Genomic DNA, 57671 nt, shown 5'->3' on the forward strand with positions numbered 1-57671 from the left:
GATGCTGCTGGCCGCCTGAGCACTCGCAACCGCCGCGTATTCGGTGGCTGCCTCGCACAGGTCGCAGTGCTGCGCCGCTTCCGCCGAAATATCCGAGCTAATGGCCGATTTTGGTACGCAGGAAGTGCCAGAAGACGGCACGCCGATACGACAGCCCGGACTCGACCGCCGATCCGGCAAGCCCGGTGCCGAAGACGCCGAATGTGCGATCGTGCCGTCATAGCGACGGACCAAATCACCTGGCGACGGGCATGATTGCGTCTCAGCCGCCCACAATGGGCACGTGGCCTGCGCTACGGCCAAAAGCCGCGCCAATTCGGTAACTGCCTCCGTGTGCGAGTCACCGACCGATATGCGCTATCCGGTGACCTCATGAAGATTGCCAAGGGCTAGCTCACTTCTGGATAAGCGCGTGCTGCCGGATCTGTCAGGACAGCCGAAACTCGACGGTTGGATCGCCAAACTTATTGTGCGCATTGCGATTTCGATTACAGCGGCTTGGCTCGAGTGCGCTCGCAGGGTACAGTCGATGGCAGCGAAGGGGAGTAGCCCGCAATCGCGCTGTCGACATACTGGCCCGCCGCCTCACGAGGGCGCGGACCCGGTCGCGCGAACCGGCGCAGATCCGGTGGGCGAGACCTTCGGCCGAGACAACTATTTCGTTGTCGGCCGGAGGCGTAATTCGATCTCCGGGCCGGCAGGCCGGAGCCCGGGAGTGCACACCACATGATCGCGACGATATTGCTGAGCGTCGGAATCGTCTTTCTCGCCGAATTGGGCGACAAGTCCCAACTGATGGCGTTGACGTTCGCGCTGCGCTACCGCTGGTGGGTGGTACTCGGCGGCATCGCGACCGCGAGTGCGGCGGTGCACCTGATCTCGGTCGGCGTCGGATACTTCCTCGGTGCCGCACTGCCCACCCGGGCCATCACCATGGTCGCCGCGCTGACCTTCCTGGCCGTCGGCCTGTGGACCCTGCGCGAACATTTCGGCAGTGCGGATGAACCGGCCGAACCCAAGCCGCCACGTTCGACAACCGCGCCGTTCCTCGTGGTCCTGTCCGCCTTCCTGCTCGCCGAACTCGGCGACCGGACCATGTTCGCCACCGCCGCTCTGGCCACAGATAACAGCTGGGTCGGCGTCTGGATCGGCTCCACCACCGGCATGGTCGCCGCCGATGCCCTCGCCATCGCCGCGGGCATCGTGGTCGGCAAACATCTCCCGGAACATGTCATCGGCATCTGCTCCGGCCTACTGTTCCTCTACTTCGGCACCGCCAGCCTGCTCGCCGCCACCCGCCCCGACCTCGGCATCCTCACCGGTGGCGCACTGGCCATCCTCGCCCCGACCGCCGCGGGCCTTGCCCTGCTGATTCGTTCGCGCCGCGCCCGGCGCGATTCGGAACCTGCCGCGGTAGCCGAACCCGCCGAAGAGATGCGCTGACCGATCGCGCTTCGAGCCCAGGCCGTTTCGGGCTGTCCAGAGAAGTCCCCGGCCTGACGCTGCTCGACCATTCGCCGTGGCCGGGCAGCCAGCCTCGAGCAGAAGTCCCATAACCGCCGCTCAAGCACGCACCTCGGACTGACGCAGCATTGCCTCGCCATAAAGATCACCGCTGCGGCGGACCAGGTCCAGTAGGGGTTCGCGGAGGGCTCGGAGGCCGGCGAGGTCGTCGACCGCTACGCGGGCGGTGACCATGGCGCTGATGGCGGCGGCGAGGGTTTGGCAGGCGAAGCGCTGTTGGTCGGTGCGGGCGTCGAGGACCTCGGCGATCATCGCGACGAAGGATTCCTGCAGTTGGGTGCGGCGGGCGACGGCCTTGGAGCCCACCGCGTAGACCTCGACCAGGTAGAGGCGGGCATATGCGGGTTCAGCGATCAGCCCGTCGAAGTAGGCCTCGAGGATTCGGCCCATCCGGTCGGGATCGGCCGGGTTTGTCGAATCCCGTGCATCGCCGCTGATCGCATTCGCGATATTCGAGATCAGCAATTCGACGGCCCACTCATAGGCGGCCTCGAAACAATCCTCTTTGGAACGGAACTGCTCGTAGAAGGTCTCCCGGGAAACCCCGGCCCGCTTGAGGATGGCCGCGACCGAGGTCCCGACGTATCCGTTCTCGACCATCGCCTCGGCCATCGCGCTCAAAATCCGCTCGCGCTGCGAGGCGATCACCTCCTCCCGCGGCAGGCCGTGTCGCCCCCTCGGGAGTTGGCGTGCGTGGCTGGCGGATTCGGTCATTCAGTGGCTCCGAGGGTCGGGCGGGCAATATCCGGCTACGCCGGTCGCTCCATTTTGCGGGGTCTGGCCGGTTGGTCGGTGGTGAAGGGCGCATCTTCGGTGCGCGCGATCTGCAACGCCCGCGCTACCCCGCGGCGCAGCGCGATATCGATGACGCGCTGCGCGACCGGCCGGAACGGCAACGCCACCGCTACCCACCAGGGCGATACCACCTGACGCTTGCGCCGGGCGATAGCACGCTCGACCGCATCGATCGCGGGGCCGAGTGGTGCGACTCCCGACACCGTGGACCGGCCGAGAATGGCTCGCGCGGCGGCGGTACCGAAGCCGCGCGCGGTCATATCGGTATCGAGTTCGGCGAAATACGCGACACCGACCTTCGCACCGGTATGCCTGACCTCGTGCCGCAACGTATTGCCGAGCGCCTCCACCCCGGCCTTGGAGGCGCTGTATGCCCCGACCAAAGGCAGATTCACCGCAGCCGCCAACGACGAAACGACCAGCGCATATCCGTTCGGATGACAGATGTGCGGTCCGGCGGCACGCAGCGTGTAGTAGACGCCCAGTACATTGACCGCCAGCGTCTCCTCGATGACCGCCGGATCCCCGCCGAGCAGGGCCAATTGTTTGGCGATCCCGGCATTGGCCACCACCACATCCAGCCCGCCGAGTTCGGTGACCAGCGTGCTCACCACCCGCTCCACCTGCCGGTGATCGGCGATATCGCAGTAGCGCCATGGTGCGTCCCCGCATTCGCGCGCCACCTCCGCGAGCAGATCCGCCTCCAGCCCGAGCAGCGCTACCTTCGCCCCTTTCGCGTGCAACTGCCGCGCCAGTGCGGCCCCGATGCCGCGCGCCGCGCCGGTGATCAGAATCCGGCGCCCGCTAATAGACGCGGCGGAAAACAGGTTCATACCAGCGACGATACCAGCCGCGAACACGTATGTTCGCAAATAATTTTCCGTTTATCCAGCAGTGTTATATAGGGCCGGCATCGGGTGCGAGGGAGCCGTGATCGGTTTCTCACATGCCACCGGTTAGGGTGCAATTGACGAAGGGCCAACTGGCTGTCACGAACGAGAGGACCATCGTGGAGATTTCGGGTTCCGCCGCCATCATCACCGGAGGCGCATCCGGCCTCGGCGCCGCCACTGCCAAGCGTTTCGCCGATCTGGGCGCAACCGTCTTCGGACTCGACGTACCCCAATCCATCGAGCGCGCCGGGGATAACGTGCCCGACGGCGTCACCCTGATCCCCGCCGACGTCACCAGCAACGACGAAGTTGCCGCCGCGGTCGCGCAGGTCGTCGAATCCGGTGCGCCGCTGCGCATCGTGGTCAACTGCGCCGGTGTCGGCTGGGCCGGGCGCATCCTGTCCAAGAACGGCCCGCACGACCTGGAGCTGTTCCGCACTGTCATCACCGTCAACCTGCTCGGCACCTTCAATGTGATGCGCCTGGCCGCCGACGCGATCGCCAAGACCGAGACGGTCGACGAATACGGCCAGCGCGGCGTGATCATCAACACCGCTTCGGTCGCCGCGTTCGAGGGCCAGATCGGTCAGATCGCGTACTCGGCCTCCAAGGGCGGCGTGCACGGCATGACCGTCCCGGCCGCGCGTGACCTGGCCCAGTTCGGCATCCGCGTGAACACCATCGCTCCCGGCATCATCGACACCCCGATGCTCGCCGGTGTCACCGAGGAATACCGCAAGGGTCTCGAGGCCGGTGTGCCGTTCCCGTCGCGCCTCGGCCGTCCGGACGAGTACGCGCAGCTGTCGCAGTACATCGTCGAGCACGATTACCTCAACGGCGAGACCATCCGCATGGACGGCGCGCTGCGCATGGCTCCCCGCTAAAGAGCCTGCGCTCGTCCGCCTCCCCGGATATTCAGGCCCATAGCAGTTGGGTGCCCAGATCGTCGATCGTAAGGCCGGCGGTCGGGCACCCATTCGGCTTTTGGGCGTACCCCCACCGGTCTCAGAGGGTCGGTTTGTGCCCGATGCCGAGGAATGCCGTGGTGGACAGGGGTTTGTTCGGGCGATAGTTGACGGCGAGATAGGCGCGCATGAGGGCGACGCGTTCGGCCCATACCTGCTCGCCGACGGTGCGGCGCATCAGCAGCAGTGGGGCACTGCTGCGCACCATGGTCTCCCACATCTCGTCGGAGTCGGCGAAACTCAGTGTGCTGGTGTGACGTTGGATACTCACCCCGGCGAAGCCCGCGGTGCGCATCTCGGTCGCGAAGACCTCCGGATTTTCCAGGTTGAGGAAGTTGGGTTGGGGTTCGGAGATGGTCGGGTCGGCGGCGGCGAAGGCGCCGAACATCATTCGCATCAGGGTCGATTCGGCCACCGGTGCCCAGCTCGACACAACGGCGGTGGCACCGGGACGCAGTACCCGGAACAATTCGGCGAAACCCTTCGCCCGATCCGGGAAGAACATCAGCCCGAACATCGAGAAACCGGCATCGAAGCTCGCGTCGTCGAACGGTAGCGCCTGCCCGTCCCCCACCCGCGCTTCGATATTGGTCAGCCCAGCGGCGCGTGCGTCCTCGGTGAGTCGCTGGATCATCGGCTCGGAGAAGTCGATGGCCGATACCCGCGCCACTCGCTCGGCGGCGGGCAGACTCAGCGTGCCCGGCCCCGCCGCGACATCGACCACCCGCGATTGCGCCGAAAGTCCAGCGAGTTCGAGGGCATATGCGGAGAAAGCCGCCATGATCGCGGGTCCGAATTCGGCATATCCGTCGGCGACGAGATCCCACGGTTCGGCGGCGGCAAGCGGGTTACCAGACATCAGCTGACGATCCTTTCGACCGTCCAAGGCTAACCGGGCGATACCCCCGGACCCTACCAACTTCGCCCGATCTCACTGTGCGCGAAGCAGATCAGATCTTGCGTTCGAAGGTGATCAGATGATGCCCTGGTCCGTTGTAGTCGCGCACCGGTCCGACGACCGTGAAGCCCAGATGCCGGTGGAAGCCGATCGACGCGTCATTGCCGGGCGAGGTGATCGCTTTCACGATATGGCGGTCATTCGCCCGGGCTATCGCGAAGAACGCTCATAGAGCTCGCGCGCGAGACCGCTCTTGCGAGACTGCGGATCGACGCCGACGAAGTGGATGTAGGCCTCATCGGATTCCGACGGCGAGAGGAACCCGATCAGAAAGCCCGCCAGCCAGTCGGTCGGTTCCCGCCGTCCGGCGCCGGGCACCTCGGCGACCAGGCTGGTCCGGTAGAAATGATCGAGGAACAATCTGGGCAGATGCGATAGCACCGAGCGCCCCCACCAGTCATCGATAACGGTGGCGATGGCGTCGTAGTCATCGGCACGTGCGGCCCGGATGACCGGTCCGTTCGCATTCGGCACGTTAGCTAGCCCGCCTCCCCGCATATTCAAGCCAGATCAAGTGCCACGATAGTCGCGTTGGCGCCCAGCGGTGAATCGGTGCAGGGCTTAGCCCGTCCCCGATGAGTTACCCCCATGTGCCATGGAAATCAGTTGTCTCGTCCGACAACCTGGCGGGTCGTCGCAGACCTAGGGAGCGGCTCACACAGGTTGGGAACCTATGTGAGCCGCTCACTGGTTATGTCTCCCCCATTCCTGGCAGATCGACCTTCAGAGCGTGCGGGTCAGGCGCTCGGTGAGGATCTGGGCGAAGCGGGCCGGATCCTCGAGTTCCCCACCCTCGGCGAGAACCGCTGTGCCGTAGAGCAATTCGGCGGTCTCGGTGAGTTCGGGCACCTTACCCGCGTCGGCGTCGTCCTTGCGGGTGTCATAGGCGTCGCGCAGGCCGGTGACCAACGGGTGGGTCGGGTTGAGCTCGAGGATTCGCTTGGACGCGGGCACCAGCTGACCAGAGGCCCGGTACATGCGCTCCAGCATCGGGGTGAAGTCGAAGACATCACCGACGAGGCAGGCCGGCGAGGTGGTGAGCCGGTTGGTCAGGCGCACCTCCTTGACGTTGTCCAGGGTCTTGCCGAGCCAGCCGAGCACTTCGGCGAAGTCCTTGTCCTGCTGTTCGCGCAGCGATTCGGTGGCCTTCTTCTCCTCCTCGGTCTCCAGATCGACTTCGCCCTTGGCAATGGACTGCAAGGGCTTGCCGTCGAATTCGGTGACCGAACCGACCCACATCTCGTCGACCGGATCGGTCAGGATCAGCACCTCGCGGCCCTTGGCTTTGAAGGCCTCCATATGCGGGGAGCTTTCGACCTGCTGACGGGTCTCGCCGGTCATGTAGTAGATGGCGTCCTGACCGTCCTTCATCCGCTCCACGTAGGCGGCGAGGGAGGTCAGTTCTTCCTCGGAGTTGGTCGAAGCGAACGAGGAAACCTGCAGCAGCGTCTCGCGGTTGTCGAAGTCCGAGAGCAGGCCCTCCTTGAGGACGCGCCCGAACTCCTTCCAGAACGTCTGGTACTTCTCCTGATCTTCCGCACCCTGCAGTTCCTTGACCGTCGAGAGCACCTTCTTCACCAGGCGCTTGCGGATCATCTGGATCTGCCGGTCCTGCTGCAGGATCTCGCGGGAGACATTGAGCGACAGATCCTGCGCGTCCACCACCCCCTTGACGAAACGCAGGTATTCCGGCATCAGCTCTTCGCAGTTGTCCATGATGAACACCCGCTTGACGTAGAGCTGCACGCCGCGCTTGTGCTCGCGGGTGAACAGATCGAAGGGCGCGTGCGAGGGAACGAACAGCAGCGCCTGGTACTCGAAGGTGCCCTCGGCCTTCATCGGGATGATCTCCAGCGGATCGTCCCAGCCGTGGCTGACGTGCTTGTAGAACTCCTTGTACTCCTCGTCGCTGACCTCGCTCTTCGGGCGCGTCCACAGCGCCTTCATGGAGTTGAGGGTCTGCTCCTCGAGAATCGTCTTCTCGGTCTTCTCCTCACCCTCACCCTCGGTGACGGTCCGCTCGACCTGCATGCGGATCGGCCAGGCGATGAAGTCGGAGTACTTCTTGACGATCTCGCGGAGCTTCCACTCCAGGGTGTAGTCGAAGAGATGGTCCTCCTCGTCCGGGGTCTTGAGATGCAGCGATACGGTGGTGCCCTGCGGGGCCTCGTCGAGGGTTTCGATGGTGTAGGTCGAGCTGCCCGCGGCCGACTCCCAGCGGGTGCCCTCGGTCTCGCCCGCCTTGCGGGTGGTCAGGGTGACCTTGTCGGCGACCATGAAGGTCGAATAGAAGCCGATGCCGAACTGGCCGATCAGCTCCTCGGCGGCCGCCTCGGATTTGGCCTCGTTCAGCTTCTTACGCAGCTCCGCGGTGCCGGATTTGGCGAGTGTGCCGATCAGATCGACCACCTCGGCGCGGGACATGCCGATACCGTTATCCCTGACCGTCAGGATCCGATTGTCCTTGTCGACCGCCAGCTCGATATGCAGATCGGCGGTATCGACGTGCAGATCCTTATCGCGGAAGGACTCCAGCCGCAGCTTGTCCAGCGCGTCGGAGGCGTTCGAGATCAGCTCCCGCAGGAACGTGTCCTTGTTGGAGTAGACCGAATGGATCATCAGCTCGAGGAGCTGATGGGTTTCTGCCTGGAACTCGAGTTGTTCGACGTGCTCTGTCACGTCGCGATGGTACCGCCGCGCCTATCCGACATCGCCGACATCTGCCCGAAGTCGGCCAAGCCGGGTACCTCGACGTCGGCGCGATGGGGATCATCGGAGCGCGTAGGGCGTGGATGCATCCATTCGCGCAGCACCATGGTGGCCCGCACATCGTCCTCGTTGTACTCGAGCAGCCGGGTGCGCTGACCATGATCGGGTTCGCCCTCGTAGCCGACGGCCAGCCGATACCAGCTCATCGACGCCTCCCCGCCCGCCTCCGGATCGCGCCAGGAGAAGCCGGCCACCGGCGCGATCTTCTTGAGTCCCTTGCCGTTCGGGCAGATGAACTGATCGGAGACGGCCTGGAACATATCCACCCACTGTGGTCCGTCGACGAAGGCGCGCACCTGCTCGACCGTCGGCACCCCGGGCCGACCCGCGAACCGGCGCGCCGATTCGTAGAGCCATTTGTCCTCTGCGGTGCGCGAATAGCAGTACGCGGCAAAGGTTTTCCCGGCCGCGATGGCCTCGGCGCGGACGGTCATCAGCCAGGTCCAGAATTCGCCGAAGGAGCGGCCCTCATCCTCGGTGGGCAGCGGATCCCAGGTGACGAACGGGCGGTACACGCCGTCGAGCAGCGTGCCCCACAGGTATGCGCCGTACTCCTGGAAGCTCTCCAGATCGACATCCACCTCGACATCGGCCCGGCGCACCCAGACCCGCTCGACCCGGCGCACCAGCGGTGCACCCGCGAGCCAGGCACGTGCGGTCACCACGGCCTCATCGAAGGGGCCGTGCTGCCAGTCCTCCGGATCGTCGCCGACCCAGGCGGCCAGATCGTCGATGGTCTCGACGCCGTGGCCGCGCAACACCTCGGCGCGGGAACCGGGCGCGACCAGGCTCACGTCCCGATGTTCGGTCAGCCAGCCCTCACAGCTCTGACCCGCGACCCGCGCCTCATCGGCGGGTGCTTTGCGCGTCCACCACGGGCACTGGCGGCATTCGGGCACCTTCGACGGAACCGTCGGCAATTCCCCGCGCACCACCGCGATTCGATCGGCATAGCGCCGGTCGTAATCGGCGAGCAGCGGGCCGAGATCGTGCACCAGGATGCGGTCGAAGTGGTAGCCGATCACGCCGCCGACCAGCGCCGGACTGGCCAGACCGTGCCGCTGCAGCATCCGGTACAGATGCGCGAGCCGCTGTTGATCGCGGGGCTGCGGGCGCAGTTTGCGATGCGGGTCCGGTTGCGGATCCCAGTGATACGGGTCCGAGGTGGTGGGGTGGAAATCGGCCGGTTCGGGTTGCCGCGGATCGGTGACCTTGTGATTGACCACGATCACCGGGATGTAGCCGCCGCGATCACGGTCACGCAGCAGGATTTCCGAGCCGCCGCGGCGGCCGGTATCCGGCTCCTGCGGCAGCAGTCCGCCCCAGATGTGTTGCGCGCCTTCGGCACACGCGCGCATGGTGGCCGCGGCCCGCTCCCCGGCGCGTAACGTCGGATCGATCACCACCCAGTTGTCCGGATCCGCGGCGATCAGCGCTTCACGCACCCTGGCGCGATGCGCGGTCGCGGCCTCCCGGCGCTGACGGACCCCGGCATCCTCGATCACCCCGGTCAGCAGGTCCGGATTGGCGGCGTTCAAATGCAAGCGGTGCCGACACCCGATCAACGCTCTGGCATCGACGAATGCGGTCGGCTCGGCGGGCATCGGCGCAGTATTCAACTCGGTCTGCCGCTCGTCGGCTACGCCTTCGTGATTGCGACCCTCGCGGTCACCGCTGCCCGAATACACATACGCAGTATGGTCCAGACCCCTGACAACTCTGTGATCGCATGACGTGGTCGGCCCCCGAGTCGCACAGCAGCCATTGAGTCGCGTGGTACACCGGTGAGCGGCGTGGTAGACCTGTGCCCGGTAGACGAGCAGCGAGATGATTCAATATCAACGCAGCCCGTTCGGAATCAACGCAGCCCGTTCGGAGCGAGTCTTACGAGCGACGTTCGCGGCCCGTCTCGCGGTCGAGCGGTCGAAGCGCACGCGACGAAGTCGCGAGTCTCGACCGCGCCGCTAGCGACTGCTTGCAGGTCGCTCGAAAGGGTCGGCCGCGAGACACCGGGGGACCGCGAACACGCCGGGCCGCAGGCGCGGCAAATTCGACACAGGAGGGCCTCGATGGGGTTGTTCACGAAGCGCAAGCGGCGGCCGAGCCGCAGGGCCGAGGCGAAGGCCCTCAAGCACAAGGCCGCCATGGAGGCGAAACTCGGCGCCAGGAACGACCGCAAGGCCCGCCGCGCGGAGGCCCGCACCCAGAGCAAGGTCGCCAAGGCGCAGATCGCCGCATTGCAGGCAGAGGAGAAGGCAGCACTCAAGGTGGCGGCCAAGGCCGAGCGGGATCCGTTCACCGCGAGCCAGGTCCGCAAGTACCTCGGTGTGGCTCGGGTGCTGGTGCCCGTACTCGCACCGCTGGCCTACCGTGCCGCGACCTATATCCGCGGCCGGATCGATACCCGTCGGGCGCATCAGCTCGGCATCGGCGTCGAACAGCTCGGTGACTTCAGCGGTCACGGCGGTCGACTGCAGGCGCGGATCTCCAATACCGAAGCCGCCCTCGACAAGATCGGCACGCAGTCCAGCGACAAGGCGGGCAAGGGCGAGACCCAGAAATTCGTCGCCGCCACCCAGGATCGACTCGGCAATCTGACCGCCGCGATTCGGACCGCGGAACAGATGCCCGCGCCGCGCCGTCGCGCCGTACACGCGTCGATTTCGAGCGAGCTGTCCGGTATCGAGGCGGATGTCTTGGCGCGCCTCGGCGTCAGCTGATCCACCCGATGTCTCCCGGCCAGCCCTCCGGCAGCCCGCGTGGCTGTCTGGTCGGCGGCACAGTCGGTGCGCTCGCCATCGCCGCACACGGTGCGGCGGGTGGTGGATTTCCGGATTCGGCCGAATCCGCACTGCTGCTGCTTGTTTCGGCGTTGACGGGTTGGGCCGCGGGGCGACTGTGGCAGGGCACCGACGGCCGTTGGGCCGTACTCGGTCCGCTCGCGCTCGGACAGCTCGCCGGGCATGCGGTGCTCTCCGGGCTGATCGACCACACCCACACCCACGCCGCCGCACCGCAAGTCGACCGGTATCTGCCCACCGGCTGGATGTTGTTGGCGCACTCGAGCGCAACGCTCGGCTGCGTCGCGCTGATCCTGATGGCCGAGCGGCTCTACGGGATGGCATCCAGCGTCATTCGCGCGGTTTCCGCCACCGGATCACCGCTCGTGCTCACCCGCCCGGTTCGCTGGTCCGATCCAGTTCCGCGGCCCTACCGCTTTCATCCGAACGGCGCGATCGGTCCGCGCGCGCCTCCGGTGTCGGCCTGATCCGCCACACCCAAACCCCTTCGGACAGAAAGCACTTCACCCATGCGTACGCAGATCACGCGCGCCTGCACGGCCGTGGCCGCCGCCGGTTTCGTTCTCCTCGCGGGCGGCACCGCCTCCGCACACGTCACCGCCGACGCACCCGGCGCGACGCAGGGCGACTACTCGGTGATCACCTTCAAGGTGCCGACCGAATCGGAGACCGCGAACACCACGGCCCTCACCGTCGCCCTGCCCAATCTCAAGAGCGCCCGCACCGAACCCATTCCGGGTTGGAACTCCAAGGTCGACCGCAATGACAAGGCCGAGGCCACCTCGGTCACCTGGACCGCTGATCCCGGCACGCCCGGTGTGCGCCCCGGCCAGTTCCAGCGCTTCGTCCTCTCGGTCGGACCGCTGCCGACCCAGAACGAGGTCAGCTTCCCGGCAACTCAGACCTACAGCGACGGCAAGGTCGTCAAGTGGGATCAGCCCATGGGCGCGGACGGTTCCGAACCCGAACATCCGGCACCGACGCTGACCCTCGCGGCGGCCACCGGCGACGGCCATGACGGCCACCACGTCGGCAGTTCGGCCGCCGCCTCCGAGCAATCGAAGGACACCGACAACACCGCGCGCTGGCTCGGCGGCATCGGTCTCGCACTCGGCCTGCTCGGCGTCGCGCTCGGTCTCGGCAATGTGATCCGCGGACGCCGGGCATGAGTGGCACCGCCCTGCGTCGCATGGTCGGCGGGTTGGTCGCGGGGGTGCTCTTTCTCGGCATGGGCGCGCTCGCGGCTGGAACGGCGGCGGCCCATTCCACGCCGGTCAGCAGCGTGCCCGCCGACGGCGCGAGTATCGAAACCGGTCCGGAGCGGGTGAGCATCACCTTCAACGAACCACTGCAGGAAGGCTTTCCAGCACTCACCGTGGTGGGGCCGGACGGGAATCTGTGGTCCAAGGGCGACCCGAAGGTGGACGGCCCGACCGTGAGCGTCGCCGTCGGCGAACTCGGCCCGACCGGCGTCTACAAGATCGGCTACCGAGTCACCTCCGCCGACGGCCACCCGGTCAAGGGTGAGCGGACCTTCACCCTCACCAAGGCGGGCAACGGAACCCCGGGCCCGAAGGCCAACGCCCAGAACAACTCCGGCGGAGGTGGCGATTCCGACGGAATTCCGCTGTGGGTCTTCATCATCGGCGCGGTCGTCCTGTTCGGCGGTGGGCTGGCATTCGCCCTGTTCGGCGGCAGGAGCCGCAAATCGCAGCGGTGAGAAGAGCACGCGGGTGAACAAGGTGCAGCCGACGACCGGTGGCGGAAACGCGCAAGCTCTGCTGCTGGTCGTCCCGGCCGGGCTGCTGGGGGTGGCGCTCGCGCTGATCCTGGCCGTCCCGGCCCCCGCACAGTCCGAGAGCATCGTCCGGGTGCTGGCGGACTGCACCGGGGCGACCGTGCTCGGGCTGGCCGCACTGCCCCGGCTGCACGATCGGCTGCGGCCACCGTGGCGGGTGCTCGCGGTACTGGCCGGGATCTGGTGTGTCACCGAATTCATGGTGCTCGTCTTCGAGGCGGCGGCCGTCGTCGGAGTGCCCGTCGGCACGCTCAGCGCTAGGCAGTTCGGCAATTTCCTGGTGGAGATCAGCGCCGGTCAGGTCGGCATCGCGGTACTGATCGGCAGTGGTGCGGTCGCCTGCTATTCGGCGATCGCGTTCCGACGACCGGAAACCGCATCGGCGGATCTGGTGTTGGTCTTCACCGCAGTGGCGTTAGCGCTGCGGCCGATCACCGGGCATATGTCACAGCAGCCGTTCGGCTCGGTGCTCGCGGCGGTGCACGCGCTGGCGGCGGCGTCCTGGTTCGGGCTGTTGGTCGCGCTGGCACTGGTAGTGCGCGCCCGGGGTGAGTGGGCGGTGACGCTGCCCCGGTATTCGGCGGTGGCGCTGCCGCTGGTCGGCATCGTCACGGTCACCGGCCTGGTCAACGGGTTGGTGCGGGTCGGCGGGATCGCCCCGTTCGTGACGACCGGCTACGGCCGCATTCTGCTGGCGAAAACCCTTGTGCTGGTTGGATTACTGGCGCTGGGCTGGTGGTGGCGACGGAGCTGGGTACCGCAGGCGACGGGACATCGAATGCCTGCGGAATCCTCACTGCGTCGGGCGATCATCGAGGTGGCGGTGATGTCCGTGGCCTTCGGACTGGCGGCTACCCTGGCGGTCACCGCTTGACGCTTGCAAATGCAAGCACCTGCTGCCGGGCCGATAGCAACCCGTTACAGTTGTGCCATGACCGAGGTGAAGATCATCGAAGACTGTGCGGCATCGGCCGAAACAGCCTTCGCGTATGTCAACGACTACCGGAATCTGTCGCGTTTCATCACCGAGGTACAGGACTTCACACCGATCACCGAGCAGGTCGAGGGTGTCGGAGCGACCTTCGACGGCACCATCAAACTCGGTCCCGCCGCGCTGCATTCGCGCCTGCAGGTCGTGCGGTGGGAGGAGAACTACGCGATCGCGGTGAAGTCGATCAAGGGTTTCGAGATCGAATCCACCTTCCTGTTCCACGCCAAGGGGACCGACAGTTGCACGGTCGACGCGATCGTCGACTATCGCGTGCCGGGCGGGATCGCGGGCAAGGTGCTCGGCAAGACCATCGAGCCGTTCGTGAAGCTCGCCGTCAAACACTCCACACACAACCTGACCACCCAGATCGCCGAATTCCACGCCAGCAGGCAGGGCTAGCCAGAACTTGTCCGAGCCGGTCCGCCCGGAGGATGCTTGGCACTATGGTCGACCGAACGACACCAACATTCGCGCAGCGCATCGCCTACATCTGCGGGCGCACGCTGCCGGAGTCGATGTCGGCGTGGGTGCTCGAGGATCTGACCGGCCCCGGTGCGGCACGTCGCTATCTGATGCGCTTCCTCATCCCGATGATTCCGGTACTGAGCCTGTTCCTGCTGGTACCCGGACCGAAATGGATGGGCCTGGCGATGATGGCCCTGCTGTATCTGCCGCTGATCTATTTCACCGCGGCGCTGATGTATGTGTATCGCAGGGCGCGTCTGGTCAAGCACGGCCTCGATCCAGCGCTGGCCGACGCCGCGTCCAGCAAGCGCGCGGAGACCGAGCGGCGGGCCTACGAACGCCGCCACGGTCGCGCTTGATTCCGGCTGCCGAATATTCGCCGAACCTGGCGATGACGCATCTCACAGGCATAGCCTGAACATATGAAACGCCCCACGATAGGCCAGCGGATCTCTTACGATCTCGGCCGCGAGCTCCCCGAGGAGCTGCACGAGTGGGTCATCCACGACCTCGTCGGGCACGGGGCCGAGGTGCGCTATCTCGTCCGGTTCATCGTTCCATTCATCCCGCTCTTGCTGGTCCCGCTGCTGTTCCCCGGGCCGATCGCATTGAAGATCGGCGTGATCATCATGATGGTCGTGCCGCTGGTCGTGTTCACTGTGGCGCGCAGCTATGTCTGGCGCCGCTACCGGATGAGGCAGCACGGCCTCGACCCGCAATGGATCAACCACAACAAGATGCGCGAAACCGAGCGAATCAAGTACCAGATGCATTACGGGCATCGCTAGCGACCGGGTTTGCAGCGGGCGCGCCGGTGAATGCCGACCATCGTCACCCACTCGACCACGACGGAGCGAGTCTTACGAGCGACCGTTCGCAGACACCAGGGGGCCGCGAACACGCCGCGCCGAAGGCGCGGCAGAATGTCACAGTGGACACCATTGCTACCGCGGACCTCGCCGACGAGATCGGCCCCGAAATCCGTAGCTGCGATACGCAGTTCATCCAGTTCGGTGGGCGCGCGGAGTTCTCCGGGCGCATCACCACGATCCGCTGCTTCCAAGACAACCTGCTGGTCAAGCAAACGCTGAGCGAGCCGGGCAACGGCGGCGTGCTAGTCGTCGACGGCGGCGCCAGCGTGCACACCGCACTGGTCGGCGACATCATCGCCGGACGCGGTGTGGCCAACGGCTGGTCCGGCGTCATCGTCAACGGTGCGGTGCGCGACTCGGCCATCCTGCGCACGCTCGATATCGGCATCAAGGCACTCGGCACCAATCCGCGCAAGAGCACCCAGACCGGCTCCGGCGAGCGCGATATCCCGGTCGAATTCGGCGGTGTGACGTTCGTGCCCGGCCATATGCTCTACAGCGACCACGACGGCATCGTGGTCCGTGCTTGAGCCCGAGCGACTAGACCGCTGCCACCCTGGCCTTATGACCGGCGATGGCCACAATGTCGCCGATATGCAATTGCCGTCCGCGACGCAGTTCCACCTCCTCGTTCACCCGTACCAGACCCGCGGCGATCACGGTCTTGGCCTCCGATCCGGAATCGATCAGATTGGCCAGCTTGAGGAACTGACCGAGTCGAATGACGTCGTCATCGATTGGTACATCGACTGCATCGGACATGGGATACATCCTTACTCCGTTGCCGTCGAACCGGAAATCCAACCCCCCGCCCACACGACCCGACACTCATGAATGACTCGCCGATAACCGACATGCCCGGGTGGTCTTCGAGCACCACTACCGCGGCACCGTACACACTGGTGCTGTGACAACCACGCACGCCGGGCAACGCATCGACACCGAAGCACCCCCGGAAAGATCGGCACCACCGGTTCCGCATCGCGGACACGGACGGCTGCGGGAGGTCCCACATATCGCGGGTCTGCTCCTGGGTGTCTTCGCCGTGCTCTGCTTCCTGTGGAGCCTCTCGCCCGGACTGCGATATCTGACGCATGTGCCGCGGCGCTACATCGACCTGTACTACTTCGACGCACCGGATACCAGCCTCGTGTGGGCGCTGGTGGTCGGGTTGCTCGCGGGGGCGACGGCCAGCCGCAAGCGCATCGCCTGGTGGTTGCTGCTCGGCTATATAGCGCTCTACGCCCTCGCGAATGTGCTCGAATTCGCCGACGAGGCCAATATGCACGCACTGGTGGCCGCGGTGGTACAGATCGCCGCGATCGGCGTGCTGCTCGCGTCCTGGCGGGAGTTCTACACAAAGGTGCGCCCGGGGGCGGGCTGGAAGGCGTTGGGCGTACTGGCAGGCGGTCTCGCGGTCGGCTGTCTGCTCGGCTGGGGTCTGGTGGAGTTGCTCCCCGGTTCGCTGCCCCGAGGCGTGCAGCGGCCGCTGTGGTCGATCTATCGGGTGACGGCCGCGGTGCTGGTGGACAACGAACATTTCGACGGCCATCCGCGCCCGTTCGTCAACTTCCTGCTCGGCCTGTTCGGCGCCATCGCCCTATTGGCCGCGGTGGTCATCCTGCTGCGCTCGCAACGTGCGGGCAACGCGATGACCGGCACCGACGAATCCGCGATCCGCGGTCTGCTGGAACGCTCCGATGTCGAGGATTCGCTCGGCTACTTCGCGACCCGGCGCGATAAGGCGGTGGTCTTCGCGTCGAGCGGCAAGGCGGCGCTCACCTATCGCGTCGAATTGGGCGTGTGCCTCGCCAGTGGCGATCCGGTCGGCATTCGCGAGTCGTGGCCGCAGGCGATCGATGCGTGGCTGCGGCTGGCCGACCAATTCGGTTGGGCCCCAGCGGTCATGGGCGCGAGCGAGCTCGGTGCGACGGCGTACCGACGGGCCGGACTTTCGGCGCTGCGCCTCGGTGACGAGGCCATTCTCGACACCAGGACCTTCTCGCTCGCGGGCCCGGAGATGAAGCAGGTCCGTCAGGCCGCGAACCGGTTGCGCAAACACGGGATCACCGTGCGCATCCGCCGCCATCGCGATATTCCGGCCGCGGAATTCCGGCAGGTGATCGCCCGTGCGGATGCCTGGCGCGATACCGAAACCGAGCGCGGCTTCTCCATGGCGCTCGGACGCCTCGGCGATCCGCTGGACGGCGACTGCCTGCTCGTCGAAGCGGTGAATTCCCAGGAGCGGGTGCTCGGCATGCTCTCGCTGGTGCCGTGGGGACGCACCGGCGCGTCACTCGAGCTGATGCGCCGAGATCCACACGGCCCCAACGGTGTCATGGAGCTGATGATCTCCCAGCTCGCGCTGACCTCGGAACAGCATGGCATCACCAAGGTTTCACTGAACTTCGCGGTCTTCCGCTCGGTCTTCGAGGAGGGCGGCCGCATCGGCGCCGGACCGGTGCTTCGGCTGTGGCGCGGCGTGTTGCTGTTCTTTTCGCGCTGGTGGCAGTTGGAGGCGCTGTACCGGTCGAATGTGAAGTATCAGCCGTACTGGGTGCCCCGGTTCTTCCTGTTCGAGGATCGCAGGCAACTACCACGGGTTGCCATGGCCAGTGCGCTCGCCGAGGGCTTCCTACCGCGCTTCGGTAAGGAACCCGAAACCATTACCCACACCGGTCTGCACAGTGCGGTACCCGCGGGCATCACCGGACTGCACGCCGACGGCAGTCCGCCGGATCTGCCGGATAACGTTGGTGTGGAACTGCTTCCACGCCGCCCGGAACAGGTGCGGGTGCGCATGGACAAGCTCGACCGGCTAGCGGCCGCCGGTGTCGATGCCTATCCGGTCGCCTATCCCCCGACGCATGCCGTCGCGGCGGCGCGTCGTTCACCGCGCGGCACCACGGTGCGGGTCTGTGGCCGACTGTTGCGCATTCGCGATTACGGCGGGGTGATCTTCGCGGTGGTCCGGGACTGGACCGACGATATCCAGCTGGTCATCGACCGCGATCGGGTCGGTGCCGAACGCAGCGCCGAATTCGGCGAATTCTTCGATCTCGGTGACCTCATCGAGGTCAGTGGCCAGATCGGGCACAGCCGCCGCGGCGAACTTTCGCTGCTGGCCGCGGACTGGCGGATGATCGGCAAATGCCTGCATCCGCTGCCGGACAAATGGAAGGGACTGGCCGATCCCGAGGCCAGGGTGCGTCAGCGCTACGTCGATATGGCGATCAATCCGGAGGTCCGCGAGATGCTGAGCAAGCGCACCGCGGTGGTGCGCTCGCTGCGGGATTCGTTGAACGCCTGGGGATATCTCGAGGTCGAGACGCCGATCCTGCAAAAGGTGCACGGCGGTGCCAATGCGACACCGTTCCTCACCCATATCAATGCCTACGATCTGGACCTGTATCTGCGGATCGCGCCCGAGCTGTATCTCAAACGGCTGTGCGTCGGCGGTATGGAGAAGGTCTTCGAAATCGGGCGCAACTTCCGCAACGAGGGTGTGGACTTCAGCCATAACCCGGAGTTCACCAGCCTGGAAGCCTATGAGGCACATGCCGATTACGAGCGGATGATGCAGCTGGCGCGCCTACTCATCCAGAACGCGGCGCAGGCGGCCAATGGTTCGATGGTGGCGCTGCGCCCCAGGCCGGACGGCTCGTTCGAAGAGGTGGACATCTCCGGGGAGTGGACGGTGAAGACCGTGCACGGCGCGGTATCGGAGGCACTCGACTCCAAGATCACCCCGCAGACCACGCTCGAGGAGCTGCGCGAACTCTGCGATAAGGCGCAAGTGCCCTATCAGCACGGCTGGGATGCCGGGCAGGTCGTGCAGGAAATGTATGAGCATCTGGTCGAATCCCGTACCGAGAAGCCGACTTTCTACATCGACTTCCCCACCTCGGTCTCTCCGCTGACCCGCGCGCACCGCAGCATTCCCGGCGTGACCGAGCGCTGGGATCTGGTCGCCTGGGGCGTCGAATTGGGTACGGCCTACAGCGAACTCACCGATCCGATCGAACAGCGCCGCAGGCTCACCGAGCAGTCGATGCTGGCGGCCAATGGCGATCCGGAAGCCATGGAGCTCGACGAGGACTTTCTGCAGGCGCTCGAGCATGCGATGCCGCCCACCGGCGGATTGGGAATGGGCGTGGACCGCATCGTCATGTTGATCACCGGACGCAGCATTCGCGAGACGCTGCCGTTCCCATTGGTCAAGCCGCGCTGAGGAACTCGAATCGAGTATCTCAATATGAAAGATTGCAGTCCGGAAAAGTTCCATTTGCCGTATTTGCCCGCTACCCTTGGTAATTCGGCCCCGGGAGGAGGCCGGTACCTTCGACCATGGGGATGCATATGTACCTTGACCTGCTGACCAACACCGCACTGCTGGACCCGCAGGTGTGGGCGAGCGCGGACACCTGGACCAACTCCGACACCGTCGCATCAGCAGTAGAGTTCGCCGCCAAGAAAAAGAAGAAGAGCAGCAGCGGACTGCTGATCGGCGGCATCTGCTGCCTGGTCATCGTCGCCCTGATCGTCGGCGGCATCTACCTGCTGACTCAGCGCAAGAAGCAGCAGTAAGCCCACGAAAACGGCCCGGCTCGCAGATCGCGAACCGGGCCGTTTCGGTATTTCCGGACTAGATGACGGTGCGTTCGGAGGCCACCTCGGCCTCGAGCAACAGCTCGTCATCGAGTTGGTCGTGCGGCTGCGCCGGCACCGACTTCAGCACCACCACCGCCGTGACCAGCGCGGCGACCACCAGTGCGACGCCGATCCAGAACGCGAGCTGGAATCCATTGGTGAGCGCCACATTTGCCGCGACACCGTCCTTCAGCAGATGTTCGGTCTTGCTAGCCGACAGGGTGGCGAGCACCGCCAGACCGAGCGCGCCACCGACCTGCATGGTGGTGTTGGCCAGACCCGAGGCCAGACCGGCCTCCTGCGGCTCGACCCCCGACATCGCCAGATTCATCAGCGACGGGAAGGCCAGACCCGCACCGGTGCCGAACAGCACCATCGGCCCGAAGATGTTGAGCCAGTAGTTGCCGTCCACCGGCGCCTGGGTCAGCCAGAGCAGCGCGACGAGAATCAACAGCAGACCGGGAATCAGCACCCTGCGGGCGCCGAAGCGCATCACCAGATGTTCGGAATAGCGCACCGACAGCAGACCCATGATCGCCGCGACCGGGAAGAAGGCCGTGCCGAGTTGGATCGGCGAATAGCCGAGCACCTGCTTCAGGTACAGCGAACCCATGAAGAACATGCCGAACATGCCGGCCACGGTCAGCACCTGGATCACATTGGCACCGGACAGATTCCGCGAGCGGAAGATCTTCAGCGGCATCAGCGGGGTGGCCGCCGTCGCCTCCCGCGCGATGAATCCGGCGAGCAGTACCAGCGCGGCCGCTCCCAGACCCAGTGTGACCGGATCGGTCCAGCCGTATTCGGCCGCCGGCTTGACGATCGTGTAGACGCCGAGCATCAGCGCCGCCGTGATCAGTACGGCGCCGGGCACATCCGCGCCATCCTTCAATCCGGCACCCTTGTCCTTGTCCAGGATCTTCAGCGCGCCGAGGCCGACCGTGATACCGATCGGCAAGTTGACCAGGAAGATCAGCCGCCAGTCCAGGGCGGTCAGGAAACCGCCGAGCAGCAGGCCGATCGCACCACCGGCCGACGCGACGAAGGCATAGCGACCGATCGCCTTGGCCTGCTCGCGCGGATCCGGGAACATCGCGAAGATCATGCCGAGGATGACCGCCGAGGTCATGGCGCCGCCGATGCCCTGCAGGAAGCGGGCCGCGATGAGTGTCACCTCGTTGACGGCCGCGCCACACAGCGCCGAGGCCAGGGTGAAGACCACCAGACCCGACAGGAACATGGTGCGGCGACCGATGAGGTCACCGAGTCGGCCGGCCAGCATGAGCAGGCCGCCGAAGGAGATCAGATATCCGTTCACCACCCAGGCCAGACCCGATGCGGTGAAGCCGAGGTCGGTCTGGATATCCGCCAGCGCGACATTCACGATCGTCGCATCGAGCACGATCATGAGCATGCCGCCACACAACACATAGAGGGCGAGCCAGCGCTTGCCGTCCGAACCGGGGGCGTCCCCCACCTGTCTATGTCGTTCTTTTGCTTCCGTCACCACAGACGCCTTCCACCCGAAGATCGTTACTGTGGCACGCTAGCAATGGTTAGTCCTAAAAGACAACTAATTAATTCAGTTGAAGAATCGACTGATATGCTGTAGCACATGACTATTGCCCCGGAGCAGCGCGCTAAGCGCAGCTACCACGACGCCTGCGGTGCCGCCCGCGCGCTCGACCTCGTCGGCGAGCGCTGGACCCTGCTGGTGGTGCGCGAACTACTCCTGGGCCCCAAACGCTTCACCGATCTGCGCGCCGGACTGCCCGGCATCAGTCCCAATGTGCTCTCCCAGCGCCTCGAGGAACTCGTCCAGATCGGCGTCGTACACAAACGCAAGCTCCCGCCACCGGTCGCCGCCGCCGTCTACGACCTCACCGACTGGGGTCGCGAACTCGACGATGTGATCGTCGCACTCAACCGCTGGGGCGCTCGCACCCCCAACAGCTACAGCTGCTCCGATATGTCGACCGATTCGCTGATGGTGACCCTGCGCACCTTCTTCCAGCCCGAGCAGGCGGCGGGTGTGCACGCCGACTACGACCTCTACTTCACCGGATCCGATTCCGGCACAGACGAATTCCACGCCGTGGTGTCCGACGGCACCATCACCATCAGCCGCGGCGCCTCCGGCACCGGCGCCACCACCATCCACACCACCGTCGCGGCCTTCATCGCCGTCGCCATCCACGGCCGGCCGCTGGCAGACAGCTTGGCATCGGGCGAGACCGAGATCAGCGGTGACAGCGCGGCCGTTGCGAAGTTCGTGAGCTTCTTCGAACTCCCACCGGAGTGCACCGCGACTCCACGCGGGTGAAAAGGCTGGGCGAAGCTACAGCCGTTCGATGTCGGTCAGATCAATATCGATATCGAACGGCACACTGAGCTTCAGTTGCTCATGATGAATGCCGGTGAGCGCGTACACCTTAGTGGCCGGGTCGAGCTCGTACACATAAACGACCGGTCGCCCGTCGACATTCTCAACGCGCCAGAAGTGTGTAATGCCCGCCTGGGCGTACAACTGCGGCTTGCGTTCCCGATCGCGGCTGCGTGATTCAGGCGAGACAACTTCCACGGCGAGAACAACATCGTCGGCCTGATATGTCGTGAGCTCTAAGCCTCCGTCACGGTCTGCGTGAACCACAACGATGTCTGGCTCCGGACGTTGGTTACGCCCCAACGTCACCGTCATTTCCCGCCGAATACGCAAGTGACTGGGCACCAGACGATGCAAGGCGATATCGAGCAAGGTGATGACCAGCACATGAAACTTCGCCTGCGGGCTCACGAAGACAAGACTCCCGTCGATCAACTCGGTATGCGGAGGCAGGTCGGGCAGGCGGTCCAGGTCCTCGGCGACAAAACCGCCCGGCGGCGGGCGCAGCCACTGCGGAAACGGTTCGACGGTCATGACTTCGAGTATGGCACCCATACGTCGCTTACTCCCCCTAGTACGAATGAACGCCGATCGTACGGCAGAGTGGGCGAGGTGCAGTTGATATTCGTTCGTCATGCTCAGCCATTGCGGGTGCAAGGCTCCGGTGGACCGGCCGATCCCGGGTTGGCGCCGGTCGGCCTAGAGCAGGCCGAACGAGTGCCAGCGGCATTGAGTCAGCATCGGATCAGCCGGATCGTGAGCAGCCCGCAGCGGCGGGCGCGGGAGACGGCCGAGCCGACGGCGGCGAAGCTGGGGCTAGCGGTGGATGTGGTCGACGATCTGGCCGAATACGATCGCGACCTGCCCGCCTACATTCCGATCGAGGATGCCAAGGTCGAATTCGCGGCCGTCTACGAGCGGATCAAGTCCGGGCATCTGCCCGAGCAGATCGACGGGCCCGCCTTCATCACGCGGGTGCGCGAGGCCATCACCTCGATCGCCGCGCACACCGATCCCGCGGATACGGTGCTCGTCTTCGCGCACGGCGGGGTGATCAATGTGATCCTGCAGGATGTGCTCGGCCTGGCCAGACCGCTGACCTTCCCGATCGACTACTGCTCGATCACCCGAATCCTGTTCTCCCGCAGCGGACGCCGCACCGCGGCCACCATCAACGAGAACGGCCATGTCTGGGATCTGTTGCCACGCAACATCTCACAGCAATCCTGACGGCTATTCACAGACTTCGGCTTCACAGCCGACTGCCAGACAGATCCCACCCCAATCCCAGTGACGGAGCCTTGTATTGGTCCGGTGAGCCGCCGCAGCGACTACTGACAGGTCGCTCGGAACAACCAGCGACTCACAGTCCGAGGAAAGGAATCCGTTTTGCTCTCCAAGACATCGACCTCCTTCAGGCGGAGCTTCGCTCGAATTGCGATCGCAGGCGCGCTGGCCGCGGTTCCGCTCAGCGCGCTCGCGGTCACCGCATCCGCGGCCACGGCCGATTCGTCCGTGCCGACGGTTCAGGCGGCATCGGATCAGATTCCGTTGCAAGGCGCCGATATCGACCGCCACCACCATGGTGACTGGGACGGACCGCGCGGCGACCATGACGATCGCGGCCCCGGCGATTGGCGCCATGGCCCCGGCGATCAAAACAACGGTCCCTGGCAGCCCGGCCAGCCGCCGATCCTGCCGCCGACCGGTTCGGCTGGCTAGTCTGCCCAGAACCGTTGGACAAAGCGAAGGCCACCCCTCCAGACCGGAAGGGTGGCCTTCGCTTTTGCCTTGGGAACTACCGCCCTGGGATCAGGCCATGCCCGCGATCCAGTTGTGCATCCAGGAGATAGCGTTCTGCCCGCCACCCACCGGGTAGCTGCCGTAGAGCGTATGCGCGTGCGAGTCGTAGAAGCGCTCCAGATCCTTCGCCCGCTGCTGGTTGGCGGATTCGGTGAGCTGCGACTGCAGCGTCGGGATGCCGCCGAGGTTCATCAGGTCGTTCATGATCGTGCCCGCCTCGAGCTGGTAGCGCCAGAGGTTGGCCGGATTCGCCTCGGAGGTCTGCGCGAGGAAGCCGGCGAACCGGGTCACGAAATCGTCGGGGGCGGTGGCGCAGTAGAGATCGTCGAGCGCGCAGATGGTGCGGGTGCGATCGCTGAGCCAGCCGAAGCCGCCGACCCGAGCGCCACCGGCGCCCGCGCCCGGCGCGACCGGTCCGACCTGGATGTCGGTGGGCGAGCGACGCGGATCGGAGATCAGGCCGACACCCGCGATCCGGTCCGCCGGAATCGAGCTCAAGCCGGTGCCGATTTCGGCGGCGAGGTCGCCCGCCGCATCCGCGCCCTGGCTGTAGCCGACGATCGCGATCTTGGTGCCGCCACAGCTCTGTGCCATCTCGGTGGCCAGGCCACGGGCGCGATCGGTCGCTTCCTTCTTCGACGCGCCGTAGACATCGCCTTCCCACGGGAAGGCGGTCGCGGCATAGGTCACGTAGTCGACGTCGACCGACCGGGGCAGATTGTTCGTGACACCGGACAGCATGCCGGGCTGTGGCGTCTTGTCCTTTCCGGTCTCCCAAGTACCCGGAATCGCAACCACATAGAGGCTCGGGCAGCCCGGATCGGCCGTTACCGAACCGCTACCAAGGACTACGCCGGATGCTACAGCCGCGCACGCACCGAGTGCGGCGGTCACCTTCTTCAACCGCATACTGCTCCAGTTCAAAACATCGCCCCTTGCGAGAGCAAGCTTCCGACAGTTGTTTACCAACCGTGCTGACCTCGGCGGATGTCGGTCCAGTGCATCTGGGTCGACGCGAGCAACCCACCGGTATGACATGCACGTAGCGACCGCATCCCAAGATCACGCACCACGCCGCTGATCACAATAAGGCAACACCGCAACCAGCGCCATTCGAACCCCGTGAGCGTGTCCGATTCCCGTCACCGCTTACGACGAAAACGGTTCCGCTCGGCGCCCTTCCGTGGGTTCCACCAAGTTCGAATACGTGCGAAGGGCGAATGCGCGGCACAAAAAAGGCGCCTGCGGACCGAAATCCACAGGCGCCCTTCCGCTCCGGTAAGAGAGGGTCTAGCGTTGCGCGACCGCCGTCGGCGGGATCGGCGCGGGTAGCGCGGTCTCGCCTTCGAGGAACTTGTCGACCGCCGACGCGGCGGCGCGGCCCTCGGCGATGGCCCAGACGATCAGCGACTGGCCGCGGCCCATATCACCGGCGACGAAGACGCCCGGGATATTGGTCGCCCAGTTCTTATCGCGCTGGACATTGCCGCGCTGGTCGTAGCCGACACCGAGACCTTCGAGCAGGCCCGGCTTCTCGGGTCCGGTGAAGCCCATGGCGAGCAGCACCAGATCGGCCTCGAGAGTGAAGTCGGTGCCCTCGACCTTCTCGAAGCGGCCGTTGACCATCTTGACCTCGTGCGCCTCGAGCGCGGTGACCTTGCCGTCCTTGCCGACGAAACGCTCGGTGTTGACCGAGAACACGCGTTCGCCGCCCTCCTCATGCGCCGAGGAGACCCGGTACATGAGCGGGTAGGTCGGCCACGGGGTTGAGGAGGCGCGCTCCTCCGGCGGCCGCGGCATGATCTCGAACTGGTGGATGCTGGCCGCGCCCTGGCGATGCGAGGTGCCGAGGCAGTCCGCGCCAGTGTCACCGCCACCGATGATGACGACCTTCTTGTCCTTCGCATGGATCGGCGGCAGGCCGTTCTCGTCGGTGACATCGTCGCCGAGCTGTACCCGGTTGGACCACGGCAGGAATTCCATCGCCTGGTGGATGCCGTCCAGATCCCGGCCCGGGATCGGCAGGTCACGCGCCAGGGTGGCGCCACCGGCCAGCACGATCGCGTCGAACCGCTCGCGCAGCTGCGCGGCGGTGATATCGACACCGACGTTCACTCCGGTCTTGAAGATGGTGCCCTCGGCCTCCATCTGCGCGAGACGGCGGTCGATGAAGCGCTTCTCCATCTTGAACTCCGGGATGCCGTAGCGCAGCAGACCACCGATGCGGTCGGCGCGCTCGAAGACGGTCACGGTGTGACCGGCCCTGGTCAGCTGCTGCGCGGCGGCCAACCCGGCCGGGCCGGAGCCGACCACGGCGACCTTCTTGCCGGTGAGGCGGGTCGGGTAGACAGGGGTCACCCAGCCCTCGTCGAAGGCGTTCTCGATGAGCTCGACCTCGACCTGCTTGATCGTCACCGGATCCTGGTTGATGCCGAGGACACAGGACGCCTCGCACGGTGCCGGGCAAAGCCGACCGGTGAACTCCGGGAAGTTGTTGGTCGCGTGCAGCCGGTCGATGCCCTCACGCCACTGGCCCTTGTGAACCAGGTCGTTCCACTCCGGGATGAGGTTGCCCAGCGGACAACCGTTGTGACAGAACGGAATACCGCAGTCCATACAACGGCTGGCCTGGGTCTGCAGGGTCTGGTGCGAGAAATCCTGCTCGTAGACCTCTTTCCAGTCCATCAGGCGCAGCGGAACCGGACGACGCGTCGGCAGTTCCCGTTTGGTGTGCTTCAGAAATCCTTGCGGGTCAGCCACGTGCCGCCCCCGAATAGTCACAGCGCCTCGTCGACATTTTTAGAACTTTCTGGTCAGCCACGTGCCGCCTCCATAATCGCCTCGTCGACATCCGTGCCGTTCTTCTCGGCTTCGGAAATCGCGAGCAAAACCTTCTTGTATTCGCGCGGCATAACCTTCACGAAGTGGTTCACCTGCTGGGACCAGTCGCTCAGGATGCGTTCGGCGACAGCCGAACCCGTCTGATCGCGGTGCTGGGTGATGATGTCGCGCAGCCAGGTGAAGTCGTCACCGGCGAGCTGCTCGACCGCGTCGGCCTGCTCCGGGTTGAGCTTTGCCTCGAAGGTGCCGTTCGGGTTGTAGACGAAGGCGACACCGCCGGACATACCGGCACCGAAGTTGCGGCCGGTCTCACCGAGGATGACCACCCGACCGCCGGTCATGTACTCACAGCCGTGGTCACCGACGCCCTCGACCACCGCGGTGGCGCCGGAGTTGCGCACGGCGAACCGCTCGCCGACCACACCGTTGATGAAGGCCTGGCCGCTGGTGGCGCCGAACAGGATCACGTTGCCCGCGATGATGTTCTGCTCGGCGACGAATTCGGCCGGCGCGTTCAGCGACGGCCGCACGATGATGTGGCCACCGGAAAGACCCTTGCCCACATAGTCGTTCGCGTCACCCTGCACCCGCAGCGTGATGCCCGCGGGCACGAACGCGCCGAAGCTGTTGCCCGCCGAACCGGTGAAGGTGATGTCGATGGTGTCGTCGGGCAGGCCCGCGCCACCGTAGAGCTTGGTCACCTCGTGGCCGAGCATGGTGCCGACGGTGCGGTTCACGTTCGTGATCTTGGTCTCGAACTTCACCGCCTGACCGCGCTCGAGCGCATCGGCGCTCTGCGCGATCAACTGCACGTCCAACGCTCGGTCCAGACCGTGGTCCTGGGTCTTGGTGCGGTACCGGTCCTGGCGCATGAATGCCGTCTCGACATCGTCGAGGATCGGCGACAGATCCAGCTTGCTGGCCTTCCAATGCGCCTTGGCCTGGGCGGTGTCGAGCATATCGACCCGGCCGATGGCCTCATCCAGGGTGCGGAAGCCCAACTCCGCCAACAGTTCCCGGACCTCTTCGGCGATGAACAGCATGAAGTTCTCGACGAATTCCGGCTTGCCGGTGAAGCGTTCGCGCAGCACCGGATTCTGCGTCGCGACACCGACGGGGCAGGTGTCGAGGTGACAGACCCGCATCATGATGCAGCCCGAAACGACTAGAGGCGCGGTGGCGAAACCGAATTCCTCGGCGCCGAGCAGTGCGGCGATCACCACGTCGCGGCCGGTCTTCATCTGGCCGTCGACCTGCACGACGATGCGATCGCGAAGTCCGTTGAGCAGCAACGTCTGCTGGGTTTCGGCAAGACCGAGCTCCCAGGGACCACCCGCATGCTTGAGCGAGGTCAGCGGCGAGGCGCCGGTACCGCCGTCATGGCCGGAGATCAGCACCACGTCCGCATGCGCCTTCGACACACCGGCGGCAACCGTGCCGACACCGGGCTCCGCAACAAGTTTCACGTGAATCCGCGCCTGCGGGTTCGCGTTCTTCAGGTCGTGGATCAGCTGCGCCAGATCCTCGATCGAGTAGATGTCGTGATGCGGCGGCGGCGAGATCAGGCCGACGCCCGGCGTCGAGTGCCGCACCTCGGCCACCCACGGGTACACCTTGTGCGCGGGCAGCTGACCGCCCTCACCGGGCTTGGCGCCCTGGGCCATCTTGATCTGGATATCGGTGCAGTTGGTCAGGTAGTGCGCGGTGACACCGAAGCGACCCGAGGCGACCTGCTTGATCGCCGAACGCCGCCAGTCACCGTTCTCCTCGACCTCGAAGCGGGCCGGATGTTCGCCGCCCTCACCGGAATTCGAGCGACCGCCGAGGCGGTTCATCGCGATCGCGAGAGTCTCGTGCGCCTCGGAGGAGATGGAGCCGTAGCTCATCGCGCCGGTGGAGAAACGCTTGACGATGGCGCTGGCCGGTTCGACCTCGTCGATCGAAATCGGCTTGCGCTCACCGGTCTTGAACTTGAACAGACCGCGCAGCGAGGCCAGCCGCTCGGACTGATCGTCGACCAGCTTGGTGTACTCCTTGAAGATCGAGTACTGACCGCTGCGGGTGGCGTGCTGCAGCTTGAAGACGGTGTCCGGGTTGAACAGGTGGTATTCACCCTCGCGCCGCCACTGGTATTCACCGCCCACCTCGAGTTCGCGGTGCGCGCGCTCGTTACGGTTCTCCAGGAACGCCACGGTGTGTCGGGCCGCCACATCGGCGGCGATCTCGTCCAGACCGATGCCGTCCAGGTGGGAACGCAGACCGGTGAAGTACTCGTCCACCAACTCCTGCGACAGGCCGATGACCTGGAACAGCTGCGCTCCGGTGTAGGAGGCGATGGTGGAGATGCCCATCTTGGACATCACCTTCAGCACACCCTTGCTCGCGGCCTTGTTGTAGTTCGCGACCGCCTTGCGGTAGTCGGCGGGCAGATCGCCGGTGCTGCCGGGCATCTGGAGCCCGCCACGCTCGAGCAGGTCCTCGATGGTCTCGAAGGCCATGTACGGGTTGATCGCGGCCGCGCCGAAGCCGACCAGCATGGCCATGTGGTGCACCTCGCGGGCGTCACCGGCCTCGACGACCAGGCCGACCATGGTGCGGGTGCGCTCGCGCACCAGGTGGTGGTGCACCGACGCGGTCAGCAGCAGCGACGGAATCGGCGCCAGCTTCTCATTGGACTCGCGGTCGGACAGCACGATGATCCGCGCGCCGCCCTCGATGGCGGCCGAGACCTGGGTGTTGATGGCCTCGAGCGCCTTGCGCAGGCCCTTGCCACCCTTCTTCACCGGATACAGACCGTGCACAACCACCGAGCGCAGCTCCGGATGCGAGCCGTCGTCGTTGATGTGGATGAGCTTGGCCAGCTCGTCGTTGTCCAGGATCGGCTGCGGGATGGTGATCTGGTGGCAGGACTCCGGTCCCGGATGCAGCAGATCGGCCTCCGGACCCAGAGCCCGCCGCAGGCTGGTCACCACTTCTTCGCGGATCGCGTCCAGCGGCGGGTTGGTCACCTGCGCGAAGAGCTGGGAGAAGTAGTCGAAAAGCAGTCGAGGGCGCGAGGACAGCACCGCGATCGGGGTGTCGGTGCCCATCGAGCCGAGCGCCTCACCGCCGGTCTTGGCCATCGGCGAGATCAGCAGGTTCAGCTCTTCATTGGTGTATCCGAAGATCTGCTGCCGGATCAGTACGCGGTCGTGGGACATGTGCTCATGCGGACGATCGGGCAGATCGGCCAGCTTGGTGACACCGGCGTCGAGCCAGTCCTGGTAGGGGTGCTCGCCGGCGAGCTGGCTCTTGAGCTCATCGTCGCCGACGATGCGGCCCTGCGAGGTGTCGACCAGGAACATGCGGCCCGGCTGCAGCCGGACCTTCTTGACCACCTTGGCCGGATCGATGTCGAGCACCCCGACCTCGGAGGCCATGACGACCAGACCGTCATCGGTGACCCAGATGCGGCTGGGGCGCAGGCCGTTGCGGTCGAGGACGGCGCCGACCACGGTGCCGTCGGAGAAGCACACCGATGCCGGGCCGTCCCACGGCTCCATCAGCATCGAGTGGTAGCGGTAGAACGCCCGCCGCTGCGGGTCCATGTTCTCGTTGCGTTCCCAGGCCTCGGGAATCATCATCAGCACCGCGTGGGGCAAGCTGCGGCCGCCGAGATGCAGCAGTTCCAGCACCTCGTCGAAGCGCGCGGTATCGCTCGCCCCCGGGGTACAGACGGGGAAGATCTTCTGCAGGCGGTTGTTGCCCGCCTCGTCGATGCCGAAAACATCCGAACGCAGTAGCGCCTCGCGGGCGCGCATCCAGTTCTCGTTACCGGTGACGGTGTTGATCTCACCGTTGTGCGCGACCCGGCGGAACGGATGCGCCAGCGGCCACGACGGGAAGGTGTTGGTGGAGAACCGGGAGTGCACGATGCCGAGCGCGGACTCCATCCGGCCGTCCTGCAGGTCCAGGTAGAACGCGCGCAGCTGCGGCGTGGTGAACATGCCCTTGTAGACGAAGGTCTGACCGGACAGGCTCGGGAAGTACACCGATTCCTTGCCGACCGCGCCCTCACCCGCGCCGGCTTTGCCCAGTTCGTGCTCGACGCGCTTGCGCACGACGTAGGCCCGACGTTCCAGATCCATGCCCGAGAGCGGTTCGGCCGAACCCTTCGGCGAGCCGATGAAGACCTGCCGGAATGTCGGCATGGCGTCGCGGGCCAGCGCACCCAGGGTGGACTCATCGGTGGGCACTTCGCGCCAGCCGAGCACGGCCAGGCCCTCGGATTCGACGATCCGCTCCAGGCCGTAGGCGGCCTTGGTCGCCTCGCGGCGGGCCTGCGGCAGGAAGGCGATACCGGTGGCGTAGGAACCCTCCGGCGGCAACTCGAAATCGACCACGGCACGGAAGAACCGGTCCGGAATCTGGATCAGGATGCCGGCGCCGTCACCACTATTGGGTTCGGCACCTGCGGCACCGCGGTGCTCCAGGTTCAACAGAGCCGTAATAGCCTTGTCGACGATGTCGCGGCTGCGGCGGCCGTGCATGTCGACGACGAATGCGACACCGCAGGCGTCGTGCTCGTTCGCCGGGTCATAGAGCCCGATGGGTCCGGGGGACCTGTGGCCAGGAAGTTGCGTCATGCCTCTGCCTTCAAGAAAGTCGGCCTCGATGAATCGGCCTATGGGAAAGGGGCCTTTCGTCGATTGCCTCCGTCAAGACTGCGCCTGTACGTTGCGAAACCAGCCGCGCTGATGGTCTTCTTCGTGCAGTCACGTCTCCAGTTGTCCACCCGCTGCGATGACGTAGGGGTGCTCGTCGGTAACGGAACGCTTACGTGTTCCTTACCTCCGCACGGGTGCGCGCCCGCTACGCTTGGGCACCGGATTTCCGAGCCCGAGCGGGCGCTATTGCCGAACATTGTTGTGTTCGGCGTAAGAGCAAACGATAAGTCAGGTCCGGGGCCCAACCAACTTAGGTCGTGCTAATAACCGGGTCTAGCTGGGCTTCTTCAATCGGTCCTCCACGTGTGCGCGTCGTCCAGTGTAAAGCAGCGAACGCAGTGCGATCGATCCCCTTGGCACCGGGTGCCAACCAGCGAGAACGGGCGCCCAGGACCCGCACAACGGCGCACCTCGCACCCAGAGAACCGGCGCTCACCTGCATCGAAGTGGATTTCCCCTGCTTCAGTCGAGGCAAACCCGATTCGCTGTGGCTAACCGGTCAGCGGGCTGGATGAGAGATTTCTGACAGGGGTGTGACAAGCACACAACCCGATCCGACCGTCCGGACTCTTTTGCTCGATGTGGGATTCAGCACATCTCCAGCAATCTGATTCGAGTGGTTTACGACACATTTACACCGGGCGACACGCGGTGCCTGAAAACATGGCTCGCGGCACATACATCTAGGAACCGCATAGCGCGGCGGCGGCGCGGACCAGCGCCGCCTGATGCAGCGCATCGCGGTCGGCGGCGAGCACTCCGAAAACGGGCGGTACCAGGCGCTCGGTACAGGTCGGTCCGGTGAGCTCGGCACGCCGCAGAGCGAGTTGGTCGACGATTTCCACATTCACCCGGTCGATCACCGGGCGCACGGACGCCAGATCGGGCGGCGCGCTCGGGACCGCGGCCGGATCGAAGCGCCAGCGGGTGACCAGGCCGCGCTGCACGATTTTGTTGGCCTCGATCTGGCCGTAGAACACCTGGTGGATCCAGCTTTCCGGGAGACCCCGATCGGCGCCGAGGCGCGCCATCGCGTCGTAGACCTGCGCTTCGCGGACCGGATCGTCGATGGATGGTTCGCCCCCGTTCTGCGTGGCGGTCGCCCATTTGGCCGCGGCGACGGCGTCGGCGGTATCCAGGCGTTCGGTCACCAACGCGACGATGCGGTCCAAGGCCGGATCGTTGTCGAGTGTTTGCGCACGGCTATCGGGGGCGGCCAGCAACAGGGTCGCCGCCACACACACCAAAACCCTTGCCGAGCCTCGGAAAAGCATTCGCAACACCTCGTTCAGGTCCGGTCATTCATGCCAGATTAAGGGTGAGCGGGGGCACAAGTCCGGCGGCGTTGGCGAACGCTGTGAGCCTGACCACATCCCCGGCTCCGTGCTCGGTGTGTCGCGGTCGCGCCTGTCACGCTGTGACAACGAATCTGTGACAGTTTCGGCGAGTTCTTTCGAGCGACCTGCAAGCAGTCGCTAGCGGGCAGCCACTTTGACTTGGGATGTAGAGGATGTGGGATCCCATGACAATTACCGGCTTGTTCACCTGGCTCGGCGGGGGTCTCGGGCGCGAGCAGGGTGGGACCGAACTCTATTACCCGCATGAGCGGGCGGATTATGCCGTGACCGGCGCCGTTGTACTGCTGTTCGCGGCGGTGGCCGGGATCGTCGGCACGGTCGCCCTTGCCACGGCCGATGCCATGCCGCTGTTCGCGGTCGTGTTCGTCGCGTTGGTCATCGCGCTGCTGGCCGGCGCGGTGGCCCGCGCCTTGGCGACCGCACGCCCCGCCGGTGGGCCGGATCGTCGCGGTCTCGTCGGACGGATCGCGGTCGCGATGCTCGCCGGGGTACTGGTCGCGGAGCTCGCTTCGACGGTGCTCTTCGGCGGCACCATAGATCGGCTGCTCGATGAAAAAGCGCAGCGTGCGGTCGATTCCGCACCCGCCGTGAGCACCGTGCGAACCGAGCTCGAGCGTGCGAGGGCCGATCGCGCCGCATTGGATCAGTCGATTACCAAGGCGCAGGCCGATATCGACCACGCGCTGGTGATCGCGCGCTGCGAATACAACCCGACGCCGGAGTGCCCGCAGACCAGGATCACCGGAGTGCCCGGTCGCGGCCCCGAATCGCAGACCGCCAATGCGATGCTCGATGACGCGCGCAAGCAGTTGGTCGCGGCGCAGGACCGGGTGGCCGGACTGGATCAACGAGTCACCGATGACCAGAAGGCCCTCGACACAGCCGGTTCCGCCGCGTTCACCGCAGCTGATCGCGGCCTCGGGGCGCGCTGGCTGGCCATGAACGACTACACCACCGGCAGCGCGGGCGCATTTCTGCTCCGGGTGCTGACCATCGGCACCTTCGTACTGCTCGCGCTGCTGCCGCTGACCCTGCGGTGGTGGCGCGGTGAGACCTCACTCGATCGGAGACTGGCCTTCCACACCGTGCAAGATCGCGCCGAACGCAGCGCCGATGCCGCCATCGCGGTGAAACGCGCCGAGGTGCGGACCGAGGCCGAAAATCTGCGCGCCGAACAACTATTGACCGCCGCCCGACTGGCCGTCGAGGCCGATACCGCCATCGATCGGGAGCGTCAGCGCACCCGGATCATCGCCGCCATCGGCGGGTTGGAAATCGGCGTCACCGAACCGGGGCGAGGTGAACTTCCAGCCGGTACGGCTGGCGATCGAGAGGACAGCACCGTGTCTCATGAGGTGACCCCCAATCTTCCGGCCACCGTGAGTGCGGGTGCGCTCGCACCGACCGGCGGTGCAGGCGCGGTGGTGCCGCATACCGCCTCGGCCGCACCCAAGGGCGGCGGCCTGGAACTTCCGCTGATCGGCACCGTGCCGTTCTCCGATACCGCGGCCCGCTTCATCCGCCCGCTGGTACCCGCCTTCGTCGCCAATGCGATCGACACCGCGACCCACCCCCTGCGCACCGCCCGCCAGGCCTTCGAAGAGGTCGAGGAAATCACCTTCACCCTGCGCCGCACCCGCAAAGTGACCGTGGACTCCCAGGACTCACACGCCCAGGCCATGACCCAGCCCCCGCACCCCGGCTACCAATTGCCCGGCACCCCCGACTCCTGGCACGCCCAGCGCGTCGCGGCCACCGTCGTCGACGCGGACTACACCCAGGACCCCCGCTACTCGGCCCTCCCCCCGGCCACCGCACCCCAAGGCTATGGCCTGCCCCAAGCCGTGCAGCGCGACGAGCTCTCGGCCCACCACCGCAACGAACTCCCCAACCACCGCGGCCCACGCGAACTACCACCCGCCAACTAGCCGATCGCACCATCCGGCGGGCCGATTCGTGCGGCCTACGGATTGCACCAGCCACGGCGCGACGCCCCCGGATCAGCCGCCGTGACTGGTGCACCCGAATAGCTCGGCGCGCGGGACGTGGAGCCCCCCTGCTGGCCGAAGTCACTCCGAAGGCGGAGGGAACTGTCCCGTCAACTGACCGGCGGCCGCACGATGCGGGCGACACGATGGCCACCCCTGGTGCATCGCGGCATTATTCGGCGTCCGCGGGGTGGTGCCCTCCTAGGCGATTCACTCCGCGGCCCGAAGACTGCAGCCCGCCGACTGACCGGCACGATCCAGCCGCCGATGCCGCCTGACAGATCGCACCATCCGAGACCCGACTTCCTTGGATCAGCCGCCTGGGCCACATCTGATGCATCGCAGCATCGTTCGACCGCGCACGATGCGATGCCCCGCTGCTGGCGAAACTCACTCAGCGACCGAGGAACTGCCGCCAACTGACCGCCGGCCGCACGACGCGACGCGCCACGCGGCCACACCTGATGCATCACAGCATTGCTCGACCGCGCACGACGCGATGCCCCGCTGCTGGCGAAACTCACTCAGCGACCCGAGGAACTGCCGCCCACCAACTGAGCGCCGCCGCACGACGCGATGCGCCACGCGGCCACACCTGATGCACCGCGGCATTGCTCGACGCATGCGGGAGGGGTGCCGGACATCGGTCGGCGGCGATGCGGGCAGCGCTGGCTGCAGGTGGGGCGCATAGTCTGCAACGCATGCCCGACAGTGACTTGCCGACCGTGCCGGATGCTGGGGCTGCCCCTTGGGGGTCGCGGCTGCTCGGGTCGGCGGCGGAGTCGGCTGGGAAGCGGCGGGTTCGGGTTCAGTTGTTGTTGACGGTGCCGTTGTTGATTGCGAATGTCACCGGTATCACTGTCTCGATCGCATTGATCGGCTTCGTATTGCCCGGGCCGACGGTGTTCACCAGGCGGTTGGTGCTGCTCAATTTTGTTGCGACGCCGCTGTATGGGGTGCTGGCGCTGCTGATCGGGATGTGGTGGGGCACGACGCGCGGGCTGCGGGCGTTGCGCTGGGCCATCGACCCGGATCAGGTGCCGAACGAGGCGGAGCAGGTCGCCGCGACGCGAGTGCCGATGCTGCTCGTAGGGTGCCAGGCGGTGCTGTGGCTGGGCGGGATGACGCTGCTGACCACGCTGTACGGATTGTCGGATCCGGCGCTGATTCCGAAGATCGTCTTCGGCATCGGGATCAGCGCAATCGTGGTGTCCGCCAATAGTTATCTGATCATCGAGTTCGCACTGCGACCCGCGACCGCGCGAGTCCTCGAAGCCGCGGTCTCCCGACAGCGGCGCGGGATCGGCGTCTTCGGCCGCTCGATTCTGGCCTGGACGCTCGGTTCCGCGGTACCGGTCGCGGGCTCCATGGTGCTCGCCCTCATGGCGCTGGCCATGGACAACATCAGCACGGCGCGACTGGCGGTGTGCATGCTCGCGCTCGGCGGGGCCGGGTTGTGCTTCGGTCTATTGCTGATGGCGCAGACGCTTTCGGCGACGGTCGCACCCATTCGTGGTGTGCGGCGCGCACTGCGTCAAGTAGAGGACGGCGATCTCGATGTCGCTGTCACGGTGTACGACGGCACCGAATTGGGTGAGCTGCAAAGCGGATTCAATCGCATGGTCGCGGGACTGCGTGAGCGCGAACAGATCAGGGACCTGTTCGGTCGACATGTCGGCCACGAGGTCGCCGAGGCGGCGCTCGAGCGCGAGCCGAATCTCGGCGGTGTGGAGTGCGAGGCGGCGGTGCTGTTCATCGACATCATCGGCTCGACGACCATGACCGCCACCCATCCCGCCACCGAAATCGTCGCCATTCTGAACAGCTTCTTCGAGATCGTGGTCGACGAGGTCGAAGGGTGCGGCGGCCTGCTCAACAAATTCGAGGGCGACGCCGCGCTCGCCGTCTTCGGTACGCCGGCACCGCTCGACGACGCGGCGGGCGCGGCCCTGGCCTGTGCCCGCGCCATCCGAAACCGCTTGACCGCAAAGGCGTCCGATTTCACCGCCGCCATCGGCGTTGCCGCGGGCCGCGTCGTCGCGGGCAATGTCGGCGCGCACCAACGCTACGAATTCACCGTCATCGGTGATGCGGTCAACGAGGCCGCCCGCCTCTGCGAACTCGCCAAAACCGATCCCGGTCGCCTGCTCACCTCGGCATCCACCATCGCCGCCGCCGATTCGTCCGAGGCGATGCATTGGCAGCTCGGCGAATCCGTCACCCTCCGCGGCCGTGTCACACCGACCGGATTGGGACGGCCGCGACTGGATTAGCCGGTCGGCACAGCACACCCGTATCCGCACCGATTACCCGCTACCGGGCTTCAACACGGAACCGGACAACTGTTCCGAACCGGACAGATATCCCGGTGATCTAGTGAAGTCACAGGTCAGCATCGTAATTTCGAGACAATACGATACGAGCGCACGGCCGGGTGCGCACCAAGCAAATTCAGACCGATTGGTATCTAAAATGACTTCGCCCCCGCTCCGGATACGGAACAGGGGCGAAATCTTCACCGAGATATGCCGTTACGCATGAGCCGTCCGCAGCCGCAAGGCGACCACAGCGGCGATCAAAAGCACCACGGCGGTACCAACGGCGGCCGTATGCACACCCGAGACGAATGCCTCGTGCACCGAGGTCAGAAATCCATCGGCCACCGACTGCGGTAGCTGACGAGCGAATTCGGTAGCACCGCCGAGGGATTCCGACGCCGCACCGGCCTGCGCGCTCGGCACTTCGGACAGGTCGAGCCCAGCACGGAACACCGCCATGGTCACGCTGCCGAGGACGGCGACACCGAGTGCGATGCCGATCTCGTAGGCGGTCTCCGAAACCGCCGCGGCCGCGCCGGCCCGCTGCGCCGGAGCCGAACTCACGACCAGATCCGACGAAACCGTCAGCGCCACACCGACGCCTGCCCCGATGAACAGGAACCCGAGGACGAACGGCAACGTACTGGTCGCCGCATCCGGGCTCAGCCACAGCAACAGCACCGAACCCACCGCGGCAAGCACCAGCGCACCACCGAGCACCGATCCCGGACGCAGCACCCGAACCAACCACGCCGCCGCCAGCGAAGCGAATACGCTGGCCGCGAGACCGGGCAGCAGGAGCAGTCCGGCCTGCATCGGCGACTGCCCCAGCACCAACTGCAGATACTGCGAACCGGAGAACAGCACACCGGCCAGCGCGAATACCGCGAGCAGATTGGTCAGCACCGCGGTTCGGAATCCGGGCAATGCGAACAGCTTCAGATCGAGCATCGGATGCGCGAGTCCGCGCTGCCTGCGCACGAACAGCGCACCGGCGAGCACACCGATCGCACCGATTACCAAGAGCCGCAGGCTCATACCGTGCGCCGCGGCCTCCTTGACGGCGTACACCGCCGGCACCAGGGCCAGCATTGACAGCACCGCACTCACCGGATCGAAGCGGCCGGGCTTGGGGTCACGGGATTCCGGAACGAGCACCGGCCCCACCGCGAGCAGCACCAGCATGACCGGCAGATTCACCAGGAATACCGAACCCCACCAGTAGTGCTCGAGCAGCCAGCCGCCGAGCAGTGGACCGGCCGCCGCACCGCCACCGGCCATCGCCGCCCAGACCGAAATGGCGACGGTGCGCTGTCGCGGATCCAGGAACATCGACCGGATCAGTCCCAGCGTCGCGGGCATGAGAGTCGCACCGGCGACACCCTGCAGTACCCGTGCGGTGATGAGCATTTCCGGATTGACCGACCAGGCGGCGAGCAACGACGCGAGACCGAATCCGACAGCGCCGATCAGCAGCAACCTGCGCCGTCCGATCCGGTCACCCAGATTGCCCATTACGACGAGCAGTCCGGCCAGCACGAACGAGTACACGTCGATGATCCACAGCAGCTGCGGTGTGGTCGGCGCCAGTTCCGCGCTGATCGCGGGCACCGCGAGGTCGAGCACGGTCGCGTCGACGGCGAGCAACAGCAGGGCCAATGCCAGCACCACCAGACCGGCCCAATCACGCGCCGTGGCGCGCGGCGGCACGTGTCCGTTGTCCTTCTCGATCTGTGTGGTCATCGCCTTCTCGACTGCCATCGTTCGGTCTTATTACCGTCCAGACGGTACAGTACACCGACCTTACCGTCCAGCCGGTATAGTGACCGGAGTGACCGCAAACACCCGCGACCGGATCCTGGACGCGCTCGAGACCCTGCTGCTGGAAAAGGGCATGTCCCAGGTGACCCTGGAGAATGTGGCCGCGACCGCCGGGGTCTCCAAGGGTGGCCTGCTCTACCACTTCAAGAGCAAGGACGCCCTACTCGCAGGCCTGGTGCACCGGCTGAACGAACGCGCCGAACAACAACTCGGCGCCGCCGTCGCCAAGGGCTCATCCGTCGCCGAGTGGTATCTGCAGACCCCGAATCCGGACAATGCCGCGGACGCGCTCGAATTGGCGCTCTACCGTTCGATGGTCGCGGCCATGCGCACCGTCGACGCCAACTCCGGCCCGGCAGCCGACGAGGTGCAGCAGGCGCTGTCGGACATGATGGACAGCTGGTCGGACAGCCTGGACATCGACATCGACGATCCGGTGCGAGCCGACATCATCCGTTTGGTCGGCGACGGTGTGTACCTGCGCGCACTGCTGGGCTTCCCACCGGTCGACCCGAAGCGGTACCGAAAAGTCGTCGACCGACTGCTCGAGCGTTGACCCCCTATGTTGCGGCCAGCCCGGCGGGTCCCCGGCGGCTAGACTCGGCCGCGTGCTACCAGCCGCCGAGCCGGCCGGTGCCGTCGGGGCGGGGAATGATCCGGTGCCAACCTCCCCTGGAACGACGGTGCCGATCCGCCCACTGAGCTTCCGCGAACTGCTCGACGAGCCGTTCGCGCTGATCCAGGCGAATGTCATCGTGCTGGCATGCACGACCGCGATCGGACTCGTCCTCGCCGAACTGCTGGTCGTCGCGGTCACCGGCGCAATCTCCCATCTGACCGACGGCTCCGACGCGGGCACCGCATGGGCGGCCATCCTGACGACGGCGGCCGCCGCATGGTTGCTCCGGTTTTTGCTGCGCGGGATGACGGTCGCGCTCGGCCTCGCGACGGTCGCTGGATCACCGATCGGCTGGCGCACGGCGCTGGGCCGGGTGGGTGCGGTCGGCGGTCCGCTGTTGGTCTTCCACGTGCTGTTCACGCTGGTCGGTATCGGCGTGCTCATCCTCGGCAGCCTGCTGATCATCACGTATCCGTTCGCGCTGATCTGGCTGGGCTATCTGCGGGCCGGACGCTTCGTCGCGGTGCCGGTGATCTTCGTCGAACGGACCACGCACGCCGGGGCGGTCGCACGCTCGAAACTGCTCGTCCAGGGCGCGCAGTCGTCGATAACCGGATTGTGGTTCACGTGCCGCGCACTGGTCGTCCTCGTCGCCGTACCGCTGCTCGGCATTCCGTGGTACCTCTCGGATTTCACCGGCACCCATCGCTGGCAGATCATCGTCCTGCTTTCGACGTGCGCATTGTTGATCATCGCCTTCGGCGAGGTGGTCGAATCGGCGACGCGGGTGGTCTCGTATGTGGATCGCCGGTGCCGTCGCGAAGGGCTCGATATCCGGGTCCCCGGGACGGATAAGCGATGACAGAACCCACCTCGAACGAGCCCGCGGCCCCGGCCCCGCCACGACTCGGACCCGCCGACGCCCACCGCGACGCCGCCGAAAGCGCCGCACTGCACCGGGATTTCGATACCGCACTACGCGAGCGGTTCCGCGCGGTACTGCGCGGACTGGAACAGCGCGGCATGCTGGAGGTCCGCCGCTCGCGAACCGCGCGGGAAACCGCTGACGACGCGACCACCGCGCTGCCACTCGAGGATGCGAGCGAATTACATCCGGCCGCACACAGTTTCGACGAGGTCGTCTACGGCGGCCGCCGCGCCACCGAGGACGAATACCGCCGCCTCGAATACGCCGACCGCTACTCGCGCAGCGCCCCACCGCCCGCACCGGAACCGGTCGAGGCGACGATAACCGAGAAAACCAAGACCCGCAGACAACTTCCACCGCTGCCCGATCTACTGCGCAACCCGAAATTCTGGGCCGCGGTGCTCGCCGCCATCGCGCTGGTAGTGCTGCTGTACGCGGTGCTGAATTCGTGTGCGGCGCCCGCGCCACATAAGCCGACACCACCGGATATTCCGCCACCCAAACCGCCCGAGCAGCCGCCGGATGACAACCGCGACGACTCCGGCTTCGGTGCGGGCCAGGACTCCATATTCGGCCGGCTGCCCGCACCGGTCGCCTTCGGCGGCCTGCAATTCCTCATCGCCGCGGCGGTGCTGGTGTGGTGGCGGGCGCGTCGTCGCGGTGCGCTGGTCGGTGAACCGCGACCGGTGGAGGTGGCCGCGAACGAACTACTCGGCGGCCAGGCAGCGCTCTATCGCCGGTCGAAGGACTACGAACATGTGGCCGTCCGACTGCGCGCAGCCACCCTGCGCCGCATCCGGCCGATGCTCGGCGTCGGCACCGATGTCACGCCGGAGCGGCTGGTCGCGACCGTCGCCGCGCGTACCCGAGCCGATCCGTCCATGGTCGGCCCTGCACTGTACGGACCGGTGCCCGATGCGAGCACCCTGCAACTCGTTGCAACACAACTCGAATGGATAGAGGCAGAGGTCGGATGACCAGCACGGACACCAACCACACCCCGACCGCCGAGGAGGCGGGCGCCGCATTCGCCGCACTGCGTGCCGAGATCGGCAAGGCGGTGATCGGCAACGATAACGCGATCATGTACCTGGTGCTCGCACTGCTCTGCCGTGGCCATGTGCTGCTGGAAGGCGTTCCCGGCGTGGCGAAGACGCTGTTGGTCCGTGCGCTCGCGACGGCCCTGGACCTCGAGCACGCCAGGGTCCAGTTCACCCCGGACCTGATGCCGGGCGATGTGACCGGTTCGCAGATCTACGATCCGCACACCACCGAATTCACCTTCCGGCACGGCCCGGTCTTCACCAATCTGCTGCTCGCCGACGAGATCAACCGGACGCCCCCGAAAACCCAATCGGCGCTGCTGGAATCGATGGAGGAGCGTCAGGTTTCGGTGGACGGAAAGCCGCAGCCACTGCCGGACCCATTCGTCGTGGTCGCTACCCAGAACCCGATCGAGCAGGAGGGCACCTATCCGCTGCCGGAGGCGCAGCTGGACCGGTTCCTGTTCAAGGTCGATATCCAATTGCCCGGTCGCGATGACGAATTCCGCATTCTGCAGCGGCATGCGGGCGGCTTCGATCCGCGCGATCTGACCGCGGCCGGTCTGCGTCCGGTCGCGGGCGCGGCGCATATCGCCGCGGCGCGGGCGGCGATCACCCGGGTCACCATCAGTCCGGAGGTGCTCGCCTATACGGTGGATATCTGCCGGGCCACCCGCAACTCCCCGGCGGTCCAACACGGTGCGTCCACCCGCGGCGCGACCGCTTTGATGGCGGCCTCGCGCGCCTTCGCCTGGCTGAACGGGCGCGGGTTCGTGACCCCGGACGATGTGAAATCGGTTGCGGTCGCGGTGCTTCGGCATCGGCTGCAGCTGCGGCCCGAGGCCGAGTTGGACGGTGTGACGACCGAGGGTGTCATGTCGTCGCTGCTGCTTTCGGTTCCGGTTCCGGTGTAGCTCGTGGTCGTTACCGGTCGGCTCGCCCTGACGGCGGCGGTGCTCGCGCTGTTCGTCTGCTTCGTCATGCCGTCGTGGCTCGGTGTCGTCTTGATGACGAGTGTGCTCGCCGCCCTTGTTCTTTTCGACCTGGGCACGGTGGCGCGAGCACGCGACCTCATGCTGACCAGGGAATCGTTGACCGTGATCCGGCTCGGGCGCAGCGCCGAAGTGGAACTCGGCGTGGTGAACAACGGAACCAGAACCGCTCGCGGGCGGCTGTGGGACGACTGGCCCGGCAGTGCCCGCGCCGAAACCCGCACGCACCGCCTGGATCTGCCACCGAATACCCGCATGCGAGTGCAAACCACATTGACCCCGACCTACCGCGGCGATCGAGTCGCCGGTCCGGTGACGGTCCGATTGTTCGGCCTGCTCGGCATGGCCGGATGGCAGAGCCGCCACACCGTGCCCGCGCGGGTCCGCGCGCTGCCCGAATTTCGCAGCGAACGGCTGCTGCGCTCGAAAGTCAAACGGCTGCAACATCTCGAGGGCCGCAATGTCGCGAATATGCGTGGTCAGGGTACCGAATTCGATTCCTTCCGCGAGTATGTCGCCGGTGACGATGTGCGAGCCATCGACTGGCGCGCCACCGCCCGCGCTACCGATGTGCTGGTACGGACCTGGCGTCCGGAACGCAACCGGCACATGCTGATGATGCTCGATACCGGCCGCATCAGCGCGGGTCGCGTCGGTACGGGTACCCGTCTGGACGCGAGTATCGAGGCCGCGCTGCTGCTCGGCGGATTGGCCGCGGCCGCAGGCGATTCGGTGGATCTGCTCGCCTACGACCGCCGAGTCCGCACCGAGGTCCGCGGTGTCGGTGGCCGCCGCCTGCAACTGAAGCTCATGCACGCCATGGCGGGCGTCACCCCAGCGCTGGTCGATACCGACAGCGCGGGCCTGGTGCGCGCCGCCATTCAACGTGCTCGCCGACGCAGCCTGGTCGTCTGGTTCACCAGTCTGGATGGGGCTGCCGTCGAAGAGAACCTGCTGCCGGTCCTGCCGACCCTCGCCCAACGCCATCGCGTCCTGATCGTCTCGGTCACCGACCCTGACGTCGCTGCGGCCGCCGCCAAACGCGACACCCTCGCCGACCTCTATCCGGCTGCCGCCGCCGAATCCCTGATCGCCGAACGCGCCCTGGTCCAGGAATCCCTGCGCCGCATGGGCATTGCCGTCGTCGCGGCATCTCCGGAACGTCTCCCAGAAGCCTTGGCCGACGAATACTTGGAGCTCAAACAGTCCGGCACTATGTGACTCCAAGATCGCTCGGCGGGCCCGACGCCGCCTTGGCATCGATATCGATCCGGGACAACGGCATCATCCGTACCTGATCGCGATCTCCCGTTGTGGGGTGCCGCCAGCGGGTCGATCTTCCCCTCAGCGCGGCGTCCTGCGTCGACATCGTGTCCAGCTCGAGTTACGGCCGAATGACCGTATTGCCGAGAAAGATTCGACGAGGCTCAGCTCGCGCGGGCGATCGGCATCGGCCGCGGACCCGCCATCACCATCGGTGTGATGATCGGGGCGAGGGTGCGGCGTTGGCGTTCGGCGATGACCGCGCCGAGGATCTGCACAGGCGGGTACCCGGCGGGTACCGGGATTTGCATGCGGTCACAGACGGCGAGGAGCAGGGTGTGGCCGAGGTTCGCTTGGGCGGCAGGGGTGAGGGTATTGATGCGCGACAGGTACTGACGTATCGCGAGTGCGAGATCCTCGGTGATGCCGGACAGGTCCAACTGGCCGGACCAGGCGATGAGCCAGGGCGGTGCGACGGCCAGCAGCGGGTAGGGCACGCGGCGCTGACCGTGCACGACAACGGTGCCCGCGAGCACATCGCCGACCCGGCGCGCATTCGGCGAGCACATCGAGGTGATCACCCCGACCGCACCGAATGCGCCCAACATCCAGAAGTCGACGATCACACCCGCCAGACCCCGCGTCAGGGCATGGCGGAAATCAATCGGTCCGCCGTCGCCCCGCACCACCCGCAGCCCGAGCGCGAGCTTTCCGACGGTACGTCCGCGCAGGAGGGTTTCGCAGACCACCGGATAGCCGACCAGCGTCCCGACGATCGTGGTGATCGCCGCGGCGCCGTACCAGGCGGAGTCGGCGCCGAAGTACAGCAGTGCCATGCTGAGGCCGAGCATCAGCGTGCTGCCCAGCATGAATTGCACCAGCACGTCCAAGAGGAACGCGGTGGCCCTGGTCGGGATCCGCGCGATCGGCAGCTGGAGTGCGACCGCTTCGCCGGTGGTGAATTCAGCCATGTCGATAGCATTCTTCCGACCGGCGGTATGGGAGGCAACCAATGGACGTAGATGCGTACAGCTACGCGCAGCGGGGGGCATGGGATCGACTGGCGTATCTGGCCGGCCGACGCAAGCTCAGTGGCACGGAGGCCGACGAACTGGTCGCGCTGTACCGGCGCACCTCACAGCAGTTGGCGCGGCTGCAATCGCGCAGTCCGGATCCGGAACTCATCGCCGGACTCAGCGCACTGCTGACCAAGGCGCGCGGCCGAGTGCTCGGCACCAAGGGGGATGCGTGGAGCCAAGTCGGCCGCTTCTTCACCCATCGCTTCCCCGCGACGCTGTATCGGGCGTGGCCGTGGTGGGTCGCGGTGGCGGCGGTCTTCATCATCGTCGCCACCGGTCTGGCGGTCTGGATTGCCGGATCCGGTTCGGCCCGCGATCTGTTCGGCATCTCCGATGACAACGACTGGCTCACCGCACCCGGCGGTGAATTCGAGACGTACTACTCCGAACATCCACACGACGCGTTCGCCGCGCAGGTGTGGACCAATAACGCCTGGGTGACCGCGATGGTGCTGTTCACCGGGGTGCTGATCCTGCCTGCGGTGTACCTGCTGTTCGGGAATGCACTCAATACGGCGGTGACCGGCGGGTTGATGGCCGATGCCGGTCGGATCGATTCGTTCTTCGGATTCATCCTGCCGCACGGCACGCTCGAGCTGACCGCGATCTTCGTGGCGGGCGGAGTCGGCCTGAAGCTGGGCTGGACGCTGATCGATCCCGGGCGGTCGAGTCGGCTGGAGGCGGTCGCGCGCCAGGGCCGGGCCACCGCGACGGTCGCGCTCGGTCTGGTCGCGGTGCTGCTGGCCTGCGGGCTGCTGGAGGGTTTCGTGACACCGAGTTCGCTGCCGGTACCGGTGAAGGTCGGCATCGGATTCATCGCGGAGGCACTGTTTCTCGGCTACGTGTTCGTGGTGGGTCGCCGGGCCGCACTCGAGCAGGATGCCCGAGCCGCGGCTGCATTGGGATTCGGTGGCGCTGAGGAGGATTCCGCGAAGCGCTGGCAGACAACGCCGAGCACACGGTGAGTGAAATGGGTCCGGGGAATCAGTAGCAACGCTACGTTACGGATCAGTTCGGAAGTCCCCCAATTGAGTTCCGCTGGCCGCAGCGAGTCCAGCTCAGCTGCGGCCAGCGTTACCGTCAACTCTACACAATCGTTATCCCGACGCAACCCTCCCCGCCGAGGTCAGGCGTATAAAGCAGCGCTCCAGCAAACCCTGGTGAGTACCTCATTTTTCAGCCGTCCAGCAAACTTTTGGCGGTCATTTGGCGGGCTATACCGGACCGCCGAACCGACCATCGGCGGCCGATCCCAGATCACGATCCAGAAACCATGGGTCTCCTACAAACATTCTTCGAGCGATTAGCTATTTTGTTAACATAGAGCCCTCAATGGTCGCCGAATGCCAGTCGGACCTGCGCATTCACTACCCTATAATTAGTGTTGCTGACAGTTGGATGAGGTAAAAGAAACTTCAGGTTGGTTTACCGCGTTATAAACGTGATGTACACCTAGCCGTAACGCCTCGAGGTGGACTTACATCCGGTCAAGATCATGATTAACCAGTTGCGGAAATGTGGTCGCCGGAGTACGAGATCGGATCGCGGTCAGCACCACGACCGCAACCATAACCGGCTCTGTGATCTCTGCCACCTTCCGCTCCCAACCTGGCCGAATCGGGCGAAAACGACAGTGCGACAAGCGAACGCGGCCCCGCACTACGCATGCGGAGCCGCGTGACGTACGTCTCAGGCTTCGGCCAGGCCTACCCGCCCATGCACCAATCGCAACGGCTTCGGCGCGTACCAGGCGGCCCGACCGAGCAGTCGCATCGCCACCGGCACCAGCACGCCACGCACCAGCGTCGCGTCGATCAGAATCGCCAGGCCCGCGCCGAGCCCGAAGAACTGGATAAACCGGACATCACTGCTGGTGAAGGCCAGGAAGCTGATCGAAATCAGCGCCGCCGCGGTGGTCACCAAGCGCCCGGTGCGGGCCAGCCCTTCGATAACGGCTTCCTTCGTGGACGCACCGCGATCGTGCAGTTCCTTGATCCGGCTGATCACGAACACCTCATAGTCCATCGACAGTCCGAAGGTGATGCAGAACAGCAGCAGCAACATCGAAACATCCAGCGGCGCAGGGGTGAATCCGATCAATCCGGACAGGTGCCCCTGCTGGAAGATGAACACCATCAGTCCGAGCGTGGCGGCCAGACTCAACACATTCGACAGCAGAGCGCGCAGCGGCTGCACGACGCTGCCGGTGAACAGGAACAGCAGCACGAAGGTCGTCACCACGATCCACCCGATGGCGATCGGCAGTTTCGCACCGATCGATGCGAGACTGTCGCGCAGTTCGGCCACCTGCCCCCCGACCAGCGCATTGGCCCCGGCCGGACCTGGTATGTCACGCACTCGATCGACCAGATCGCGGGCGGCGGAGGAATTGCGGTCCAGATCGGTGAGCACGGTCAGGCGCTGCGCATCCGGTCGCGCGAACCGGGCATCGGCAGGGGTGCTCGCCGTCAGCTCGCCGCGCACGAATGTGCCAGCACTCGAATCGACCTGGGTGACGTGCTCGACGCGGGACAGATTGCGCGCGTAATCCGCGAGCGGCGCTGCGGCGACGCCGGTTTCGGTGATCACCGACAGCGCGTTGACATCTCCGCCGCCGAAATCGTCGCGCATCGCGTCACCGACCTGACGCACCTCGGTGCTCGTGGGCAGCACCCGATCGTCGGGCGTCCCGAACTGCACATGCAATAGCGGCGCGGCAGCGAGCAGCAGCACCGCCACCACCGGCACACCCGCCAGCAGCGGCCGACGCATTGCGAATCCGGCCACTGCGGCCCAGAACGGCGTCGCGTCACCGCGGATGCCGCGGACACCGGGCACCCGCCACGCATCGGTCCGCGTGCCGAGCACCGCGAGCAGTGCGGGCAATACGACCACCGCGGCAATGGCGGAGATGGCGACCACGCCGATGCCACCGTAGGCGAAGGACCGTAGGAAGTACTGCGGGAAGATCACCAATGCGGATAGGGCCGCCACAACGGTGGCCGCACTGAAGGCGATGGTGCGCCCGGCCGTCGATACAGCCGCGATCACCGCGTCGTCCGGTTCGGCTCCGGCCGCGCGGCGCTCGCGGAAGCGGCTCACCATCAGCAGCCCGTAATCCACCGCGAGCCCGAGTCCGAGTCCGGTGGTCAGATTGACCGCGTAGATCGACACATCGGTCACGGACCCGAGGATGGATAGTTCGGTGAAGGTGCCGAGGATGGCGATCCCACCGACCACCAGGGTGAGCAGCGCGGCGACCACATTGCCGAAGGCAAGCACCAGCAGCGCCAGAATCAGCGGCACCGCAACGGCTTCCGCGAGACCGAGATCCTTGCCGATCTGCTCGGTAATCGAGTGGAAGATCGCGGTGCCGCCGCCGACCTTGATCTGCGCGACCGGGCCGTCGCCACGGTAGGTATCGACAATCGAGGCGGCGGACTTCTCCTTGTCGGTAGCGTCCTTGTCGACATTGCCCGCCAGGACAACGGCCGCGGTCCCGTCACCGGAGCGCATGGCAGTGGATCCGGTATCCCAATACGAGACGACATTGGTCAGGCGCTGGTCAGCCGCGAGCCGCCGAGCCAGATCACGGCCGACGGCGGCAACCGCATCGCCGTCGACCGTGCCCTGCTTCGCCTCGACCAGGAAGACGTAGTCGGTATCGGTGCCGAACTTATCGGCCAATTGGGTTATCGCGGCACTGGATTGGGCGTTGGGATCCTCCTGGCCACCGGGCTGCATCTTGCTGAAGGCCGTAGCGCCGACCACACCGCCCGCGATGAGGGCGAGCACGCCGACGACCAGGATCCAGCGGGCGCGGTGGACAACGAAGCTGCCGAGTCTTTCGAACATATCGGGTCTCCGATCGGACATGTTGTCATGCGTAAACTTTATGGGTGTTAACTTGCCACGCCATGTGTGCAGGTGTCAACATCGAACTGATGACAGATTCGGAAGCAGCAACGAAGCACTCCACTCGCGACGGCCCGTATCACCACGGAGACCTGCGCAATGCCCTGGTGCGCGCGGCCGCCGAACTCGCCGAGATCGGCGGTCCGGAGGCGGTGACCGTGCGCGCGGCGGCACGGCATGTCGGCGTCACGCCGACCGCGGCCTATCGGCACTTCACCAATCACGAGGAGTTGCTGAACGCCGCGCAGGAACAGGCACAGCAGACCCTGTTCGGCGCGATGGCCGAGACGATGGCGAGCCTGGCGCCGCAAGCGGATGCGATCACTCGACTCGGTGCGGTGGGTCGGGGCTACATCACCTTCGCGCTGCGCGAACCCGGACTGTTTCGAACCGCATTCTGCGGCGACCAGATGCCGTCGCCCGCCTTCGATCTGCTGGCCGGACTCCTGGACGAACTCGTCGACGTCGGCTTCCTCGCCCCGGCGGACCGACCGGACGCCGAATACGCCGCCTGGTCAACGGTGCACGGCATGGCTTCGCTGATCATCGATGGGGTACTCGACGAGCTCGACGATGCGGCCAGGGATCAGGCGATTCACCGGACCCTCGCGGTGGTCGAGCGAGGTTTGGCCACCGGACCGAATGCCCGCGACTTCAGCTGACGCGCAGGATCCCGGTGATCGTGCCCTGCAGGATCTTGCGGTCGTGCGTGATAAGCGGTGATGTCTGCAGCGGGTCGTCGACAATGGTTCCGGCCAGCGGCCTATTCGAAATCACCGCGCCGGTATCGGGATCGACGACGGTGAAGGCGTAACCGTCGAGCGGGGTCGTGATGTCGAGTCCGATGCGGGTCACGGTGTAGATGGAACCGTCGGCGGTGGACAGATGCGGAACGGCTGCGCTGCGGACGGTGTTGTCCCACACCGTGTGGCAGCCGGTGTCGTCGACATCGACCCTGGTCATGCCGCCGACGAACGGCGCGGACGCCGGCACCGCTGGACCCGCGCCGTCGGGGACCGTCGGATACGGGTAGCCGTATGTGCTGGCGACGAACAGCGACCGGCCGATGCCGATCGGCGAGTTCTCGCTGCCCGCACCGCCGTGGGAGAGTACCGGCTGCGAGCACACCAATTGTCCAGTGCCGGAACCGAAGACCAGCGCGTGGACCTGTCCGTCCGCATTGTCGACGATGGTCAGATATTCCGCGCCCGAACTCGGCCCGAAGTAGGTCGGGGTTGAGCCGGTACCCCAACTGAGTTGGCCGGGCTTGCGCGCGGATCCGCGATCGTAGGCCGCGCGCCACAGCACCTCCGGCCGCCCCGCGGCATCGGCGCGCAATTCGTACAGCGCGTGCGTCGTGGCCACCGCGACCCGACCGCTCGGTGCCGACGAGATGCTGTTGGCCACCGATTCACCCGCTGGCAGCGCGACGGTGGCCGCCGCGCCCGCGGGCGTCACCAGCCCGACCACACTTTTACCGGTGGCGAACCAGACATTGCCGGACCAGTCCGGCACCAGCCCGGTCACGTTGTCGCCCACCGGAATTACCGAGCTGAGATCGGTGGACGAATCGATCGATAGCCGCCATTTGCCCGTCGCGTCGCGCGCATGGCCGACGCGCAGCAGGGTGCGGTTACCGTCCACGATGACCAGGCGGTCGGCATTGTCGAGATAGGCGTAGACACCGCCGAGCAGGCTGCCCTTGGCGATCTCCAGCGAAGCCAGTGGCGTGCCGGCCGGACCTGCGAAGGACGGATCGAGCAGATGGATGGTCGGAGTCTGGCCGATGACGGGTGTGCACAGCGCGACGACCAGATTGTCCGCCCCCTGCAGCAGCGTCGGACAGGCCGATGCCAACGGGTACCCGGCCACCGAGATCCCGCCGGTGCCAGGCCCGGCCAGCGGCGTCGCATCCGACGATCCGGCATCGCCGTGCATGGTCGAGGTGCCGAGCGGCCCGAGGTACGGATTGGGCGGTGCCAGCGGACCCCAGGAGCCCGCCGCTTCGGCGGTACCGGTCGGCACGAGCGCCAGGACGGCGGCGGCAAGGAGTACGAAATACCGGCCGATACTATGGCCGCCATGAACGGTATCCGGACCCGCGTGCTGTCCACGATCGCCGGTCAGCTCGGCAATCCGCACGGAACGCTCGGCAAGGGCTTCGCCTTCATTCTCAATCGTGGTAATAAACACGCCATCGCGGGCGCGGTCGATGCGGCCGGGATCGCGGCGGGTGCGACGGTCGCGGATATCGGATTCGGCGGCGGCGCAGGGCTTTCGATACTGCTCGAGCGGGTCGGCGCGAACGGGACGGTGCACGGTTTCGAGATCTCGCCGGACATGTTGGCCAGGGCGAAGACGAAGTTCGCCGAGGAAATCGGTACGGGCCGAATGCAACTCACGCAGGGCTCGATGACCGATCTGCCGCTGGCCGATGACGCCCTCGATGCCGCCATCACCGTCAACACCGTCTACTTCGTGCCGGATCTGGCCGCCGCCTGTGCCGAACTCGTGCGCGTCGTCCGTCCCGGCGGCAGTCTTGTCGTCGGTATCGGCGATCCGGACGCGATGGCGAAAATGCCGTTCACCGCATACGGTTTCACGCTGCGGCCGGTGGCCGAGGTAATCGCCGCGCTGGAAAGCGCGGGCTGCGCCGTCGACCATAAGCAACTTGCCAATCCACCGATTCCGCATCATCTACTCGTCGCCCGACCCGCCTGACTACATCAGGGCGCCGCCGTCGATGCGGATCTCGGTTCCGGTCATGTAGCGGCCGTCATCGGAGGCGACCATGGCGACCACACCGGCGATATCCTCCGGACTGCCGAGCGCACCGCCGTTGAGCCAGCCGGTCATGCGGGAGAACAGCTTCGGATCGAAGCCCTCCGGCTGATCGAGGATGGACTTGGTGGTGATCCCACTGGTGATGCCCGCGGGCACGATATTCACCGCGCGCAATCCCTGCTTGGCGTATTCCAGCGCGATCGCGTGCGTGAAGGCGTTCACCCCGCCCTTCGACGCCGCATACGACGCCAGATACGGCGCCGCGCTGAAGGCCGCGGTCGAGGAGAGGTTCACCACGACGCCGTGGCCGGACTCCAACAGCGCGGGCAATGCGCTCTGGGTCATCAGGAAGGTCCCGGTCAGATTGACCCCGATCACCTGATTCCACACTTCGAGCGGCATCTCCTCGGTGCGCGCGGGCCGCAGAATGCCCGCCGCGTTCACCAGCACATCCAGACCGCCGAGGAATTCGACCGCCTCGCCCGTCGCGGTGCGCACCGACTCGATATCGGCGATATTCACCTGCACGGTGCGCAGCCGCTCAGCCGCATCACCCGCCTTCGCCGCGGTGCTCTCCAGACCCGCCGCATCGATATCGGCGGCGACCAACGTCGCCCCCTCATCGAGCAGCCGCAGGGCGATCCCCTGCCCGATACCCGATCCCGCTCCGGTGACCAATACGCGGCGGTCGTCAAATCTACGCATGCCAAAAATTAGAACAGGTTCTCATTAGGAGTCAACAGGTTCTGGCGGAACCGAGGTCAGGAGGCGGCGTTGCCACGGACTGCCTCGAGGTATTCGGCGATGGCGTCGCGGTTGCGGGACAGGCAGCTGATGCGGTCGGACATGCGTTCGCGTTCGCGTTCCAGGGTGGCCAGCATTTCCGGGGTCGCGTCCGGGAAGTAGATGGTGCGCGGCTTGTCCAGGCAGGGCAGGATCTGTTTGATGATACGGGTCGGCAGGCCCGCGTCGAGTAGGCCGCGGATCTGCAGGACGCGGTCGACAAAGCGGTCGTCGTAGGTGCGATAGCCATTGGCGCAGCGGTCGGCGACGATGAGGCCCTGCTCCTCGTAGTAGCGCAGCAGCCGCCGCGAGGTGCCGGTGCGCTCCGACAGTTCTCCGATCCGCATATTTCACCTCGCATTTGACCTTCACATGTATGTGATGGTTCGAGCATAGGCCGCATGGACAACACACTCTTCGACTACAGCCCGATCGTCGACCGCGCACCGATTCGCTGGCCCAACGATGCTCGGGTCGCGTTCTACGTCGGGCTCAATATCGAGCACTACCAGGTGGACCGGCCCTCGACCAGCATCTTCCCCGGCACGGCCACCCTCACCCCGGATCCGCTGAACTACGGCTGGCGCGATTACGGTCCCCGGGTCGGCATCTGGCGGATCGTGCAGGCGCTGGACAAGTACGGCATCCGCGCCAGCGCCCTGCTCAACTCCGATGTCGCACACCATAATCCGCAGATCATCGCCGCCGGGCGGGAGCGGAACTGGACCTGGTTGGCACATGGCAAGAACAACTCGATCTTCCAGGCCGATATGTCCATCGACGACGAGCGCGCCTACCTCACCGATATCGTCGAAACCATCGAGCGCGCGACCGGCCGCCGCCCGCACGGCTGGATGGGCCCCGCGCTCACCGAGACCTTCCATACGCCGGAACTGCTCGCCGAACTCGGCCTCGATTACGTACTGGACTGGACCAATGACGATCAGCCGTATCGGCTCAATGTGCCCGGGCTGCTCAGCGTTCCGTACTCGGTCGAACTCAATGACAACAGCCTGTTCCTCGGAACCGGTTTGCGCGGTGCGGATTTCGTGCAGATCGTCAAGGACCAGTTGGACCGGCTCTACGAGGAGTCCGGTCGCGTCATGGCCCTTGCCCTGCACCCGTTCGTCATCGGGCAGGCCTTCCGCATCAAATATCTGGAGCAGGCCTTGGACTATGTGGCGAACCACCCGGGCGTATGGCTCACCACCAGTGACGAGATCGCCGACCATTACGGCGCTGCGGTTGGGTGAACAGCTATTGCGAGCAACGCCGCCTAGGACCATTATTCACATATGAGTAAGGTAACCCTAACTACAGAGCTGCCGATCGGCGCCGAGGTGGCGTGCGCACTGGCACGCACGTCGGAGTTGTTCGCATACGTTGTGGCACCGATCCTTTCGGTGCCACAACTGCAAATCCCGGACCACATCGAACCGGGCTCCGAGGGTTGCGCCCGTCTCTGGTGGTTCGGCATCATCCCCTCCTGGCGCCATCACCTGCGTCTGGTGCGACTCGATGCCCGGGAGATCTACACCAACGAATGGGGCGGCCCCATCCGCACCTGGAACCATCGCCTCACCTTTGAGCCGATCACCGAATCCAGCTGCCGCTACACCGACGAAATCGAAATCGAGTCCGGCCTGCGCGGTGCCCCAGCCCGCATCTTCGTCCACCTGATGTTCCGTCACCGCCACCGCCGCTGGCACCAACTCGCCACCCTCCTCGCCAACAGCCCCGTCGAGCTCAGCGCCCCGGCCCGCGACCACTGACTACGACCGTGCTCACCGGTCGAAGCCTTCGGTGCCGTCCTGAATTCGGTTGCCGCACAGATACCGCGCCGGAATCGGTATCCGCCGTCGTCGACGAGGCGACCGGGATGGCACTGGCGGTCACTTTCCGGATCATCGCCCCGGCTGAAGGCTGGTTTGGACGAGTGCCACAGTCAGTAGGGCCGCCCCCAGCAGACCGGTTGGGGTCAGCCGTTCGCCGAGGATTGCGGCGGCCAATATCGCGCCGCTCAGGGGTTCGAGGAGGGCGAGCACTGCGGCTGTGCCCGGACCGACTTCGGCGAGACCGCGGAAATACAGGGTGTATGCCATTGCGGTCGAGATCAGGCCGAACACGATTACCAGGCCGACGCTGTGTGGAGTCGGGTCGAAGGTGAGTCCGGATATCGCGGCGAGTGGCGTCAGCAGCACGGCGCCGCCGGTGACGGCGAAACCCGTTGTGGTCATCGCGTCGAGGCCCGGCACCGGACGAGCACTTATCAGGGTGACCGTCGCGAAGGCGCAAGCGGAGACCAATGCCATTGCCGCACCGGCGAATATCGCACCGACCGCCGCGTAATCGGCGGGCGCGCCGAGCAACAGGATCACACCGAACACCGCGATTCCGATCGTCGCCGCATGCCGACGATCCAGAACCCGCCTGCCGGTCAGATGTTCCAGCAGCGAGACAACCACCGGGGACAGACCAAGGGTGATCAGCGTCGCAAGGCTCACCGACGAGGCCGCGACCGCACCGAAGTAGCTCGCCTGAATGATCGCGACAAGAACCGCGACCACACCGATCCTGCGCCAAGCCGAGGCATTTCGTGGCAACGGCCGCCGTGTCACGGTCAGGAGAGCGATCAGCAAAAGCCCGCCGACGGCGAGCCGACAGGCGGCGACGGATACCGGCGAAAGACCGGTCGCACGGTGCAGGAGGGTGCCGACTGAACCGCCGGTCCCCGCCGACAGCCCGGCGCCGAGAAGACAGACCAACCCGAATCGGTTGACCGCGGATAGCGGCGTGGACATTCGCGCTCCTGCGACAGAAATGGATTGCGGTCGCGGAAGCGAGGTGCACAACCAGATGGGGCGCGCGGTCCTACACCTCGCTCAGGAGCGCGGCGGCGGGGTAATTACGAACCATCGGTACACCCGACCGATACTAAGGATCGCCGGAACGAGCTGTCATTCGATTTTCCGCCGTGGTCGGAGCGGGCCACGGGCATAGCTGGTTCGGCGTTGGCCGCCGCGCCAGCAAATCGAGTTCGATGGGCCGACCAGATCGAGATACTTCGCGACGGTAACCGGCACGCCGGGATGTCGCCGCTGTGCCAGCTACCAGCCCTATTGCGCCTTCGACAGTGGATATCTCGGCTCTACCGTGGCGTCCACGCACACCATCGACGCGCCTCCCCGGATTCGGAAACGGTCAGCCGAAAGAATTCCGGCAAACTTACGGCATTTGCCTATGTGGGATCAGTTATTCGAGCGAGTCGACGCCGGTGGACGGGACCGAGTGTCGGTAGCCGGCGGCCTGAGTCGTTTCGTCGGCCACCCGGACGCCGTAGTGGTAGGCGAGCTTGCCACCGAGAAAACCCGAGACGCCGAGGACGGCGAGGGCAATGATCGACAACACCAACTGGCCGATCGGCACGGCGCCATCCGGTCCGCGACCGGACTGCCGCCACCAGAAGTCGATGGCGAAGGTGACCGTCACTATCAAATTCAGACTCATGTGGACTAGGCCGGTGCGAAACGCCGTAGTGCCGGTCGGGATCGCGAGCAGATCCAGCAGACCGATCACGGCCGCGACCAGCGCACCGAGCACACCGACCGCGAGAAGCCACGCCGAGCCACGGGCGAGGGCCTGCGGGTCACCCGCCACATGCGAAGCGATATCGAATACCAGACTCGCCACCCATGCCCCGATCGGCACGGTGACCAGGATCGGATGGAACGGGTGTCCGTACGGACCGGCCAGCATCGCGCTGACCGGACGCTTGGCATGTTGCATGTCACTGGTCACGACAACCTCCTAGCGCGACTCGGCCGAGTGGGACCACTCGGCCACAGTGGGCGCATACCCACTCGGTTTCGACCAACACGCCGACAGGGAGGTCAGGATCGGCCGCCGCGCCGGAACCGAATGGGGCCTGATACGTCAAAACCACTGCCGCACAAGGGAAATGCAGACAGAACCCCGCAGACGACAAAAGCCGCAGACCGGAGAAATTCTCTGATCCGCGGCTTTCCGCATATCTGTGGGCGAAGGGGGACTTGAACCCCCACGTCCCGAAGGACACTGGCACCTGAAGCCAGCGCGTCTGCCATTCCGCCACTCGCCCGAGCGACTGAGAGACAGTATCACGCGGGTCAGCGAGACACGAAATCGCCTGTTGACGGCACTGGGTGCCGGTCCGGACCGGCACGGGAACCCCGGCTGGCTTCCAGGAGTTACAGGTGTGGACGATCGTGGATATCATGCAATGAACGTGGTCGATACGCGACACGCCATATCCGCGTGTCGTTGTTATGAATCAACACAGACGCTCACCGAAGGGAGGCCGAGATGGGCATCGTTTCTCGATTCGAGCGTCGCCTGCAAGGCGCCGTCGGTGACGTGTTCGCCAGAGCCTTCGGGGGCAGTGTCGTTCCCCAGGAGGTGGAAGCGGCACTCAAGCAGGAGGCCGCCGACAGTATCCAGGATCTGGGTGGCGGACATCTGTTGGCGCCCAACAGTTATGTGATCACCATCAACACCTCTGATCACCAACAACTCGCCGCCGACCACGACCTCACCACCCGCGCATTCGCCAAACACCTTCAGGACTACATCCGCGAGCAAGGCTGGCAGACCTACGGCGAAGTACACGTGGCATTCGAGGCATCACCTACGCTGCACACCGGACAGTTCAGGGCGAGCGGTCGGGTCGATCCCGACATCGGCCGCAGAGCCACCCCGGCTCGCAGCCCCGAACCCACGCCACAACGACCTGCACACCCGCAACCAGGAGCTGGCCCCATGACGCAGAACTCAGGCTACGACCCAAGCCGTGAGCCCGCGGAGTCCGATCCACGCAGCCGCGGGTACGCACCGCCGCCTGCGGGCCGGTCCGGGCCGCCGAACGGTGCGTACCGCGAAGACTACGGCCGGGGCGGGGCGCCCTACGGCGGTGGCTCCGATTACCAGGCGCCGGACGCGCAACAGGGTTACGGCGACTACCAGAACGGCTACGACTACCAACAGGGTGGCCAGGGCTACGGCCAGCAGGCCTATCAGGAGCCGGGGTACGGCCAGGGCTACGGCGAGCGCGGCGGCTACGGCCAGCAGCAGGGTGGCTACGCCGAACAGGACTATGGCCAGCAAGGCTACGGACAGGCCGGCTACGGCGAACAGGGCTACGCCGAACAGGGTTATGGCCAGCAAGGCTACGGACAGGCCGGCTACGGCGAACAGGGCTACGCCGAACAGGGCGGTTACGGTCAGCAGCCGGGTTACGGCCAGCAGGGCTACGCGCAGGCCGGCTACGGCGAACAGGGCTACGCGGAACCGGGTTACGGCGAGCCGGGCTACGCCGCGCCCGAGGAGCCGGGCGGCTATGGTCAGGCCTACTCGCAACAGCCCGGCTACGGCGCGCAGGGCGGCGGCTACCAGGCCCCCGCGCCCGCGTATGGCGGTGGCGCACAAGCCGGTTCGGGCTACTCCGCGACGCTGCAGCTCGACGACGGCAGCGGCCGCACCTACCAGCTCCGCGAGGGCAGCAACATCATCGGCCGCGGTCAGGACGCGCACT

50 protein-coding genes, 1 tRNA gene and 1 pseudogene (2 of these 52 running past the window's edge) are annotated in these 57671 nt (G+C 65.8%); 30 read left to right on the forward strand and 22 right to left on the reverse strand.

Features of this window, described 5'->3' with window-relative positions; all coding sequences use genetic code 11:
- Nucleotides 1-19 carry the 3' end of a peptidase gene (locus ACIBJI_RS28015; RefSeq protein WP_364350971.1) on the forward strand. 509 nt of this gene lie to the left of the window's left edge, so 19 of the gene's 528 nt are visible here — the last part of the coding sequence; its start codon lies beyond the left edge, outside the window; its stop codon occupies nt 17-19.
- Nucleotides 20-726: 707 nt separating this feature from the next.
- Nucleotides 727-1443 (forward strand): TMEM165/GDT1 family protein, encoded by a 717-nt coding sequence (locus ACIBJI_RS28020; RefSeq protein WP_397086621.1) that lies wholly within the window; start codon nt 727-729, stop codon nt 1441-1443.
- Between the two features lie 120 nt (nt 1444-1563).
- On the opposite strand, the gene ACIBJI_RS28025 is transcribed toward ACIBJI_RS28020, so the two are convergent.
- On the reverse strand, nt 1564-2238 hold the full coding sequence (locus tag ACIBJI_RS28025) for a TetR/AcrR family transcriptional regulator (protein ID WP_397086623.1): 675 nt from the start codon (nt 2236-2238) through the stop codon (nt 1564-1566).
- A 35-nt stretch (nt 2239-2273) separates the two neighbouring features.
- Nucleotides 2274-3152: an SDR family NAD(P)-dependent oxidoreductase gene (locus tag ACIBJI_RS28030; RefSeq protein ID WP_364350962.1), complete on the reverse strand. Its 879-nt coding sequence runs from the start codon at nt 3150-3152 to the stop codon at nt 2274-2276.
- A 176-nt stretch (nt 3153-3328) separates the two neighbouring features.
- Between ACIBJI_RS28030 and ACIBJI_RS28035 the strand changes: the two genes are divergently transcribed.
- The gene (locus ACIBJI_RS28035) at nt 3329-4096 is read left to right on the forward strand and encodes an SDR family NAD(P)-dependent oxidoreductase (protein WP_364350959.1); all 768 of its coding nucleotides are present in this window, start codon (nt 3329-3331) and stop codon (nt 4094-4096) included.
- Nucleotides 4097-4217: 121 nt separating this feature from the next.
- Here ACIBJI_RS28035 and ACIBJI_RS28040 read toward each other — a convergent pair whose 3' ends face one another.
- The 4 genes and pseudogenes from ACIBJI_RS28040 to ACIBJI_RS28055 all read right to left on the reverse strand — a co-directional run bounded on the left by ACIBJI_RS28040 (nt 4218) and on the right by ACIBJI_RS28055 (nt 9508).
- Nucleotides 4218-5036 (reverse strand): methyltransferase domain-containing protein, encoded by an 819-nt coding sequence (locus ACIBJI_RS28040; RefSeq protein ID WP_364350956.1) that lies wholly within the window; start codon nt 5034-5036, stop codon nt 4218-4220.
- A gap of 91 nt (nt 5037-5127) precedes the next feature.
- Nucleotides 5128-5633 (reverse strand): annotated as a pseudogene (locus tag ACIBJI_RS28045) (GNAT family N-acetyltransferase).
- Between the two features lie 225 nt (nt 5634-5858).
- Nucleotides 5859-7814 carry a molecular chaperone HtpG gene (htpG, locus tag ACIBJI_RS28050; protein WP_364350950.1) on the reverse strand — a complete coding sequence of 652 codons (1956 nt, stop codon included), beginning with the start codon at nt 7812-7814 and terminating at the stop codon, nt 5859-5861.
- Nucleotides 7811-9508, reverse strand: coding sequence for a TM0106 family RecB-like putative nuclease (locus ACIBJI_RS28055; RefSeq protein ID WP_364351145.1), 1698 nt, complete (start codon nt 9506-9508; stop codon nt 7811-7813). The genes htpG and ACIBJI_RS28055 overlap by 4 nt, the downstream gene beginning before the upstream one ends.
- Before the next feature lie 465 nt (nt 9509-9973).
- Between ACIBJI_RS28055 and ACIBJI_RS28060 the strand changes: the two genes are divergently transcribed.
- The 9 genes from ACIBJI_RS28060 to rraA all read left to right on the forward strand — a co-directional run bounded on the left by ACIBJI_RS28060 (nt 9974) and on the right by rraA (nt 15361).
- Nucleotides 9974-10624, forward strand: a complete 651-nt coding sequence (locus ACIBJI_RS28060) for a DUF6474 family protein (RefSeq protein WP_364350947.1) — start codon at nt 9974-9976, stop codon at nt 10622-10624.
- A gap of 8 nt (nt 10625-10632) precedes the next feature.
- Nucleotides 10633-11172: a hypothetical protein gene (locus ACIBJI_RS28065; RefSeq protein ID WP_364350944.1), complete on the forward strand. Its 540-nt coding sequence runs from the start codon at nt 10633-10635 to the stop codon at nt 11170-11172.
- A 42-nt stretch (nt 11173-11214) separates the two neighbouring features.
- On the forward strand, nt 11215-11874 hold the full coding sequence (locus ACIBJI_RS28070) for a YcnI family protein (protein ID WP_364350941.1): 660 nt from the start codon (nt 11215-11217) through the stop codon (nt 11872-11874).
- Entirely contained in the window at nt 11871-12425 is a 555-nt protein-coding gene (locus ACIBJI_RS28075) for a copper resistance protein CopC (RefSeq protein WP_396958455.1), read from the forward strand. Before ACIBJI_RS28070 ends, ACIBJI_RS28075 begins: the two co-directional genes overlap by 4 nt.
- Nucleotides 12426-12438: 13 nt before the next feature.
- Nucleotides 12439-13377: a copper resistance D family protein gene (locus ACIBJI_RS28080; protein ID WP_396958456.1), complete on the forward strand. Its 939-nt coding sequence runs from the start codon at nt 12439-12441 to the stop codon at nt 13375-13377.
- 57 nt (nt 13378-13434) lie between these two features.
- Nucleotides 13435-13893: an SRPBCC family protein gene (locus tag ACIBJI_RS28085; RefSeq protein WP_357476007.1), complete on the forward strand. Its 459-nt coding sequence runs from the start codon at nt 13435-13437 to the stop codon at nt 13891-13893.
- A gap of 44 nt (nt 13894-13937) precedes the next feature.
- Nucleotides 13938-14318 carry a DUF5313 family protein gene (locus ACIBJI_RS28090; RefSeq protein ID WP_364350937.1) on the forward strand — a complete coding sequence of 127 codons (381 nt, stop codon included), beginning with the start codon at nt 13938-13940 and terminating at the stop codon, nt 14316-14318.
- A 63-nt stretch (nt 14319-14381) separates the two neighbouring features.
- Entirely contained in the window at nt 14382-14747 is a 366-nt protein-coding gene (locus ACIBJI_RS28095) for a DUF5313 family protein (RefSeq protein ID WP_364350934.1), read from the forward strand.
- 143 nt (nt 14748-14890) lie between these two features.
- On the forward strand, nt 14891-15361 hold the full coding sequence (gene rraA / locus ACIBJI_RS28100; RefSeq protein WP_396958459.1) for a ribonuclease E activity regulator RraA: 471 nt from the start codon (nt 14891-14893) through the stop codon (nt 15359-15361).
- Nucleotides 15362-15371: 10 nt separating this feature from the next.
- Here the strand turns inward: rraA and ACIBJI_RS28105 are convergent, their stop codons facing one another.
- On the reverse strand, nt 15372-15593 hold the full coding sequence (locus tag ACIBJI_RS28105; protein WP_364350931.1) for an RNA-binding S4 domain-containing protein: 222 nt from the start codon (nt 15591-15593) through the stop codon (nt 15372-15374).
- A gap of 172 nt (nt 15594-15765) precedes the next feature.
- Between ACIBJI_RS28105 and lysX the strand changes: the two genes are divergently transcribed.
- Together lysX and ACIBJI_RS28115 are read left to right on the forward strand one after the other, a co-directional pair.
- Nucleotides 15766-19062 (forward strand): bifunctional lysylphosphatidylglycerol synthetase/lysine--tRNA ligase LysX, encoded by a 3297-nt coding sequence (gene lysX / locus ACIBJI_RS28110; protein ID WP_364351133.1) that lies wholly within the window; start codon nt 15766-15768, stop codon nt 19060-19062.
- A gap of 128 nt (nt 19063-19190) precedes the next feature.
- Nucleotides 19191-19418 (forward strand): hypothetical protein, encoded by a 228-nt coding sequence (locus ACIBJI_RS28115; protein WP_364350928.1) that lies wholly within the window; start codon nt 19191-19193, stop codon nt 19416-19418.
- Nucleotides 19419-19476: 58 nt separating this feature from the next.
- Here the strand turns inward: ACIBJI_RS28115 and ACIBJI_RS28120 are convergent, their stop codons facing one another.
- Nucleotides 19477-20988 carry an MFS transporter gene (locus ACIBJI_RS28120; protein ID WP_364350925.1) on the reverse strand — a complete coding sequence of 504 codons (1512 nt, stop codon included), beginning with the start codon at nt 20986-20988 and terminating at the stop codon, nt 19477-19479.
- Nucleotides 20989-21096: 108 nt separating this feature from the next.
- Between ACIBJI_RS28120 and ACIBJI_RS28125 the strand changes: the two genes are divergently transcribed.
- Nucleotides 21097-21804, forward strand: coding sequence for a helix-turn-helix domain-containing protein (locus ACIBJI_RS28125; RefSeq protein ID WP_364350922.1), 708 nt, complete (start codon nt 21097-21099; stop codon nt 21802-21804).
- 15 nt (nt 21805-21819) lie between these two features.
- Here the strand turns inward: ACIBJI_RS28125 and ACIBJI_RS28130 are convergent, their stop codons facing one another.
- Nucleotides 21820-22398: a Uma2 family endonuclease gene (locus tag ACIBJI_RS28130; protein WP_364350918.1), complete on the reverse strand. Its 579-nt coding sequence runs from the start codon at nt 22396-22398 to the stop codon at nt 21820-21822.
- A gap of 78 nt (nt 22399-22476) precedes the next feature.
- Here ACIBJI_RS28130 and ACIBJI_RS28135 point away from each other — a divergent pair, with 78 nt between their 5' ends.
- Together ACIBJI_RS28135 and ACIBJI_RS28140 are read left to right on the forward strand one after the other, a co-directional pair.
- Complete coding sequence (locus ACIBJI_RS28135) at nt 22477-23094, forward strand: histidine phosphatase family protein (RefSeq protein WP_364350915.1); 618 nt, start codon at nt 22477-22479, stop codon at nt 23092-23094.
- 159 nt (nt 23095-23253) lie between these two features.
- Nucleotides 23254-23586, forward strand: coding sequence for a hypothetical protein (locus ACIBJI_RS28140; RefSeq protein WP_364350912.1), 333 nt, complete (start codon nt 23254-23256; stop codon nt 23584-23586).
- Between the two features lie 90 nt (nt 23587-23676).
- Here the strand turns inward: ACIBJI_RS28140 and ACIBJI_RS28145 are convergent, their stop codons facing one another.
- From ACIBJI_RS28145 to aroQ, 4 genes are all read right to left on the reverse strand, one after another.
- Complete coding sequence (locus ACIBJI_RS28145) at nt 23677-24576, reverse strand: cutinase family protein (RefSeq protein WP_364350909.1); 900 nt, start codon at nt 24574-24576, stop codon at nt 23677-23679.
- Between the two features lie 381 nt (nt 24577-24957).
- Nucleotides 24958-26427, reverse strand: a complete 1470-nt coding sequence (locus ACIBJI_RS28150; RefSeq protein WP_364350906.1) for a glutamate synthase subunit beta — start codon at nt 26425-26427, stop codon at nt 24958-24960.
- 53 nt (nt 26428-26480) lie between these two features.
- Entirely contained in the window at nt 26481-31133 is a 4653-nt protein-coding gene (gene gltB / locus ACIBJI_RS28155) for a glutamate synthase large subunit (RefSeq protein ID WP_364350903.1), read from the reverse strand.
- A 764-nt stretch (nt 31134-31897) separates the two neighbouring features.
- The gene (gene aroQ, locus ACIBJI_RS28160; protein ID WP_364350900.1) at nt 31898-32488 is read right to left on the reverse strand and encodes a gamma subclass chorismate mutase AroQ; all 591 of its coding nucleotides are present in this window, start codon (nt 32486-32488) and stop codon (nt 31898-31900) included.
- A 248-nt stretch (nt 32489-32736) separates the two neighbouring features.
- Here aroQ and ACIBJI_RS28165 point away from each other — a divergent pair, with 248 nt between their 5' ends.
- Nucleotides 32737-34500 carry a DUF4407 domain-containing protein gene (locus ACIBJI_RS28165; protein ID WP_397086627.1) on the forward strand — a complete coding sequence of 588 codons (1764 nt, stop codon included), beginning with the start codon at nt 32737-32739 and terminating at the stop codon, nt 34498-34500.
- A 761-nt stretch (nt 34501-35261) separates the two neighbouring features.
- Nucleotides 35262-36833: an adenylate/guanylate cyclase domain-containing protein gene (locus tag ACIBJI_RS28170; RefSeq protein ID WP_364350894.1), complete on the forward strand. Its 1572-nt coding sequence runs from the start codon at nt 35262-35264 to the stop codon at nt 36831-36833.
- Nucleotides 36834-37091: 258 nt separating this feature from the next.
- Here the strand turns inward: ACIBJI_RS28170 and ACIBJI_RS28175 are convergent, their stop codons facing one another.
- Nucleotides 37092-38621, reverse strand: a complete 1530-nt coding sequence (locus ACIBJI_RS28175; RefSeq protein WP_364351130.1) for an MFS transporter — start codon at nt 38619-38621, stop codon at nt 37092-37094.
- Between the two features lie 88 nt (nt 38622-38709).
- Between ACIBJI_RS28175 and ACIBJI_RS28180 the strand changes: the two genes are divergently transcribed.
- From ACIBJI_RS28180 to ACIBJI_RS28200, 5 genes are all read left to right on the forward strand, one after another.
- A complete protein-coding gene (locus tag ACIBJI_RS28180; RefSeq protein ID WP_396958465.1) occupies nt 38710-39255 on the forward strand; it encodes a TetR/AcrR family transcriptional regulator in 546 nt (181 codons plus the stop codon).
- 103 nt (nt 39256-39358) lie between these two features.
- Nucleotides 39359-40180, forward strand: a complete 822-nt coding sequence (locus ACIBJI_RS28185; RefSeq protein ID WP_364350888.1) for a hypothetical protein — start codon at nt 39359-39361, stop codon at nt 40178-40180.
- Nucleotides 40177-41223, forward strand: coding sequence for a DUF4129 domain-containing protein (locus ACIBJI_RS28190; RefSeq protein WP_396958467.1), 1047 nt, complete (start codon nt 40177-40179; stop codon nt 41221-41223). The genes ACIBJI_RS28185 and ACIBJI_RS28190 overlap by 4 nt, the downstream gene beginning before the upstream one ends.
- Nucleotides 41220-42203: a MoxR family ATPase gene (locus ACIBJI_RS28195; protein WP_364350882.1), complete on the forward strand. Its 984-nt coding sequence runs from the start codon at nt 41220-41222 to the stop codon at nt 42201-42203. The genes ACIBJI_RS28190 and ACIBJI_RS28195 overlap by 4 nt, the downstream gene beginning before the upstream one ends.
- 3 nt (nt 42204-42206) lie before the next feature.
- A complete protein-coding gene (locus ACIBJI_RS28200) occupies nt 42207-43502 on the forward strand; it encodes a DUF58 domain-containing protein (RefSeq protein WP_396958468.1) in 1296 nt (431 codons plus the stop codon).
- A gap of 206 nt (nt 43503-43708) precedes the next feature.
- On the opposite strand, the gene ACIBJI_RS28205 is transcribed toward ACIBJI_RS28200, so the two are convergent.
- Complete coding sequence (locus ACIBJI_RS28205; RefSeq protein WP_364350876.1) at nt 43709-44515, reverse strand: RDD family protein; 807 nt, start codon at nt 44513-44515, stop codon at nt 43709-43711.
- Between the two features lie 41 nt (nt 44516-44556).
- Here ACIBJI_RS28205 and ACIBJI_RS28210 point away from each other — a divergent pair, with 41 nt between their 5' ends.
- The gene (locus tag ACIBJI_RS28210) at nt 44557-45588 is read left to right on the forward strand and encodes a stage II sporulation protein M (RefSeq protein ID WP_364350873.1); all 1032 of its coding nucleotides are present in this window, start codon (nt 44557-44559) and stop codon (nt 45586-45588) included.
- Between the two features lie 724 nt (nt 45589-46312).
- Here ACIBJI_RS28210 and ACIBJI_RS28215 read toward each other — a convergent pair.
- The gene (locus tag ACIBJI_RS28215; protein ID WP_396958469.1) at nt 46313-48478 is read right to left on the reverse strand and encodes an MMPL family transporter; all 2166 of its coding nucleotides are present in this window, start codon (nt 48476-48478) and stop codon (nt 46313-46315) included.
- An 89-nt stretch (nt 48479-48567) separates the two neighbouring features.
- Between ACIBJI_RS28215 and ACIBJI_RS28220 the strand changes: the two genes are divergently transcribed.
- Nucleotides 48568-49200, forward strand: coding sequence for a TetR/AcrR family transcriptional regulator (locus tag ACIBJI_RS28220; RefSeq protein WP_364350867.1), 633 nt, complete (start codon nt 48568-48570; stop codon nt 49198-49200).
- Here ACIBJI_RS28220 and ACIBJI_RS28225 read toward each other — a convergent pair.
- A complete protein-coding gene (locus ACIBJI_RS28225) occupies nt 49193-50608 on the reverse strand; it encodes a hypothetical protein (protein ID WP_397086657.1) in 1416 nt (471 codons plus the stop codon). The two genes, ACIBJI_RS28220 and ACIBJI_RS28225, sit on opposite strands and share 8 nt — an antisense overlap.
- Nucleotides 50609-50620: 12 nt before the next feature.
- Between ACIBJI_RS28225 and ACIBJI_RS28230 the strand changes: the two genes are divergently transcribed.
- On the forward strand, nt 50621-51259 hold the full coding sequence (locus ACIBJI_RS28230; protein ID WP_397086629.1) for a class I SAM-dependent methyltransferase: 639 nt from the start codon (nt 50621-50623) through the stop codon (nt 51257-51259).
- On the opposite strand, the gene ACIBJI_RS28235 is transcribed toward ACIBJI_RS28230, so the two are convergent.
- Both ACIBJI_RS28235 and ACIBJI_RS28240 read right to left on the reverse strand, forming a co-directional pair.
- The gene (locus ACIBJI_RS28235) at nt 51260-52027 is read right to left on the reverse strand and encodes an SDR family NAD(P)-dependent oxidoreductase (protein ID WP_364350861.1); all 768 of its coding nucleotides are present in this window, start codon (nt 52025-52027) and stop codon (nt 51260-51262) included.
- Nucleotides 52028-52083: 56 nt separating this feature from the next.
- A complete protein-coding gene (locus ACIBJI_RS28240) occupies nt 52084-52452 on the reverse strand; it encodes a MerR family transcriptional regulator (RefSeq protein WP_364350858.1) in 369 nt (122 codons plus the stop codon).
- 54 nt (nt 52453-52506) lie between these two features.
- Here ACIBJI_RS28240 and ACIBJI_RS28245 point away from each other — a divergent pair, with 54 nt between their 5' ends.
- Together ACIBJI_RS28245 and ACIBJI_RS28250 are read left to right on the forward strand one after the other, a co-directional pair.
- On the forward strand, nt 52507-53358 hold the full coding sequence (locus tag ACIBJI_RS28245; RefSeq protein ID WP_364350855.1) for a polysaccharide deacetylase family protein: 852 nt from the start codon (nt 52507-52509) through the stop codon (nt 53356-53358).
- Nucleotides 53359-53400: 42 nt separating this feature from the next.
- Nucleotides 53401-53877 carry a hypothetical protein gene (locus tag ACIBJI_RS28250; protein WP_364350852.1) on the forward strand — a complete coding sequence of 159 codons (477 nt, stop codon included), beginning with the start codon at nt 53401-53403 and terminating at the stop codon, nt 53875-53877.
- 132 nt (nt 53878-54009) lie between these two features.
- On the opposite strand, the gene ACIBJI_RS28255 is transcribed toward ACIBJI_RS28250, so the two are convergent.
- The 3 genes from ACIBJI_RS28255 to ACIBJI_RS28265 form a co-directional block, all read right to left on the reverse strand.
- On the reverse strand, nt 54010-54906 hold the full coding sequence (locus tag ACIBJI_RS28255) for a DMT family transporter (RefSeq protein ID WP_397086632.1): 897 nt from the start codon (nt 54904-54906) through the stop codon (nt 54010-54012).
- A 451-nt stretch (nt 54907-55357) separates the two neighbouring features.
- A complete protein-coding gene (locus tag ACIBJI_RS28260) occupies nt 55358-55903 on the reverse strand; it encodes a DUF2231 domain-containing protein (protein WP_364350846.1) in 546 nt (181 codons plus the stop codon).
- Nucleotides 55904-56139: 236 nt separating this feature from the next.
- Nucleotides 56140-56222: transfer RNA gene (locus tag ACIBJI_RS28265), tRNA-Leu, on the reverse strand.
- A 224-nt stretch (nt 56223-56446) separates the two neighbouring features.
- On the opposite strand from ACIBJI_RS28265, the gene ACIBJI_RS28270 reads away from it, so the two are divergent.
- Nucleotides 56447-57671 carry the 5' portion of a DUF3662 and FHA domain-containing protein gene (locus ACIBJI_RS28270; protein ID WP_364350843.1) on the forward strand. 191 nt of this gene lie beyond the right edge of the window, so 1225 of the gene's 1416 nt are visible here — the first part of the coding sequence; its start codon is at nt 56447-56449; its stop codon lies off the right edge, out of view.

This window comes from Nocardia sp. NPDC050408 (assembly GCF_044458905.1).
In the GTDB taxonomy this organism is placed as follows: Bacteria; Actinomycetota; Actinomycetes; order Mycobacteriales; family Mycobacteriaceae; genus Nocardia.

Bases quoted from the DNA above. Each gene is read 5' to 3' on its own strand.
- ACIBJI_RS28020 (WP_397086621.1), top strand. From the start codon at position 727: ATGATCGCGACGATATTGCTGAGCGTCGGAATCGTCTTTCTCGCCGAA.
- ACIBJI_RS28025 (WP_397086623.1), bottom strand. From the start codon at position 2,238: ATGACCGAATCCGCCAGCCACGCACGCCAACTCCCGAGGGGGCGACAC.
- ACIBJI_RS28030 (WP_364350962.1), bottom strand. From the start codon at position 3,152: ATGAACCTGTTTTCCGCCGCGTCTATTAGCGGGCGCCGGATTCTGATC.
- ACIBJI_RS28040 (WP_364350956.1), bottom strand. From the start codon at position 5,036: ATGTCTGGTAACCCGCTTGCCGCCGCCGAACCGTGGGATCTCGTCGCC.
- ACIBJI_RS28055 (WP_364351145.1), bottom strand. From the start codon at position 9,508: ATGCCCGCCGAGCCGACCGCATTCGTCGATGCCAGAGCGTTGATCGGG.
- ACIBJI_RS28060 (WP_364350947.1), top strand. From the start codon at position 9,974: ATGGGGTTGTTCACGAAGCGCAAGCGGCGGCCGAGCCGCAGGGCCGAG.
- ACIBJI_RS28065 (WP_364350944.1), top strand. From the start codon at position 10,633: ATGTCTCCCGGCCAGCCCTCCGGCAGCCCGCGTGGCTGTCTGGTCGGC.
- ACIBJI_RS28070 (WP_364350941.1), top strand. From the start codon at position 11,215: ATGCGTACGCAGATCACGCGCGCCTGCACGGCCGTGGCCGCCGCCGGT.
- ACIBJI_RS28075 (WP_396958455.1), top strand. From the start codon at position 11,871: ATGAGTGGCACCGCCCTGCGTCGCATGGTCGGCGGGTTGGTCGCGGGG.
- ACIBJI_RS28085 (WP_357476007.1), top strand. From the start codon at position 13,435: ATGACCGAGGTGAAGATCATCGAAGACTGTGCGGCATCGGCCGAAACA.
- ACIBJI_RS28090 (WP_364350937.1), top strand. From the start codon at position 13,938: ATGGTCGACCGAACGACACCAACATTCGCGCAGCGCATCGCCTACATC.
- ACIBJI_RS28095 (WP_364350934.1), top strand. From the start codon at position 14,382: ATGAAACGCCCCACGATAGGCCAGCGGATCTCTTACGATCTCGGCCGC.
- ACIBJI_RS28105 (WP_364350931.1), bottom strand. From the start codon at position 15,593: ATGTCCGATGCAGTCGATGTACCAATCGATGACGACGTCATTCGACTC.
- ACIBJI_RS28115 (WP_364350928.1), top strand. From the start codon at position 19,191: ATGTACCTTGACCTGCTGACCAACACCGCACTGCTGGACCCGCAGGTG.
- ACIBJI_RS28125 (WP_364350922.1), top strand. From the start codon at position 21,097: ATGACTATTGCCCCGGAGCAGCGCGCTAAGCGCAGCTACCACGACGCC.
- ACIBJI_RS28130 (WP_364350918.1), bottom strand. From the start codon at position 22,398: ATGACCGTCGAACCGTTTCCGCAGTGGCTGCGCCCGCCGCCGGGCGGT.
- ACIBJI_RS28145 (WP_364350909.1), bottom strand. From the start codon at position 24,576: ATGCGGTTGAAGAAGGTGACCGCCGCACTCGGTGCGTGCGCGGCTGTA.
- gltB (WP_364350903.1), bottom strand. From the start codon at position 31,133: ATGACGCAACTTCCTGGCCACAGGTCCCCCGGACCCATCGGGCTCTAT.
- aroQ (WP_364350900.1), bottom strand. From the start codon at position 32,488: ATGCTTTTCCGAGGCTCGGCAAGGGTTTTGGTGTGTGTGGCGGCGACC.
- ACIBJI_RS28165 (WP_397086627.1), top strand. From the start codon at position 32,737: ATGACAATTACCGGCTTGTTCACCTGGCTCGGCGGGGGTCTCGGGCGC.
- ACIBJI_RS28170 (WP_364350894.1), top strand. From the start codon at position 35,262: ATGCCCGACAGTGACTTGCCGACCGTGCCGGATGCTGGGGCTGCCCCT.
- ACIBJI_RS28175 (WP_364351130.1), bottom strand. From the start codon at position 38,621: ATGACCACACAGATCGAGAAGGACAACGGACACGTGCCGCCGCGCGCC.
- ACIBJI_RS28190 (WP_396958467.1), top strand. From the start codon at position 40,177: ATGACAGAACCCACCTCGAACGAGCCCGCGGCCCCGGCCCCGCCACGA.
- ACIBJI_RS28195 (WP_364350882.1), top strand. From the start codon at position 41,220: ATGACCAGCACGGACACCAACCACACCCCGACCGCCGAGGAGGCGGGC.
- ACIBJI_RS28205 (WP_364350876.1), bottom strand. From the start codon at position 44,515: ATGGCTGAATTCACCACCGGCGAAGCGGTCGCACTCCAGCTGCCGATC.
- ACIBJI_RS28210 (WP_364350873.1), top strand. From the start codon at position 44,557: ATGGACGTAGATGCGTACAGCTACGCGCAGCGGGGGGCATGGGATCGA.
- ACIBJI_RS28215 (WP_396958469.1), bottom strand. From the start codon at position 48,478: ATGTTCGAAAGACTCGGCAGCTTCGTTGTCCACCGCGCCCGCTGGATC.
- ACIBJI_RS28220 (WP_364350867.1), top strand. From the start codon at position 48,568: ATGACAGATTCGGAAGCAGCAACGAAGCACTCCACTCGCGACGGCCCG.
- ACIBJI_RS28230 (WP_397086629.1), top strand. From the start codon at position 50,621: ATGAACGGTATCCGGACCCGCGTGCTGTCCACGATCGCCGGTCAGCTC.
- ACIBJI_RS28235 (WP_364350861.1), bottom strand. From the start codon at position 52,027: ATGCGTAGATTTGACGACCGCCGCGTATTGGTCACCGGAGCGGGATCG.
- ACIBJI_RS28240 (WP_364350858.1), bottom strand. From the start codon at position 52,452: ATGCGGATCGGAGAACTGTCGGAGCGCACCGGCACCTCGCGGCGGCTG.
- ACIBJI_RS28245 (WP_364350855.1), top strand. From the start codon at position 52,507: ATGGACAACACACTCTTCGACTACAGCCCGATCGTCGACCGCGCACCG.
- ACIBJI_RS28250 (WP_364350852.1), top strand. From the start codon at position 53,401: ATGAGTAAGGTAACCCTAACTACAGAGCTGCCGATCGGCGCCGAGGTG.
- ACIBJI_RS28255 (WP_397086632.1), bottom strand. From the start codon at position 54,906: ATGTCCACGCCGCTATCCGCGGTCAACCGATTCGGGTTGGTCTGTCTT.